Origin of the sequence: Dyella sp. 2RAB6 (genome assembly GCF_052115385.1) — a bacterium.
GTDB lineage: Bacteria > Pseudomonadota > Gammaproteobacteria > Xanthomonadales > Rhodanobacteraceae > Dyella_D.
Genome location: NZ_JBFRGP010000023.1, coordinates 1 through 53592 on the forward strand (window position 1 = coordinate 1; position 53592 = coordinate 53592).

General features: G+C 66.1%; 37 protein-coding genes. 14 read left to right on the forward strand and 23 right to left on the reverse strand.

What is annotated here, in order from left to right:
- Positions 1–374 precede the first annotated feature (374 nt).
- Both AB4083_RS20350 and AB4083_RS20355 read right to left on the reverse strand, forming a co-directional pair.
- The gene (locus AB4083_RS20350) at positions 375–779 is read right to left on the reverse strand and encodes a Swt1 family HEPN domain-containing protein (RefSeq protein ID WP_441610332.1); all 405 of its coding nucleotides are present in this window, start codon (positions 777–779) and stop codon (positions 375–377) included.
- A 210-nt stretch (positions 780–989) separates the two neighbouring features.
- Complete coding sequence (locus AB4083_RS20355) at positions 990–2651, reverse strand: recombinase family protein (protein WP_441610333.1); 1662 nt, start codon at positions 2649–2651, stop codon at positions 990–992.
- 710 nt (positions 2652–3361) lie between these two features.
- Here AB4083_RS20355 and AB4083_RS20360 point away from each other — a divergent pair.
- The gene (locus AB4083_RS20360) at positions 3362–4042 is read left to right on the forward strand and encodes a hypothetical protein (RefSeq protein WP_441610334.1); all 681 of its coding nucleotides are present in this window, start codon (positions 3362–3364) and stop codon (positions 4040–4042) included.
- Here the strand turns inward: AB4083_RS20360 and AB4083_RS20365 are convergent.
- From AB4083_RS20365 to AB4083_RS20390, 6 genes are all read right to left on the reverse strand, one after another.
- The gene (locus AB4083_RS20365) at positions 4020–5570 is read right to left on the reverse strand and encodes an MASE1 domain-containing protein (RefSeq protein ID WP_441610335.1); all 1551 of its coding nucleotides are present in this window, start codon (positions 5568–5570) and stop codon (positions 4020–4022) included. The genes AB4083_RS20360 and AB4083_RS20365 overlap by 23 nt on opposite strands.
- 303 nt (positions 5571–5873) lie before the next feature.
- Positions 5874–6848, reverse strand: a complete 975-nt coding sequence (locus tag AB4083_RS20370; RefSeq protein ID WP_441610336.1) for a hypothetical protein — start codon at positions 6846–6848, stop codon at positions 5874–5876.
- Between the two features lie 123 nt (positions 6849–6971).
- Entirely contained in the window at positions 6972–7733 is a 762-nt protein-coding gene (locus AB4083_RS20375; RefSeq protein ID WP_441610337.1) for a LytR/AlgR family response regulator transcription factor, read from the reverse strand.
- Entirely contained in the window at positions 7730–8791 is a 1062-nt protein-coding gene (locus tag AB4083_RS20380) for a sensor histidine kinase (protein ID WP_441610338.1), read from the reverse strand. The genes AB4083_RS20375 and AB4083_RS20380 overlap by 4 nt, the downstream gene beginning before the upstream one ends.
- 161 nt (positions 8792–8952) lie before the next feature.
- The gene (locus tag AB4083_RS20385) at positions 8953–10704 is read right to left on the reverse strand and encodes a hypothetical protein (RefSeq protein ID WP_441610339.1); all 1752 of its coding nucleotides are present in this window, start codon (positions 10702–10704) and stop codon (positions 8953–8955) included.
- 165 nt (positions 10705–10869) lie between these two features.
- Entirely contained in the window at positions 10870–11772 is a 903-nt protein-coding gene (locus AB4083_RS20390) for a DMT family transporter (RefSeq protein WP_441610340.1), read from the reverse strand.
- A gap of 101 nt (positions 11773–11873) precedes the next feature.
- On the opposite strand from AB4083_RS20390, the gene AB4083_RS20395 reads away from it, so the two are divergent.
- On the forward strand, positions 11874–13280 hold the full coding sequence (locus AB4083_RS20395; RefSeq protein ID WP_441610341.1) for an aminotransferase-like domain-containing protein: 1407 nt from the start codon (positions 11874–11876) through the stop codon (positions 13278–13280).
- A 12-nt stretch (positions 13281–13292) separates the two neighbouring features.
- Here the strand turns inward: AB4083_RS20395 and AB4083_RS20400 are convergent, their stop codons facing one another.
- The 3 genes from AB4083_RS20400 to AB4083_RS20410 form a co-directional block, all read right to left on the reverse strand.
- Positions 13293–13568: a hypothetical protein gene (locus tag AB4083_RS20400; protein WP_441610342.1), complete on the reverse strand. Its 276-nt coding sequence runs from the start codon at positions 13566–13568 to the stop codon at positions 13293–13295.
- Between the two features lie 277 nt (positions 13569–13845).
- Complete coding sequence (locus AB4083_RS20405) at positions 13846–14658, reverse strand: glycosyltransferase family 2 protein (RefSeq protein WP_441610343.1); 813 nt, start codon at positions 14656–14658, stop codon at positions 13846–13848.
- Positions 14659–14781: 123 nt separating this feature from the next.
- Positions 14782–15561 (reverse strand): IclR family transcriptional regulator, encoded by a 780-nt coding sequence (locus AB4083_RS20410; RefSeq protein ID WP_441610344.1) that lies wholly within the window; start codon positions 15559–15561, stop codon positions 14782–14784.
- Positions 15562–15776: 215 nt separating this feature from the next.
- Between AB4083_RS20410 and fucP the strand changes: the two genes are divergently transcribed.
- The 5 genes from fucP (at position 15777) to AB4083_RS20435 (ending at position 26470) form a co-directional block, all read left to right on the forward strand.
- Positions 15777–17045, forward strand: a complete 1269-nt coding sequence (gene fucP / locus AB4083_RS20415) for an L-fucose:H+ symporter permease (RefSeq protein ID WP_441610368.1) — start codon at positions 15777–15779, stop codon at positions 17043–17045.
- Position 17046: 1 nt separating this feature from the next.
- Positions 17047–17394 carry an L-rhamnose mutarotase gene (locus AB4083_RS20420; RefSeq protein WP_441610345.1) on the forward strand — a complete coding sequence of 116 codons (348 nt, stop codon included), beginning with the start codon at positions 17047–17049 and terminating at the stop codon, positions 17392–17394.
- Between the two features lie 142 nt (positions 17395–17536).
- Positions 17537–17755, forward strand: coding sequence for a hypothetical protein (locus AB4083_RS20425; RefSeq protein WP_441610346.1), 219 nt, complete (start codon positions 17537–17539; stop codon positions 17753–17755).
- 922 nt (positions 17756–18677) lie between these two features.
- A complete protein-coding gene (locus tag AB4083_RS20430; RefSeq protein WP_441610347.1) occupies positions 18678–25601 on the forward strand; it encodes an ESPR-type extended signal peptide-containing protein in 6924 nt (2307 codons plus the stop codon).
- Between the two features lie 41 nt (positions 25602–25642).
- Complete coding sequence (locus AB4083_RS20435) at positions 25643–26470, forward strand: OmpA family protein (protein ID WP_441610348.1); 828 nt, start codon at positions 25643–25645, stop codon at positions 26468–26470.
- Between the two features lie 113 nt (positions 26471–26583).
- On the opposite strand, the gene AB4083_RS20440 is transcribed toward AB4083_RS20435, so the two are convergent.
- The 8 genes from AB4083_RS20440 to AB4083_RS20475 form a co-directional block, all read right to left on the reverse strand.
- The gene (locus AB4083_RS20440; RefSeq protein ID WP_441610349.1) at positions 26584–28131 is read right to left on the reverse strand and encodes an RICIN domain-containing protein; all 1548 of its coding nucleotides are present in this window, start codon (positions 28129–28131) and stop codon (positions 26584–26586) included.
- Positions 28132–28385: 254 nt separating this feature from the next.
- Complete coding sequence (locus tag AB4083_RS20445) at positions 28386–29777, reverse strand: sugar porter family MFS transporter (RefSeq protein WP_441610350.1); 1392 nt, start codon at positions 29775–29777, stop codon at positions 28386–28388.
- Between the two features lie 89 nt (positions 29778–29866).
- Positions 29867–30769 carry an SMP-30/gluconolactonase/LRE family protein gene (locus AB4083_RS20450; protein ID WP_441610351.1) on the reverse strand — a complete coding sequence of 301 codons (903 nt, stop codon included), beginning with the start codon at positions 30767–30769 and terminating at the stop codon, positions 29867–29869.
- The gene (locus AB4083_RS20455) at positions 30766–31530 is read right to left on the reverse strand and encodes an SDR family NAD(P)-dependent oxidoreductase (RefSeq protein WP_441610352.1); all 765 of its coding nucleotides are present in this window, start codon (positions 31528–31530) and stop codon (positions 30766–30768) included. The genes AB4083_RS20450 and AB4083_RS20455 overlap by 4 nt, the downstream gene beginning before the upstream one ends.
- 2 nt (positions 31531–31532) lie before the next feature.
- Entirely contained in the window at positions 31533–32681 is a 1149-nt protein-coding gene (gene dgoD / locus AB4083_RS20460; RefSeq protein WP_441610353.1) for a galactonate dehydratase, read from the reverse strand.
- Positions 32678–33337: a 2-dehydro-3-deoxy-6-phosphogalactonate aldolase gene (locus AB4083_RS20465; RefSeq protein ID WP_441610354.1), complete on the reverse strand. Its 660-nt coding sequence runs from the start codon at positions 33335–33337 to the stop codon at positions 32678–32680. Before AB4083_RS20465 ends, dgoD begins: the two co-directional genes overlap by 4 nt.
- Positions 33334–34260, reverse strand: a complete 927-nt coding sequence (locus AB4083_RS20470; protein ID WP_441610355.1) for a 2-dehydro-3-deoxygalactonokinase — start codon at positions 34258–34260, stop codon at positions 33334–33336. Before AB4083_RS20470 ends, AB4083_RS20465 begins: the two co-directional genes overlap by 4 nt.
- Positions 34257–34982 carry a FadR/GntR family transcriptional regulator gene (locus AB4083_RS20475; protein WP_441610356.1) on the reverse strand — a complete coding sequence of 242 codons (726 nt, stop codon included), beginning with the start codon at positions 34980–34982 and terminating at the stop codon, positions 34257–34259. The genes AB4083_RS20470 and AB4083_RS20475 overlap by 4 nt, the downstream gene beginning before the upstream one ends.
- 455 nt (positions 34983–35437) lie before the next feature.
- Here AB4083_RS20475 and AB4083_RS20480 point away from each other — a divergent pair, with 455 nt between their 5' ends.
- The 5 genes from AB4083_RS20480 (at position 35438) to AB4083_RS20500 (ending at position 43353) form a co-directional block, all read left to right on the forward strand.
- A complete protein-coding gene (locus AB4083_RS20480) occupies positions 35438–36541 on the forward strand; it encodes an aldose epimerase family protein (RefSeq protein WP_441610357.1) in 1104 nt (367 codons plus the stop codon).
- 140 nt (positions 36542–36681) lie between these two features.
- The gene (locus AB4083_RS20485; protein WP_441610358.1) at positions 36682–37869 is read left to right on the forward strand and encodes a 1,4-beta-xylanase; all 1188 of its coding nucleotides are present in this window, start codon (positions 36682–36684) and stop codon (positions 37867–37869) included.
- Positions 37870–37989: 120 nt separating this feature from the next.
- Complete coding sequence (locus AB4083_RS20490) at positions 37990–40785, forward strand: TonB-dependent receptor (RefSeq protein WP_441610359.1); 2796 nt, start codon at positions 37990–37992, stop codon at positions 40783–40785.
- Between the two features lie 61 nt (positions 40786–40846).
- Positions 40847–42400, forward strand: a complete 1554-nt coding sequence (locus AB4083_RS20495) for an exo-alpha-sialidase (RefSeq protein ID WP_441610360.1) — start codon at positions 40847–40849, stop codon at positions 42398–42400.
- Positions 42397–43353 (forward strand): glycoside hydrolase family 43 protein, encoded by a 957-nt coding sequence (locus AB4083_RS20500; protein WP_441610361.1) that lies wholly within the window; start codon positions 42397–42399, stop codon positions 43351–43353. The genes AB4083_RS20495 and AB4083_RS20500 overlap by 4 nt, the downstream gene beginning before the upstream one ends.
- A gap of 130 nt (positions 43354–43483) precedes the next feature.
- Here the strand turns inward: AB4083_RS20500 and AB4083_RS20505 are convergent, their stop codons facing one another.
- From AB4083_RS20505 to AB4083_RS20515, 3 genes are all read right to left on the reverse strand, one after another.
- Complete coding sequence (locus AB4083_RS20505; protein ID WP_441610362.1) at positions 43484–44977, reverse strand: GGDEF domain-containing protein; 1494 nt, start codon at positions 44975–44977, stop codon at positions 43484–43486.
- A 393-nt stretch (positions 44978–45370) separates the two neighbouring features.
- Complete coding sequence (locus tag AB4083_RS20510; RefSeq protein ID WP_441610363.1) at positions 45371–46789, reverse strand: ATP-binding protein; 1419 nt, start codon at positions 46787–46789, stop codon at positions 45371–45373.
- A gap of 39 nt (positions 46790–46828) precedes the next feature.
- Positions 46829–47494, reverse strand: a complete 666-nt coding sequence (locus tag AB4083_RS20515) for a response regulator (protein WP_441610364.1) — start codon at positions 47492–47494, stop codon at positions 46829–46831.
- A 1170-nt stretch (positions 47495–48664) separates the two neighbouring features.
- Here AB4083_RS20515 and AB4083_RS20520 point away from each other — a divergent pair.
- Together AB4083_RS20520 and AB4083_RS20525 are read left to right on the forward strand one after the other, a co-directional pair.
- On the forward strand, positions 48665–50437 hold the full coding sequence (locus AB4083_RS20520) for an alpha-keto acid decarboxylase family protein (RefSeq protein WP_441610365.1): 1773 nt from the start codon (positions 48665–48667) through the stop codon (positions 50435–50437).
- Positions 50438–50477: 40 nt separating this feature from the next.
- Positions 50478–52580, forward strand: a complete 2103-nt coding sequence (locus AB4083_RS20525; RefSeq protein WP_441610366.1) for a hypothetical protein — start codon at positions 50478–50480, stop codon at positions 52578–52580.
- Positions 52581–52849: 269 nt separating this feature from the next.
- Here the strand turns inward: AB4083_RS20525 and AB4083_RS20530 are convergent, their stop codons facing one another.
- On the reverse strand, positions 52850–53215 hold the full coding sequence (locus tag AB4083_RS20530) for a hypothetical protein (protein ID WP_441610367.1): 366 nt from the start codon (positions 53213–53215) through the stop codon (positions 52850–52852).
- Positions 53216–53592 lie beyond the last annotated feature (377 nt).

Below are 53592 nucleotides of genomic sequence, written 5' to 3' on the forward strand. Positions count from 1 at the left end.
TCTACTTAGGGCTGCGCAACATCAGTAAAAAATGGACGCTTCCAATCCATGATTGGAAGGCGGCGCTCAACCGCTTTACCATCCAGTTCGAAGGCCGCATCCCTCAGCTTTAAAGCGATCCCGTTTACACAAAAGTCTGTACAAGCCCGGCTATTCACGCCACCAGTGGGTGTTATCGAAGACAAGTAGCGACCATCGTGCAGGTCTTAATGCTCTAGCCGAAGCTAAGCGTATATTCTTCTGACGTGACGCGTAGACGAATGTCTTTGCGGCTTATGTCCGCACTTCGTAAATCTATTGCGATGCGAAAACTTCAAGGTGTGACCGGCCTGATTTTCACCTCAAAGTTCCTCTTTCTCATTTCCGGGGGTGCTTCATTCCATTAGCCGAAACCAATCGCGCACGCTAAGCCGCAATCGTACGACTTCGTCTTCAGCAAGGGGGCTGCAATGGGCGATTGGTCCACGAAGAGTGTTTAGATTGGCCATTACGCGTTCCACGGCTTTGGGGCTGGAGAAAATTGACCCAAACAAGTCCCAGTTGGATTTGATGATCTCACCAAGCTCGCCGAACGTCGTAAAGTCTAACGGCGATGTTGATCTAACCGTAACGGCGGAGTCGATTTCCTTTTGCAGGCGCCCGTCAGCGTCCTGCTTAACTCTTGATGGGACTCGCGTGCCATTCCACCAATCATCGCCATCCGCTGCCTGGATCGTGTCATTGACCAGTGAGCGGATGGTCTTTTCTAGAGAATAGAAAACTTCGTAATGCTGCGACATGGCAGCAGCTTCTTGGCGGACCGCACGATCTATTTGTGGATAGTAGGTTTCATCACTCGCGAGCGACGCTAGGTAACGGCATCGTCCACCCATGCTGGCGTGAGAGTATACGGACCAACGAATTAACTGCTAGGTCGCCGGGTAACGACGATCTCTGGTGTGAGTATGGTCCCTATCCCGGAGTTGGCGAGTCGCTATATTGGACCAACGCTATTGAGGATGAGGCATCTGTTCATTGAAAGATGCACTGATGCGAGGGATAGTCAACTCTTCCCCAGCCAACCATTGCCCTGTCTTGCGGTGAACTCTTAACACCCTGGGTTTACCGCCATGCGGTACCAAAACAAGATCAAGCGCGTGGCTTGAGTGGTCTCCTGCCTCGATACCCATGCGGTACACCACAATGCGGGTAAAGGTGTCGGCCACGAGTTGCCGGGCTTTCAGTCGAGCGTCGTAATCCTGGCTTTTCACTCTGATCACGAGTTCGCGCCAGGCCTCTGCCGTCGTCGGAGCCTTCCGGGACACGGTCGCCCATTCCGCGTCGGCACGAGCCGCATCCAGCCCCAGTTGTTCCAGTTCGTCTTCTAGTTCGCGAACCTTACGGAGGATGATCGCGGGCGCCACCCCGTCATCTTGCATCAGTGCATCGGTTAAGCGCTTGAGCTGTGCTTCGACATCGGCGACGCGTGCCTTGGCGGTGGCGAGCTTTTGGCGGGCCGGCGGGTCGACGGCGCCCCGATCCAGCAGGGCATCCAGATTGATCTGGTCCGAACAGAAGTCCAGGAGCGCTCGTTCGATCGGGGCAATGCTCGTGCTGCCACCCACCGGGCAACGGCGATAAGCCTGTCCGGAGCCGCAGGACAGGCGACGGTACGTGTCATGGAGCCGGCCGTCATCGTCTTTTTTCCGGCTCATGAGGTTCTGGGCGACCATGGCCGACCCGCAATATCCGCAATGAGTGCGGCGCAGGCCAGTAATGATGCCGGGCAGCTCGCCTTTGCCCTTGCGCCGACCGGGCTGCCGGATCTGGCCCTGCAGCTCGTCGAACGCCTCGGGACTCAACAGGGCCGGGTAGTAGTCGGGCAGGGCGTAATCGATCCCATCGACCGACAGGGTTTTCGTGCCTCGCAGGGCGGGCAGGCGAAACAGCTTATAGAGATGGGTTGCCCGGCTCCCCTTGTTCGAGACGGACAGCCCGGCGGCGTTGAGGCGATCGACAATAGCCATCGGCCCATGTCCGGCCCGGAACAGGTCGACGGCCATCCGCACGGCCTCGACCCGTTCCGGGATCAGCTGCCAGCCGCCCGACTGCCAGGCCAGCCACTGGGGATCCCGACCATTGCGAATACGGCCGCGGTAAGTGCTGTCGAGCCATTGCTCGCATTGACGTCGAATGGCCGCTTTGACCCGCTTGCTCTTGGTGTCGCTTTCCTCATGCGCCCGGATCATCACCAGCAGGCTATGGACCAGATCCATGGGGTTGGCTTTGAGTCCCTCCCGGTTGTATTCCCGCCCATCGCTGGCGGTCACCACGGTGATGCCGGCATTGATGATCTGAGCGAGTTGCGCCTGGGCCTGGAGCGGTTCGGCGCGACTCAAGCGGTCCAGGCCCTCCACGACCAGCACGGACCCAGCGCCAATGCGGCCCTCGTCCACAGCACTGAGGAAAGTGCCCAGGGCACCTTGCTTTACATGGCGCTGGTGGTACGCGCTCAATCCTTCATCACGGAGGGAGAGCGATGCATCGAGCTGCAGCTGCCGCGTCTTGGCCCAGGTGGCCGCATACTCGGTCTGGCGGTCGGCACTGCTGCCGGTGGACTGGCGAACGTCACTGAAGCGTAAGTAGCTATAGACCTTGATGTTTGTATCCACGTGACGCATCGATCCCTGAGCAGGCTGCGAAGTCTATATGGGATCTCATATGGCTGCCCAAAGAAGAAGTAACCAAGAAGAAAAGGCACCCTGCTTGGCGCCCTCCGGTGGCTACGCCACCTACGGGTCCGTGAGGGCTGGCCGGGCTTTTTGAAGGGACATCCGTGTCCCTTCAAAAAGGCGAGGACGTCCTGTCCTCGCCCCCTGCGGGGCCTATCGTCCAGCCCTCACCGCCGGCGCCAAGGGGACCCGCAGATCAAGAGCCAAGATCAAGAGCCAAGATCAAGAGCCAAGATCAACAGCCAAGATCAACAGCCAAGATCAACAGCCAAGATCAACAGCCAAGATCAACAGCCAAGATCAACAGCCAAGATCAACAGCCAAGATCAACAGCCAAGATCAACAGCCAAGATCAACAGCCAAGATCAACAGCAACAGCCACAGCAGCATCAAAGGCAACGTCAAAAGCTGGAGCAGGAGTGCGGTGGGCGTCGGGCGCGACTTTGCTCTCGTTGCGTACGCTCGTTGATGGCGTAAACGTTCTCATCGTTTTCATCCGGGGATTGCTGCTCGAACGCTGCATAAATGCAGACGTTCCCAGCACGTTCCCGCATCCGCAACTTATCGCGCTACTCACCCGGCCATCACGATCCCTTGGTCACGATGCGTTGACACCACAGGGGTGACATCAAACAGGGAGAATCTTCGCGATGAAGCTGCGCTATCTCGCATGGGGCCTGCTTGCTGCGGGCGTGTCGTTGAGTTGCAGTTCGGCTGTGTGGGCGGCAGGGCCGGTGCAGGGTATGGGTAGTGCCGCGCCGGGGACGGTCGATCGTTCGATCAGTCCGCGCTGGCACGTCTACACCTTCGTCAAGGACGGCATCGAGTACGTCCAGGTCAACGATGCGGCAGGGCGCGTCCATGCGGGCGTTGCGGCGACCGCGGGAGTGCATCTGGTGTTGCCGATGGGGATCGATGCCGAGCGGGTTTCCACGCCGGAATCGCCGTTGGCAGCGGGTGCGGTCCGTGCTGCGGAGACGGTCTACAAGGACGGGCTGGTGATGCTTAGCGTGGGTCTGAGCGATGCCGGCCAGTACGTGTGGACGCTGGCCGATGTCGGCTCGGCGGGTGGGCGCTACGCGCCGGCGTATGACCTGTCGAACTGCAAGCAGGATCCCAACAGCTGCCCGATCAACCGGCGGGTCACCATGCCGACGATGAATCTTTCGCCGGCGGATGGCGACATCTCCAACTGCAAGCAGGATCCGAACAGTTGCCCGATCAATCGTGCCAGTCCTCAGGTGCTGCGCCTGTCGCCGCAGGACTCGCCCGATTCCAACTGCAAGCAGGATCCGAACAGCTGCCCCATCAATCGAATCGGGGAACAGTGAGTTCCTGGCGCAGCGTCACCTGGACGCTGCGCCCATCCACTACCACGTCGCCGTTGAACAGCTGCGCCCGCAGGCGCAGCTCGCCCAGTCCCAGGCCCAGCGTGCCCAATCCCTTGGTGATCTTGTCCTGCGCCGGCGGGGCGATCGGCACGCCTTCGCTGCGCACGCTCAGGTGGATGGTGGTGCCGCTGTCGGTGCTGTGCGTGTCGGTGGTCAGCGCAATGCGATCGCTGGGGCATTCTTTCAGCAGATAGGTCACCGCTTCGCAGGCCAGACGATAGAGCAGGGTGAGCGTATTGCGCGGCAGGCGGCTCCATTGGCCGTGCACATTGGCGTGGTAGGCGATGCCTAGGGCATCGAGCACCTGTACCAGCGGGCCTTCGCTGAGCGCGTGCGGATGGCCGGCGCCCATCGGCGGCGACAGTGCATCGGCCAGCTCCTTCAGGCGCGAGGTGGTCATGGTCAGCGCGCGCTTGTAGGTATCGACTTCGCCGCGGTTGGGCGAATGGTCGAGCTGGATCAGCAGATGGCGGTGCGCGCGCGCCAGTTCGCCACTGACGTAGGCCAGCTCGAACGAGCTGCGCTGCAGCTTCATCTCGGCCAGGTGCTGTTCCAGCCGCGCCTTGTCCAACTGGTCGTCCACCGCGGCGAGCGCATGCTCCAGGCGCGTGGTCTGCATGCCGAGCACGGTGGAGATGGTCAGGAACAGCGCCATCATGGTCTGCGTCATCAGCGTGGCGATGTCGAACATCTCCGGCATCAGCGCGACGATGCCGAAGCTGGCGATCGCACCGATCACCGCGGCACCCTTCCAGCCCCAGGTGATGGCGAAGTACGCGGCCGGCACGAACAGCACGGCCTGGCCGACGAAGCGCAGCGCGGTGTCCTGGGTGCCGGACAGCGCCAGCACTTCGATCGACATCGCCATCACCGTGATCAGCGATGCCTGCAGCAAGCTGCGGTTGGCCAGCCATACGCCGCGCAGCGAACGCTGCTCGTACCACTGCTGCGCACCGGCCAGCGCCAGCGGCACCACGGCGAGCATGCCGCTATAGGTGCCGAGGAAATAATCGGAGACCAGGTCGGTCAGCGGCTTGCGGCCGAAGCGCGCCGCCTCGGGCATCAGCGAGGCCACCATCAGGCCGTCCGCGACCAGCACCACGCTGGCGCCGAAGATGCAGACCAGCACGCTGCCCAGGCGGATATCGGGAAACGCGGCGCCGGGCAGCCGGTCCTGGCACAGGCCCACCACCGCCATCAGCAAGGCAATCGGCGGCACGATCGAGGCGAGATAGAACGCCCACCCGAACATGGCAACGCCATCGTAAAGGTCGTAAGCCAGCAGCAGGGTTTCGCTGACCAGGAGCGCCGGCCAATAGCGGCGGGGCGTCAACAGCAGGACGGCGAGTTTAAGACCGCTCGCCGGCACGAAGTGGGCGAAGCCCACCTTGCGCAACAGCATGTAGGCGGTGCCGTAGATGATCGCGACCGCGAGCTGCCGCCCGAACCATCCAAGCCTGGATTCCATGTTTGCGCTGGCCGCTCCGCTCCTCGATTCGGTGGCAAATTAGGGTCACTGGCGTGAAATGTCCGAGAAGATTCCTGCAGTAACAACCGGGTGTTGCAAAGCCCATAAGAAATGACAAAACAGCGTGAAAACATGCCCGGTGCCGGCGCTCTTTGCGTCACGTGACGCGTGACATAAGCGTCGGGAAAATAGGCGATCGCATCACGTTTTTTTCTCCCCGTTACATCGCTTGCGAACCGACGGCGAACACCAAAAAAACCGGCGTGCACGCTGTCAGCGCACGCCGGGCGACCGTGACACCCGTCAATCGTGGAGGCCGTGCGCCTTCAGCACATCGGCGATGTCCATGCGCCAGATATTGCGCGAACCATTCAACGGCCCGTTCAGCCGCTTCTGCAGCGAAGCGATGTCGTCGCGGTGCTTGGGGAACTGCACCTCGTCCTGGCGATTACTGGAGACATACAGCTCGCCGAAGCGCGGGCCGAGCGTCGGTGCGTTCTCCAGCGCCGGCGTATTGACCTCGCCGCCAAGGTGTTCGGGTTTGCCCCAGCGGCCGTCAGCCTGGCGGAAGGCGATATAGATGTCGGCGCTGCCCAGCGAATCGCCTTCGTTGCCGGCGTACAGCAGGAAGCGGCCCTTGGGATCGACGCAGGGGTCCATGCGGTTGTGCTCGCTATCGCCCAGGTCCACCCGCTCCGGCGCCGAATAGCTCTGGCCGGCGGGGTGGATCACATACACCTGGTAGAACTTGCCGGAGTCCGCCCGGTGCGCGGAGAAATAGATATCGCCGTTCGCCGCCACGGTGGGGTTGTAGAGCATCGCGCCGTCGTTGTGCGCGCCCTCCACGTGCACCGGTTCGCTCCAGCGGCCATTGGCCTGCCGCTCGACGTACCAGAGATTGGTGCCGGCAAAGTGCTGGCCGCCCATCTCCGCCATTACCGGCGCCTCGCCGGCATGCGGCGGGCGGTTGGAGACGAAGTACACGCGCTTGCCGTCCGGGGCGAAGGCGGGTTCGGAGTCGTGCCACTGGCCGGAGAACGGCGCCACTTCCGGCGTCGACCAGCCATTGCCCTGGCGATGCGTGAGCAGGATGGTGTCGTCCTTCTCAGCGAAGTCGGAACGCAGGAACAGCAGCGTCTTGCCATCCGGCGACAGCGCGGCGGTGGTTTCCTGCAGCCCGGTGGAAACAACGCCGGGCCCGAACAGTTCGGCGGCGCCGGCGGGTGCGGCGCAACCCAGGGCGAAGGTGGTCGCCCAGGCGAACGTAAGCAACTTCATGGGGCTCTCTTGGATGGCCGGGCCATGCCGGCCCGTGCGTACGATGCGCGAGCGTGCACGCGGGCGCCGTGCTTTTGTGACGAGCGGTTGCGGCGGCGTGGCGAGCGGCGCGGACGGACGCGCTCAAGCCATGCCCAGCGCCTGCCGTGCCTGCGCGCGGAAGCGGCGGCTGAGGTTCAGGCGTGTGCCGTCGCGCAGCACGATTTCGGCATTGCCCTGGAACAGCGGGTGGATCTCGCGGACGCGTTCCACGTTCACCAGGGTGCCGCGATGGATGCGCAGGAAGCGCTGCGGATCGAGCGCCTCCAGCAGATGGCTGAGCGTTTCGCGATGCAGATAGCGCGCGCCGGCGACATGGATATGCACGTAATTGCCATCGGCGCGGATCCAGTCGATATCGTCGGTGGCGATCACCCGGATGCTCTCGCCCACGCGCACGCTGATGCGTTGCGCGTGGGCCGGCAGCGACGCCGGAACGCTGGCGACGACCGTTGGCGCAGCCGTCTGCAGGCCGGCCCAGACCCGGCGCACGCGCGCCATTGCCTGGTCGAAGCGCGCCTGGTCGATCGGCTTGAGCACGTAGTCCACCGCATCGGCATCGAACGCGCGCAACGCGTGCTGGCCGTAGGCGGTGGCGAACACCACCATCGGCAATGTCTCGGGCTTGAGCTTGTGCAGCAGCTTGAAGCCGTCCATGCCGGGCATGCGGATGTCCAGGAATATCAGGGCTGGCTCCAGCGCCGCGATCGCCTGCAAGGCCTCGTTGGCATTGCCGCATTCGCCCACGATCTGCACGTCCGCATGCGCGGCCAGCGCCTGGCGCAGGGCTAGGCGCGCCAGCACCTCGTCGTCCACCAGCAGGGTGCGGATCGGCGGCGCGCTCATGCGGCGTGTTCCGCGGCGTATTCGCGATAGGGGAAACGCAACTCCACCCGCGTGCCGCCCTCGGCCCGGCGCGCCAGCGCCACGCTGGCCGCGTCGCCGAACAGCACCTGCAGCCGCGTGCGGGTATTGCCCAGGCCCAGGCCTTCGGCCATGCCCTCGGGCAGGCCTAGGCCGTCGTCGTCCACGCGCAGGTACAGCTGCGCGCCTTCGCGACGGCTGACGATATGCAGGCGGCCCGGTTCGGGTTTGTCGAGCAGGCCATGGCGCAGCGCATTCTCCACCAGCGGCTGCAGGATCATGCTCGGCACGGCGGCGTGCACGGTGTCGGCGGCCACGTCCAGCTGCGTGCTCAGGCGGTCCTGGAAGCGCACCTGCTGGATGTCGAGATAGCAGCGCAGCAGATCCAGCTCGCGCGACAGCGGCACTTCCAGCGCGTGGCGTTCTTCCAGGGTAAGGCGCAGCAGATCGCTGAGGCGCGAGATCATCAGGCGCGCCTGGTGCGGATCGGCCAGCGCCAGCGCGGAAATCGCATTGAGCGTGTTGAACAGGAAATGCGGTTGCAGCTGCACGCGCAGGGTGCGCAGCTGCGCCTGGGCCAATTGCGATTCCAGCTGCGCACTGCGCAAGCGCTCGTCGCGCAGGCGGCGCCGCGATTCCAGGCCGCGCAGCACCATCAGGATCACCCAGTACATCAGCAGGGCGAAGTGGTAGCTGTAGGCGAACTGCATGCACACGAAGCCGCCATACGTGCTTACCGGCGCATGTCCCGGGCCGCTGACGTTCCAGAAGATCGCCAGGTGGGCCAGCAACTGCGCCAGCGCCAGCGCGAGGCTGGCCGGCACGTGCACGGCGGCGTAGCGCCGCCAGCCACCATCCGCCGCCTGCCGTCCCAGCCAGGCGACCAGCGGCACCAGCGCCATCCACAGATAGAAGTCGCTGAAGTTCCACGTCGCCACGCGCGACCAGTTCGGCACCTGGCCTTCGCTGATCTGCGACAGCCCGCCGCTCAGCGTGTAGGAGGCCGCCAGCAGGGTCCAGCAGCCCAGTTGCATGGACATGCGCGCCCATCTCGATGAGGTGCTGCTCGATGAAGTGCTGCTCGATGAGGTGCTGCTCGATGTGGCGCTGGGCGGCGTTGCGGACACGGGGTTCTCATCGGCAAACGGGAATCGGCATCCAGTGTGGGGTGGATGCCGATTCCCGGGTAGTGCCGCAGGTCTCAGGGGTTGGGCGCGTGGGCGACGTCGGCCACCGCGTTGTGCCTGGCCAGCCAGCCGCGCAGGTCGAAGGCGTGCACGCGCCGGTCCGGTGCGTTGAAGTAAAGCGTTGCATGGTCGGACGACAGCCGCGCCTCGATGCCGGTCAGGCCCAGCGGCTGCGGCGCGCTCCAGCCCTCGCCGCGCGCGAAGGCGATGAACAGCTCGCTGCCCGCCGGCCCGGCCGGTGCGCGCTTGGAACTGAAGACGATGAAGGACTGGTCGGGCGCCACGGCCGGATCGAAGTCGCCGGTCACGCCGTCGCTGAAGGGCAGCGGTTGCGGTGCCTCGTATGTGCCCCGCACGAGACGGCTGCGCAGCAGGCGGAACGCACCCTCGCCGTTGGCGTCCGGGTCGGTACGCATGAAGTAGAGCGTGCCGTCGGCGGCCAGCGCGGGCGAGAACACGGCGGAATTGCTGTTGAGCAGCGAAGGCAGGCGTTGCGGCTTGCCCCAGCCATCCTTGATACGTGCCACCTGCCACAGGTTGCCGCCATGTCCGGGATAGCGCTGGCCATCGTAAACGCCGTCGAGTACGGCACCGCCTTCCTGCGCGGGACGGTTGGAACTGAAGATCAATGACGAGCCATCGGTTGCCATGGCCGCTTCGATGTCCTCCCACTGCGTGGAGAACGGCAGCGGCTGCGCCGCCGACCAGCCGTCGCCGTTGCGTGAGGAGAAATACAGGCGGGAGGTGTTGTCCACGCTGCGCGTAAACACCACCGAACGATCGCCGGGGCCGAAGGCCGGCGAGATGTCCTTGAGGCGATCCCACGGCCCGGCTACCGGCGCGCCATCGCGCGCATGCGCATCCAGCCAGGGCGTCAGCGATACCTGCCACAGATTATCGCCGTCCTTGTTCCAGTCAGCTTGCTCGCCGGGTACGCGGCGGTCGCTGGCGTAGTAGATCGTGCGGCCGTCGGGTCCGAGCTGCGCGGCCATGGAGTGAGTGCCGCCATTGACGGCATTGCCCAGATCCTGCGGCGCGCTCCAGCCCTGCGGCGTGGCGAAGGCGATCGCCAGGCGGTACGGCTGGTCCTTCGCGCTCTTGATGCTCGCCACCATGAAGGAGCCATCGTGTGCGATCGCCGGATCGCGCACGATCAGATCGTCCGCGCCGTAGGCGACGGCTTCGGGCGCCTGGTAACGGCCATCCTTGCGCACCGAGCGGAGCAGGCGTAGCCCGCCATCCGCGCCGCAGCCGATGTAGTAAAGCGTGCCATCCGCACCGACGTCGGGTGCGAACACGGAGTTGCAGCTGTTGATGGCCACGGGCAGCCGTTCCGGCTCGGCCCAGCCGTTGCCCTTGCGCGCGACACGCCACAGGTTCAGGCCGTGGCCGGGGTAATTCTTGCCGCCCATCGTCATATCGAGCACGGCGCCCTTGCCATCGGTGGGGCGGTTGGAAGCGAACACCATGAAGGCGCCGTCGGGCGACATCGACGGATCGGTGTCCAGCCAGTGGCCGGAGAACGGCGCGGTCTTCGCGGCCGACCAGGAATTGCCGCTGCGCTGCGAGAACACGATGGCGTAGCTGTCCTTGGCTCCGCGCGAGAAATAGACGGCGGCGCCGTCGGGCATGAAGGCGGCGGCGCCTTCGTCGGCGGCGGTGGAAATCGTGCCGGGGCCGAACACCGTGGCGGCCGTCGGGTGGTCGGTCGCGGCGGCGTTGCCGCCGAGGGCAAGCAGGAGGGCGAGCGGGAGCAGGCGGCGCATGGGTGAGCCTCGTCGGGGGTTATGACTGAGGCTAAGCGCCGCGCGCGCGTGCAGTCCTGCACTGTGTGACAAGCGGCATGAAGCTGGTGACGAGCGGCGAGTTTGGCCCCCTCTCGCCCGTTACCTGTTTGTGCACGGGGAAGAGGGCTGGGGAGAAGGGTCCGCTCACGTAGCCGCCACTCTTCTCCCAAAGCGCCATTTCAAATTCACCCCTAACGTTCCCACCACAATCAAGCCCAATCCCACCAGCTGCACCGGCTCCAGCCGATGCCCGTAAATCAGGTAATCCAGCAGCAAGGTCACCAGCGGATACACGAACGCCACCACTGCAATAGTCACCACCGGCAGCCGCGGATACGACGAATAGAACAACATGTACACGATGCCGCTATGGATCACCCCCAGCCCGACCAGCCATAACCAATGCGTCCCCAGGTGAAATACGCCTGAGCTGGAAAATCCCGCCAGCATCAACACGCCAACCCAGCACTGGATCATCACCAGCGCGAACGGCCGCTCGCGTCCGATCTGGCGCGACATCAGCAGCGAGGCCCCGCACAGCACCGCGCCGAGCAGGGTCAGGCCGATGCCGATCAGGTATGAGGTGTCGGCGTCGTGCCACAGCTTGGCGGGGTTGGCCGAGCAGACCACGCCGAAGAAACCCAGCAGGGTCCACGCCAGATCCACCGGATGCGTGCGCTCGCCCTGCAGCAGCGCGGCCAGGATCAGCATCACGAACGGAAAGAAGTGATAGACCAGGGTCGCTACGCCGATCGACGAGCGCGCCATGCCGGCGAACAGCGCCACCCAGTTGAGCACCAGCAGGATGCCGCTGAATACCGCGCCGCGCAGCAGAGTGCGGTCCTGCCAGAGTCCGCGCAGGTAACCGCGGGCCAGGCCCAGCACCAGCAGGAACAGGCCGCCGAACAGGCAGCGGTAGAACACGGCCGTGACGGCGTCCTGGCCGCTCTCGTGCACGAACACGCCGACCGAGCCGATCAGCAGTTCGGCGACCAGCAACTGGAACAGGGCCGCGCGCGATTCGTCGCGGCCGGGCAGGGGAGCCATGGGGTTTTCTCTGTGGACGATATCGCCAGCGTAGGGCGCCTGTCTCGACCGATACAGATTCAGATAGAATGAGAATAGACCGATACAGTTGGGGTGCCCCCATGCTGCTCTACGAACGCCTCGCCGGCGAACTGCGCGGCCAGATCGCCCGCGGCGCCATGCGCGCCGGCGAGCGCCTGCCTTCGATCCGCCAACTGGCGCATGGCCACGGCCTCAGCGCCGCCACCGCGGTGCAGGCCTGCCTGCAGCTGGAGCGCGAGGGGCTGGTGGTGGCGCGTCCGCGCTCGGGCTACTACGTGCGCGCCGCGGTGCCGCTGCCGCCTGCCGCGAAGCCGATGCGCCGGCGCACGCCCGGCGCGGTGAGCAACCCGGCGCTGCAGGACGTGCTCGACATGCTGGCGCGCAGCGACGTGCTGCCGTTGCACAGCGCCACGCCGTCGCCCGCGCTGCTGCCGCAGGCCGCGCTTACCGCCGCGCTGGGCCGCAGCCTGCGCCACCATCCGGCCGCCGTGCTCGACTACGCGTCGCCGCAAGGCCTGCCCGCGCTGCGCCGGCAGATCGCGCGCCGCTATGCGCAACTCGGCGCCGACGTGTCGCCCGAGGAGATCGTGATCACCGCCGGCGCGATGGAAGGCATCAGCCTTGCCCTGCGCACGCTGACCGCGCCCGGCGATGTGGTGCTGGTGGAGACGCCGACCTATCACGGCATCCTGCAGGCGGTGGCGGCGCTGCGGCTGAAAGTGCTCGAAGTGCCGAACCTGGTGGGGCAGGGCATCGACGTCGCGCGGCTCGATCTGCTGCTGCAGCAGAACCGTGTGCGCGCGGCGGTGCTGGTACCGAATTTCAACAATCCACTCGGCAGCGTCACCAGCGATGTCGCCAAGCAGGCCTTGCTGGCCAGTTGCGCACGCCACGGCACGGTGGTGATCGAGGACGACGTCTACGGCGACCTGGCCTGGTCCGGCGAGCGGCCGTCGCCGCTGCGCCGCTGGGATACGCGCGGCAACGTGATCGGTTGCGGTTCGTTCTCCAAGTCGCTGTCGCCGGGCCTGCGCCTGGGCTGGATGGCGGCCGGTGCGTGGACGGATGCGTTGGTGCGCGCCAAGTATTGCTCCACCGTCGGCGCGGCCAGCCTGCCGCAGCTGGCGATGGCCGATTATCTGCAGAAGCACGATCTGGAACGCCATCTGCGGCGCCTGCGCCGCGCCCTGGCGGACAATGCGCAGCGCCTGCACGAAGCGATCGCACGGCATTGGCCGGCGGGCACGCGCGCCAGCGAGCCGCGCGGCGGCCTGTCGCTGTGGTTGCAGTTGCCGCAGGGCGGCGATGGCGAGGACTTGTTCGCGGCGGCGCTGGAGCAAGGCATCGGCACCTCGCCGGGCGTGCTGTTTTCCAGCCGCGGCGACTACCGCGATTGCCTGCGCCTGAGCTGCGGGATGCCGTGGGATGCACGGCTGGAGCAGGCGCTGAAAAAACTCGGCCAGCTGGCGGCGCGCCAGCTGGCCTGAGCAGGCGAGGGCTTATTCCTCGTCTTCTTCCTCTTCGTCTTCTTCTTCGTCTTCCTCGAAGGCTTCGAGTTCTTCGACGCGGACGAAATTGGTCGCTTCGTCGGCGAACGCGACCGAGCGGCCGTCGGCGCACATCGGGCGGACGCTGCGGCGACGGGTGCCGCCGGCTTCGGATTCGACCAGGGCGAAGCAGACGATGGCCTGGGCGCTTTCTTCGCCGCCTTCGTCGTAGACGGCGACCCAGCCGGTGGCGGGCATGATCTGGATGATGGTGTCGAGATTCGACATGGAGGACTCCGGGGTGGCGAAAACCCGGTAGCTTGCCCGGAGGGGTGCGGGGCCTGCAAGCGCGGCGCGCGGCTTTGTCCTGTGGCCGCCGGGAGGGCGCCCTCCACTCGGTCGCTGCTCCGGGCAGGCCGGAGTCGGCCGACGATTTATCCGGCGACGATCACGATCGGTGGACTCTCTGCTCCGCTCAAGGCGCGCTTGAATTCACGCGCGCATTTTTTTCAAGCAGACCATCCTGCGGCACAGAGCATCGCCACGCGCCGCGTCGAAGCGCCGCTCAGCCGGAGCTGCCGGGAAGGCTGGCGCTGAGGCGGGCGCCATCCGCGGCGAAGCGCGGGCGGTGATGTTCGACCAGCGGTTGGCGTTCCTGCGCCAGGCGATAGCTCTCGCGCAAGCGGCCATAGCCCAGCAGGTGGGTGGAGGTCGACCAGGTGATGCGCGCCACGTCCAGCAGCGGGCGGAAATGGCTGTGGCGGAACTGCGGGCCGTAGCGCGAGGGAATCGGTACGGAGATGACGTCGACCCCGACTTCGCGGCAGGCGCGGATCAGCAACGCGGCTTCATAGGCAAAGCCATCCGTGGCGGTGTCGGCCAGTTCCAGCACCGCCGGCGGGTACCAGCGCTGACCGCTCTGCGTGTCGGCGATGCTGCGTGCGCAGGCCCAGGAGATGCCCCAGTCCGCTACGCGGTTGGCCAGGTGGCGCGCGCGGGGTTGGCGTTCGACATCAAGCAGGCGTGCGCCGATGACCATGCTGCCGGGGTGGCGCTTGGCTGCGGCCAACAGGTAGGGCACGTCGTCGGCCTGGTGCTGGCCATCGCCGTCCATGGTCAGCACGGCTTCGAAACCGGATTGCCGTGCCGCGCGCAGGCCGGTGCGCAGGGCTTCGCCCTTGCCGTGCTGGCCGTCGTGGCGCAGCAGGGTTACGCCGGGATGGCGCGAGACGATCTTCGGCGTGGCGTCGGTGGAGCCGTCGTCGACCACGCAGACCGGCACGCCGAGCCGCAGCGCGCCGGCCAGCACGCCGCCGATGGCGCGTTCCTCGTTGTGGCAAGGGATCACGATGCACCAGCGCGGAAGGGACGACGGCATGACGCGCTCCTGGACGACCTGAAGGCAAGCCAGTGTCGGCATCCGTAGCGTGGGGGAGCGTGAAAAACGTATGCGTTTGTTCGTTAATGCGTTGGCATTCGCGCTGATTCAGCCAGCCCCGCCTCAATCGGCGCGCGAAGGCCCGCCGTACTGCAGGATGTCCGAGATATCCGCCGCCGCCTGCCGCAGATGCTCCAGCGTCATTTTTTCGCTGATCGCCGACGCACGCCGCTCGATAAACGGCACCGTCAACGCGCACACCGCGCTGCCATGCTGCAGCACCGGCGCGGACAGGTCGGTCACGCCGTCGACGATATGGCTGGCGGCGCTGGCATAGCCGCGGCCGTGCACCAGTGCGGCGTGCTTGAGCAGCTTCTTGCGGTCCAGTTCCGGTTCGTGCGCGGCAATCATGTCCAGCCACAGCTTCTGCACTTCGTCGGTCTGGAAGGCCAGCAGCACGTGGCCGGAGGTGGCCTGCGACAGCGGGCGGCGGTGGCCGACGCGCACCACCAGGCCGATCTCGCCGGGTGGATCGATGCGCGCGATCACCACGATCTGCTCGCGCGACGGCACCACCAGATGGCAGGACTGGTCGACTGCATGCGCAAGGCGATGCATCACCGGCAGCGCCGCTTCGACCGCGGTCTTAAGCGGCGGCTGTTCCATGCCCAAGCGAAACAGGCGCGGGGTGATCGAGTAACCGGAGTCGCCTTCGCCGCGCGTGATGTAGTCGCGCTCTTCCAGCACCTGCAGCATGCGGAAGATCTCGCCGCGCGAACGGCCCACGCCCTCAGAAACCTCGGCGATGCTCAGCGGCACCGGCGAGCCGGCGAGCAGTTCCAGGATATCCAGGCCTTTGTCCAGCGCGGGCGCGCGGTACTTGGGTGTGCTCTGCTTGGGCATGGTGCTGGGTTCCCCTCGATGATCCCTTCGACGATCGGCAAGATTGCCTCAGCGCGCCGCGCCATGCCACGCACCGGGCCCGGCTTGTTGCGTTGCATCTTGTGTTACGGGTGAAATTGCTGTTCATATTTGCACATTCTGTCGCGACTTGTCCCCTCGAGGGGACGCCAGCTAGTGGGGTAGGCGGTTTGGACACGACAACGCAAACGCGGCACCTGGCGGCGTCCTCATCCGGGACGGCAGGCCGTTCGCCACTCCCGCTCGTGCTGGTCGTCAGCCTGTTCTTCCTGTGGGGTGTGGCCAACAACCTCAACGACGTGCTGATTCCGCAGTTCAAGAAGGCGTTCGTGCTGAACGACTTCCAGGCAGGCCTGGTGCAGAGCGCGTTCTACCTGGGCTACTTCCTGGTGGCGATGCCGGCCGGCATGTATATGCGCCGCTTCGGCTACAAGAGCGCCGTGGTGTTCGGACTGGCCCTGTACGGGCTGGGTGCGCTGCTGTTCTGGCCCGCGGCGGAGCAGGGCACCTACGGGTTCTTCCTGTTGGCGCTGTTCGTGATCGCCAGCGGCCTGGCTTTCCTGGAAACCTCCGCCAACCCGTTCGTGACTTTGCTTGGACCCAGCGAGACCGCCGCGCGCCGTTTGAACCTGGCGCAGGCGTTCAATCCGCTGGGTTCGATCGCGGGCATCCTGATCGGCCAGCATTTCATCTTCTCCGGCGTGGAACACACGCCCGAACAGCTCGCCGCGCTGAGCGCGGCCGAGCGCGCCGCCTTCGTGGCGCATGAGACGGCGGCCGTGCAGTTGCCGTATCTGGCGATCGGCCTGGTGGTGCTGGCCTGGGGCCTGCTGATCGTGATGACGCGCTTTCCCGCCGCGCATGCCGTGGAGCAGGGCGGTGCGGCGCAAGGCCATGGCGTACTCGCGCGCCTGCTGGGCGATCGCCGCTTCCTCGCCACGCTGGCCGCGCAGTTCTTCTATGTGGGCGCGCAGGTGGGCGTGTGGAGCTATCTGATCCGCTACGTGCAGGCGACGATGCCCGGTACGCCGGCCAAATCGGCCGCCAACTACATGCTGGTATCGCTGGCCTGCTTCATGGCCGGGCGCTTCGCCGGCAGCGCGCTGATGCGCTATGTCGCGCCGCGGCGGTTGCTCGCGCTGTTCGCGGCGGTGAACGTGGTGCTGACGCTGTTCGCGGTGGCGGTGCCGGGTGCGCTCGGCGCCTGCGCACTGGTGGCCTGCAGTTTCTTCATGTCGGTGATGTACCCGACGATCTTCGCGCTGGGCGTGGAAGGTCGCGGCGACGATGAGCGCAAGCTCGGCTCGGCCCTGCTGGTGATGACCATCATCGGCGGTGCGGTGCTGACCGCGGTGATGGGCGCGGTGTCGGATGCGGCAGGCATTTCACGCGCCATGCTGGTGCCGGCGGCCAGCTTCGTGGTGATCCTGTTGTTTGCGCGCCTGCGCAGCGCCGCGGAGCGCTGACATGCCGCGGATGTATTTCGCGCTCGACCTGCGGGACGATCCGGCGCTGATCGCCGAGTACGAGCGCTGGCATCGGCCGGAGCAGATCTGGCCGGAGATCGTGGCCTCGATTCGCGATGCCGGCGTACGCGACCTGGAGATCTTCCGCACCGGCAACCGGCTGGTGCTGGTGATGGATGTCGCGGACGATTTCGACGGCGCCGCGAAGGCCGCCGCCGACGCCGCCAATCCCCGCGTGCAAGCGTGGGAGACCTTGATGGATACCTTCCAGCAGCGCCTGCCCTGGGCGCAGCCTGGGCAGAAGTGGGTGCCGCTGGCGCGGATCTTCTCGCTGCGTGAGGGTTCCTAGGAATCCGGCCCCGGTTGAGTCCGATTGCGACTCGCTTTGAGTTGATCACTGCCACGTACGACCGCATTCCCGCGCGCCGGGAGCTGGCTCGGCATGCCCGGACAAAACGTCGTCAGCGAACTTGGCAGGGCGCTGGCCGGTCATGGCGATGGTCGACGCTATTCGTGTCTGGCGCATGCCGACGCTATTTTTGTTTAGACGTCCAAATAGATTTCAATTGCGCAATATTGCAGACATTTGGCGCGCCAACGTCACGGCTGGCGGGACGGAAAAGATCATCGTCAAATTGATGCTCGAAAATAGAGTGATGCGCATCTCAGCTTTTTGCGACAGTACTATTCGCTGCGAAAAACTTGCGTAGTCTCACGGACGTGTCTCCGGATGGCTAACATCCAATCCATTCGTAGATGTCAACCGATGGTTGCGTTCCTGCTCTTTCGCCAGGAAGCGATGGGCGCTCGCGCAACCTAAATAGCAAGGTGCTACAGGGGGCATCCGGAAGCAGCGTTTCGCCCGGCAGACTTCGATGTTCATCGCCAAGGCGCACCTCAGGCGTTGCGGCGGAGTGTTGCCCGGTTGTGTCGACGCCGCATCCCATGCCCTCGTGCATCGCCGGGGGATTGAACCGATGGGCCAGCGCCAGCGCGCGTCGAAACCCAGCTTACGCCAGCCGCTACGGCTCCCTTGGGCCGTCGCGCCCACAGCGTCCTTGTCGCCATCACCAGGGCAACGCACGCGTGCTCTCCCGCGGCGTGGGCCGGCCAGCGAGATGGCCGGCGCGCATCTTTGTTCATCGAATTATCGACGACGGTCATGCATCGCGCTTCCCGACGCGGCGGCTTCATGCGCTTGCGGGGGCGGCGATGGAAACAAATGGAAAGGGGCGGCCTTCCCAGGAAGGGAAGTGGCATACGCAATGGACACGTATCCACCAGATGGAAGCAACACAGGAGTAGTCGACAATGACGTTGGTCGAGCCCAAGCGACTCCAGCGCCCGCCGATCCAGGGGATTCTCATCCGACTATGTCGCGGCCCCGTGCCGCCTCCGCGCTTATGAGCGCCTGACCCGGGCCATGCCCCGGGCGCCGTCGTCATGACGTTCGCGTTTTAAGCGAACGCCTTTAAGTACACGGGCCGCGGAGAAAACCCAAGCACGTGCGCCGCAAGCGCTCTGACGGCGCGTAACCGAGTCGAGGTTACGCGCCCCGGGTCTTTGCGTGCCCGCGTCGCCGGATCCGCGCGCCTCCTTAGATCTGCATCTGCCCCATGCAAGGAGATCGTCATGAACAAGATTTACGGCAAGGTCTGGAACCGCGCGCTGCAGCAGCTCGTGGTGGTGTCGGAGCTGGCAGCAAGCCAACCCGGTGGAAGCGCGCAGGGCGCGGTGCGCCATCGATCGCGGCGCGGAATGGGTGCGGGTCTCTTGCTTGGGCTGGCGGCCTTCGGCGGGGCGGCGTGGGTGTTGCCGGCGCATGCGCAGTCGGTGGATTGCACCGGGGCGCCTTACAACGCCTACAACAGCACGGCTTCATGCATGGGTCTGCAGTCCGCGGCCAGCGGTGTCGGCGCCACTGCCCTCGGGGCGCTTGCGCACGCTGACGTGCTGGGCGCCCTGGCGGTGGGCTATAACCCCCATGCTGCCGCTCAGAACAGCATTTCTCTCGGTTTCCAGGCCTATACGACCGGCGTCAATTCCATTTATCTGGGGGCGCGGACGGCGGCCGGCACCGGTGCGCTTGCCAACAGCGCGATCGCTATCGGTCAGGACGTCACTGCCTCTGGCGCAAGCGGCGTCGCCATCGGTACGGTCTCGAAAGCCGTAGGCGGCAATGCAGTCGCGATCGGTGCGCTCAGTTCCGTCGATGCCAATTCCGGCAACAGCGTGGCGATCGGTCCATCGGCCAGCGCAACCGGCGCCATCAATGCCGTTGCTCTTGGTTCGGGCGCCGCAGCAAGTACGGGCCAGGCCACTGCGCTGGGCGCCTCCAGCAAAGCCTCGGCTGACGGCGCAACGGCGGTCGGCCTCTCTTCGCAAAGCACCGCCACTCACGCGACCGCCGCTGGCTGGCAAGCTTATGCAACAGCGCTCAATGCGGTTTATCTTGGCGCGCGCACCGTGGGTACGGGCGCATCGGCTGAATCGGCTATCGCCATCGGTACGGACGTGTCCGCTTCAGCCACCTACACCATCGGCATGGGCCTGCAGGCCAATGCGAGCCAGACGCAGGCGACCGCCATCGGCTACAACAGCGTTGCGAGTGCCGCACGAGCTGTGGCATTTGGCGCCGCCGCCAACGCCAGCGGTGACGCCGCGCTCGCGATCGGCGCGAATACCGTGTCGAGCAACACCAGCTCGCTTGCCATTGGAGGAAATTCCACAGCCGCGAGTGCCGCCAAGGCTGCTGGACTGGGTTCCATCGCGATCGGCGGTGGCAGCAATATTTCCGCGGGCGCATCCGTCTCCGCCACCGCAGGCAATGGCATCGCCATCGGAACTCTCAGCTCGGTGACCGCGACTGGCAGCAGCGCCATCGGTCAGAACGCCAATGCGACGGCCAGCTCGGCGCTCGCTCTGGGCAACACCGTCACCGCGTCCGGCGTCGGCTCCGTCGCGGTCGGCCCCAATGTCACTGCCAGCGCTCAGTTCTCGACCGCGATCGGCCAGGGCTCCAGTGCAACGGGGACGAACGCGTCTGCATTCGGCAATGCGGCCGTGGCAGCTGCAGCCAATGCATTGGCGCTGGGCAATGGCTCAAAGGCCTCGGCGGCATCGGCGGTGGCCTTCGGTGATACGAGCACGGTGGCCGCCGGTGCAGGCACCGGCTCCATCGCCGGCGGCCACAACTCGCAGGTGACGGCCGGTACCGGCGCGGTTGCCCTGGGCGAGGGCCAGAAGGCCACCGGCAACGGCGCAGTGGCGATCGGCGATCCGAACACCTCCAATGGCACCGGCGCCGTGACGATGGGCGCGAACAACGTCGCCGCGGGAGATGCCGCCGGCACCACGGCGGCGGCCGGTGCCGTGGCGATCGGTAATTCCAACCAGGCGATCGGCCAGGGCTCGGTGGCGCTGGGCAATACCAGCAAGGCGCTGGCGGCCGGCGCGGTGGCGTTCGGCGATGGGGCGGCGGCCAACAATGCCAAGGACGTTGCGCTGGGTTCCGGCTCGACCACGGCCGCGGCTGTAGCGACCTCGAGCTACACCATCGCGGGCACCAGCTATAACTTCTCCGGTGTCGCGCCGACCAGCACGGTGAGCGTCGGTGCGCTGAACACGGAGCGCACCATCACCAACCTGGCCGCCGGCCGCATCGCGCAGAGCAGCACGGATGCGATCAACGGCTCGCAGCTCTATGCGGTGACGCAGGCGGTGAATGCCATCGCGACCACGGCCGCGCCGGTTCACTACTACAGCGTCAACGATGGAGGCACGCAGGGCGGCAACTACCTCAATAACGGTGCGTCCGGGCTCAACTCGCTCGCAGCAGGCGTGGGTGCCAGCGCTGCGGGAGGAGCGGCCGTGGCCATCGGCTCACAGGCGACAGCTACTGCCAATGAGGGATTAGCGCTGGGCAGTACCGCCTCGGCGGGGCTTGGTGGCTCGGCGATTGGCGCTCGTTCGGTTGCCAGTGCGCAAAATTCCACGGCTCTCGGCATCGACGCTGGGGCCAGTGGACTGAATTCGGTCGCTGTCGGAGTTTCTTCGAGAGCGACCGCGCAACTTAGTGCCGCGCTGGGGCCTGGAGCCGCTGCCACGGGGCAGCAATCGCTGGCCGTAGGCCCCCAATCCACCGCCAGTGGAGTGGCGGCGACGGTGGTCGGCAACCAGGCGAAGGCTGGCGCCGACAGAGCGACAGCCATCGGTAGCGGTTCGCAGGCGCTGGCTGTATCCACGGTGGCCTTCGGCGATACGAGCACAGTGGCAGCGGCAGCTGGCGTTGGCTCTATCGCCGGCGGCCATAACTCGCAGGTGCTCGGCGGTATCGGTGCGGTCGCGCTAGGCGAAGGCCAGACCGTCAACGGCAATGGCGCGGTGGCGATCGGCGATCCGAATTCGGCTACCGGCACCGGCGCCGTCACGGTCGGTTCCAACAACACGTCCAATGGCAACGGCGCCGTGGCGATCGGCAACGGCAACAACGCACAAGGCGTCGGCTCCGTGGCGCTGGGCAATGCCAGCGCCGCGCAGGCGGCCGGTGCGGTGGCGTTCGGCGATGGAGCGACAGCCAGCAACGCCAAGGATGTGGCGCTGGGTTCCGGTTCGACCACGACCGCGGCGGTGGGTACGGCCAGCTACACGATTGCCGGCACCACTTATAGCTTCGCCGGCACCACGCCGGGCAGCACGGTGAGCGTCGGTGCTGGCGGGGCCGAGCGCACCATCACCAATGTCGCCGCTGGCCGCATCGGACAGAACAGCACCGATGCGATCAACGGCTCGCAGCTATATGCCACCAACCAGGCGGTGGACAACCTCAGCAATGTGGTTGCCGCCGGCGCCACGCATTACTACAGCGTCAACGACAACAGCACGCAGGGCGGCAACTACGCCAACAACGGCGCCACCGGCATCAATGCGCTGGCGGCCGGCGTCGGTGCCACCGCCGCTGCCGATCGCAGCACCTCGCTGGGCCAGGGCACGGGCGTGTCGGTACTCGGTGGTGTGGCGCTGGGCGCGGGGGCCGTGTCTGACCGTGCGATCGCGCCGGCGTCCGGCTCGATCATCGTCGGCACCAATGTGATCCCGTACAACACCACCGACCGCAACCTGCTCGGCGCGGTGTCGGTGGGCAATGCCACCGACTTCCGCCAGATCACCAACGTGGCGGACGGCACGCAGGACCAGGATGCGGTGAGCCTGCGCCAGTTGAAGGGCGCGATGTCTTCGTTCTCGGTGACGCCGATCAAGTACTTCCACGCCAACTCCGCCGCGACCGACTCGGCCGCGATCGGTGCGGAGTCGGTGGCGATCGGCCCGCAGACCACGGTGAACGGCGACAACGGCATCGGCCTGGGCAATGGCGCGATCGTGCAGCAGACCGCGCCGGGCGGTACGGCGATCGGCCAGACCGCCACGGTAAACCTGGCCGACGGCGTGGCGCTGGGCACCAATGCCACCTCCAACGGCATCCAGGCGATGGCGCTGGGCGCCGGCACGCAGGCGGCGTTCGCCGGCAGCGTGGCGCTGGGCGCCGGTGCGGTAACGGCGGCGGCGGTGGGCACGGCGAACTACACCATCGCCGGTACCACCTACGCATTCGCCGGCACCACGCCGGGTTCGACGATCAGCGTGGGCAACCCAGGTGCCGAGCGCACCATCACCAACGTCGCGGCGGGCCGCATCAACGGCGGCAGCACCGACGCCATCAACGGTTCGCAGCTATACGCCACCAACCAGGCGGTGGACGCGCTGAACAACAGCGTGGTCGCCAACGCGATCCACTACTACAGCGTCAACGACGGCGGCACGCAGCAGTCCAACTACGCCAACAACGGCGCGACTGGCGTCAACTCCGTCGCCTCCGGCCCCGGCACCCTGGCGGCGGGCGTGGGTTCGGTCGCCATGGGCCACAACTCGCAGGTGCAGAGCGGTACCGGCGCGGTGGCGATCGGTGAGGGCCAGACGGTGAATGGCGACGGTGCCGTCGCGATCGGCGATCCGAACACGGTCACCGGCACCGGTGCGGTAGGCATGGGCGCCAACAACACGGCCAACGGCAATGGCGCGGTGGCGCTGGGCAACGGCAACAATGCGCAGGGTGTCGGCTCGGTGGCGGTGGGCAATGCCAGCAGCGCGCTGGCGGCCGGCGCGGTCGCCTTCGGCAATGCGGCGGCGGCGAACAACGCCAACGACGTGGCGCTGGGTTCGGGTTCGAGCACGACCGCGGCGGTGGGCACGGCCAACACCGTGATCAATGGCACCACCTATGCCTTCGCCGGCACCACGCCGACCAGCACGGTAAGCGTGGGCAGCGTCGGCAACGAGCGCACCGTCACCAACGTCGCCGCCGGCCGCATCAGCGGCAGCAGCACGGATGCGATCAACGGCTCGCAGCTGTTCCAGACCAACCAGGCCATCGGCACCGTCGGCAGCACGGTGACCAACCTGGGCAACTCGATCGCCAACAGCTACGGCGGCACCACCACCTACGATCCGACCACCGGCACCATCAATACCGGCATCACCTACGCCGGCAATACGTACAGCTCGCTGCAGCAGATCTTCAACCAGATCGGCGGTGCGGTGACCGGCGCGGGCATCAAGTATTTCCACGCCAACTCCACCCTGGCCGATTCGCAGGCCACCGGCACGGACAGCGTGGCGATCGGTCCGGTGTCCAATGCCACCACCACCAATGCGGTGTCGATCGGCAACGGCGCGACCGCGGGCGCCAATGCCGGTGACGTGGCCCTGGGCGCGGGCAGTGCCACGGGTGCTGTGGTCCAGACCGGCAGTGGCACCATCGCCGGCACGACCTATACCTATGCCGGCGCAACGCCGACCAGCACGGTGAGCGTCGGCGCGGGTGGTGCCGAGCGCACGATCACGAACGTGGCGGCGGGCCAGGTCAACGGCGGCAGCACCGATGCGATCAACGGCTCGCAGCTGTTCGCCACCAACCAGGCGGTGGACAACCTCAGCAACGTGGTCGCCGCCGGCGCCACGCATTACTACAGCGTCAACGACAACGGCACCCACGGCGGCAACTACGCCAACAACGGTGCCACGGGGGTCAACGCCATGGCGGCAGGCGTCGATGCCACCGCCACGGCCGACCGCGCGACGGCGCTGGGCCAGGGCACGGGTGTGTCGGTGCTCGGCGGTGTGGCGCTGGGTGCGGGTGCGGTGTCCGATCGGGCGATCGCACCGGCGTCCGGCTCGATCATCGTCGGCACCAATGTGATCCCGTACAACACCACCGACCGCAACCTGCTCGGCGCGGTGTCGGTGGGCAACGCCACCGACTTCCGCCAGATCACCAACGTGGCGGACGGTACGCTGGACCAGGATGCGGTGAGCCTGCGCCAGTTGAAGGGCGCGATGAGTTCGTTCTCGGTGACGCCGATCAAGTACTTCCACGCCAATTCCACCGCGAGCGATTCGCTGGCCGCGGGTGCGGAGTCGGTAGCGGTCGGCCCGCAGACCACGGTGAACGGCGACAACGGCGTAGGCATCGGCAACGGCGCGATCGTGCAGCAGACCGCGCCAGGGGGCACCGCGATCGGGCAGAACGCCACGGTGAATCTCGCCGATGGCGTGGCGCTCGGTACCAATGCCACCTCCAACGGCATCCAGGCGATGGCGCTGGGTGCGGGTACGCAAGCGGCGTTTGCCGGCAGCGTGGCGCTCGGTGCCGGTTCCAAGACGGATGCGGCGGTAGGTACGGCCAGCACCACCCTGGCGGGCACCACCTACAACTTCGCCGGCACCACGCCGGGTTCGACGGTGAGCGTGGGCAGCCTCGGGGCGGAGCGCACGCTCACCAACGTGGCGGCGGGCCGCATCAGCGGCAGCAGCACGGATGCGATCAACGGTTCGCAGCTGTACGCCACCAACCAGACGCTGCAGCAGCTCTACACCAGCCTGCAGAACCTCACCAGCACGGTCAACAATCTGCCGCAGCAGGGCCCCGGCGGCGGCACCACCAACACCTACCAGACCAGCGTCGACAACACCAAGAACGCCACCGCCACCGGCGGCAATTCCACCGCGGTGGGCGCGGGTTCCACCGCCACCGGCGACAACAGCGTGGCGATCGGCGCCAACTCGGTGGCCAACACTGCCAACACGGTATCGGTCGGTTCGGTCGGCCACGAGCGCACCGTCACCAACGTCGCGGCCGGCACCAACGCCACCGATGCGGTGAACGTCGGCCAGCTCAACGACGCCATCCAGAGCGCGAAGAACTGGTCCAAGGACTACGTGGACCAGCGCTTCCAGACGGTGGACCGCGACCTCAACCGCATCGGCAACCGTGCCAACGCGGGTATCGCCTCGGCGATGGCGATGTCCAGCCTGCCGCAGGCCTACCAGCCGAACCAGAGCTCGGCCGCCGTGGCCTTGGGCACCTTCCACGGGGAGAGCGGCATCGCCGTCGGCGTGTCGACCATCACCGAAAGCGGCCGCTACGTGTTCAAGCTCAACGCCACCACCAACTCGCGCGGCGATGCCGGCGCCGGTGTCGGCGCGGGTGTGGTGTGGTGAGCGCGAACCTGACCATGAGCGATCTTCAAGGAGCCAAATCCATGCGTATCTATTTCAAGCACCTCGCCCTGGCCTCGTTCGCGTTCGCGTTCGCGCTGGCCGCCTGCGGCAACGTCAGCCACGACATCGCCAAGGACGGCGGCACGGCCGGCCAGTTCGTGTGGCCGGAACCGGGCGACACCACGCCGATGCACAAGGGCGGCACCTTCCCGAACCTGGCCAACCTGCGACAGATAAAGGCGGGCCTCAACAAGCCGCAGGTGTCGGACCTGATCGGCTACCCGCACTTCAGCGAAGGTGTGTGGGGCGTGCGTGAGTGGAACTACCTGTTCAACTTCCGCAAGCCTGGCAGCGATGAAGTCACGGTGTGCCAGTACAAGGTGCTGTTCGACGACAACAAGCTCGCGCGCAGCTTCTACTGGAAGCCGGAATCCTGCGCGGCAATGCTGGACGAGCCGAAGCCGGCGGCACCTGCACCGGTGGCGCCGGCAGCGGGCAAGCCGCGCGTGCTTTCGGCCGATGCGCTGTTCGCGTTCGACAAGTCCGAGCTGTCGCCCGCGGGACGCCGTACGGTGGACGATCTGGCCGCGGAACTGAGCGGGCAGGGCGACAAGCTGCGTTCGGTGCGCATCGACGGCTACACCGACCGTCTGGGCAGCGCTGCCTACAACCAGGAGTTGTCGCAGCGCCGGGCCGAATCGGTAAAGGCCGAACTGGTGCGTGCGGGCGTGCCGGCGGAACGGATCAGCGCCGAGGGACATGGCAAGGCGGATCAGGTGAAGGACTGCCCCGACGGCAAGCGCGCGGAGCTGATCGCCTGCCTGGCGCCGAACCGGCGGGTGGAGGTGAAAGTGGATAGCGAGCAGTAAGCGAGCGCCGGACGTAGGTTGGGGTGAGCACAGCGAACCCCAACGTGCCACGCGCTTACCGGCGTGGCGACGTTGGGGTTCGCCTTCGGCTCACCCCAACCTACGGCGGTGGGTCAATGCAAAATCCACTGCTGCGGCGCCAGGCCGTTGTCGGTCCATAGCTGCAGCTGCGTACCGTGCGTGGTGGAACCGCCCGGGTCATCCAGGATCAGCGAGCCCGAAGCCTGGTTCATCAGCTTGTAGCTGCCGTTGCCAAGATCCATGAACTGCCAGTTCTGGTTGGCGTTGTTGGCGCAGCCCCACAAGGTGACCAGGTTGCCCGGCGACGTGCTGCCGCCGGTGTTGTCCACGCACAGGCCGGTCGCCTGGTTCTGGATGCTGAACCAGCCGCCGCCCTTGGCGTGCACGGTCCAGTTCTGCACCGACAGGTTGTTGCAGTCCCACAGTTCCGCGCTGGTGTTGTTGGCGGTGGACCAGCCGCTGTTGTCCAGGCACAGCGCGGGCGCCTGCACGCTCTGAAACGCATGGACCGAGCCGTCGCCGGGCAAGCGGTTCCACGGCTCGCTGGCGAAGTACACGATGCAGCCGCCGTTGAGATAGTCCGAGGCCAGTTCCAGGATGCTGGAGCCGTCCGCCGCCGGGAGCAGGGCGGAGGAATAGTTGGGGCAGTAGTTGTCGTACGCACCGGGCACCTGCACCGGCGCGGCGATGGTGTACCAGTTGCCGGTGCCATCCACGTTGGTGTTGACGAACAGCACCTTGCCGTTGGAGGCGGACACGCTGCCGTTGGCCTCGTACATCACCTGGCCCACCAGCAGGATCGCGCCGTTCGATGACAGCACCGACGGACTCCAGCGGTTGAGCGGCGCGTGTTCCAGGTACTGGCCTGCCGTGGTCTGCACCCGGCTGCCCATGTTGGTGGGGTCGCCGTAGTTCCAGCCGTCGGTCGAGCTGCGCGAGAACACCGTGCAGGCGGCCGGGCCGCACAGCTCGTTACTCATGAAGTAATGCCCGTTGGGCAGCTTGCTGACCGTGATCATGCCGGGGCGGTCGCCCTGGATGGTGCTGCGGATGGTGTCGGTCCGGTCCTGCCAGCTGCTGCCGTTGTAGGTGCGGATCTGGGCGAGCTTCTGGCTGCAGCATGGATCGGTTTCGTCGGACCAGAACATCACCAGCGCGCCGTCGCTGGCCACGCTGAATTCCGGTTCCCACAGGCCGCCGTGGTTGTTGTCGGCGGCCAGCGCAGGTGTGCTGTGGTAGGTCCACGACACGCCCTGGTTGGTGCTGATGTAGACCTCGACCGCCGGATTGCTGCCGGAGAAATACGAGCCCGCGGAGATCAGCGTGCCGGCCGCCAGCGAACCTACCTGCTGCGGCAGTTCGTACAGCGTGGCGCAGCAGCGCTCGCTGCTGCCCGGTACGGTGGGAACGGAGCCGAGCTGGCTCCAGCTGGCGCCGTTGTCGTTGCTCTGGAAGATGATGCCGTTGGTGCTGGCGACGAGGCGGCCGTAGGTGTTGGCAGGGCCGTGTTCCAGCCGTACGACGCGGGGGTAGAGGGTGCTGCCTTGCAGGACGGTGCCGGTTGCGGCGTGGGCGCTGCCGATGCAGGCGAGCAGGCACACGAAGAGTACACGGGACCACCAGGAACGGATGCGATGCATGACGTTCACTCCGGATGAGTTGGTGGCGTGTTGGAAAGTTATGGCATGAACGGGCCGGTGGGTCCGGCCTCGCTTTGTATATTGCAGAACGCGGTTATATGAGCCCAATGTTCCCAGGAGGAATCCTTCTCCCTCCGGGAGAAGGTGGCGGCAGCCGGATGAGGGTCCGGACGGAGCAGTGCACATCACTCTTGCGCTCCGCCCGAACCCTCACCCCAACCCCTCTCCCGGTGGGAGAGGGGCTAGTCACGACACTACCGGCCGATATCGCGCAGCTTCTTTCCAGCCAGCAGATTCCGCTCGATCTGCTCCAGCGTCACGCCCTTCGTCTCCGGCACCAGCCAGAACGTCAGTCCGATGAACACCGCATTGAGCGCGGCATACAGCCAGAACGTCGAGGCATTGCCGATGCTGTTGAGCAGGCTGAGGAAGGTGAAGCCGACCACCATGTTGGTGATCCAGTTGGTGAAGGTCGAGACGCCGATGCCGAAGTCGCGGCCTTTCAGCGGCTGGATCTCCGAGCACAGCGTCCACACCAGCGGGCCGGCCGACATGGCGAAGCCGACGATGAAGAACAGCAGCATCGCCACGCAGGTGTACTGCTCGGTCTGGCCGGTGATGCCGCCGTTCATCAGCACGCCGACCACGCCCAGGCCGATCGCCATCACGGTGAAGCCGGTATAGAGGATGGGCTTGCGGCCCCAGCGGTCGATCAGCGCGATGGCGATAAAGGTGGCCAGCACATTGGTCAGGCCGACCAGGGCGGTGAACCACATCTGCGCGGCCGTGTCGTAGCCCATTTCCTGGAAGATGCGCGGCGCGTAGTACATCACCACGTTCATGCCGGTGAATTGCTGCATCAGCTGCAGCAGGGCGCCCAGGTAGACCGAGCGGCGGAAGTTGCGGTTCTCCGCGAACAGGTCCCAGCCGCGCTGCGGGGTTTTGAGTTGTTCCTCGATGTCGGCGGCTTCGCGCGCCACCACTACTTCGTCGCCGCGCAGGCGGCGCAGCACCTCGATCGCCTCGTCGCGGCGGCCGCGCATCATCAGCCAGCGCGGGCTGTCCGGCAGGCCGAGCACGCCGAGCAGGAACAGCGCGCCGGGAATCGCGATCACGCCGAGCATCCAGCGCCATGCACCGTGATAGCTGAGCGCGGTGTCGGAGAGGAAGGCCACCAGGATGCCGATGGTGATCATCAACTGGTAGGTGGAAATCATCGCGCCGCGGATGTGCTCCGGCGCCACCTCGGCCAGGTACAGCGGTGCGGTGAAGGTGGCGATGCCGATGGCCAGGCCCAGGATCACGCGAGCGGCGATCAGGGTTTCCGGCGACCAGGCCAGGCCGCACAGCAGCGAGCCGATCACGAACAGGATCGCGCCCAGGATCAGCGAGCGCTTGCGGCCCAGCTGCGAAGACAGCCAACCGGCGCCCAGCGCACCGAACGCCGCGCCGAACATCATGGAACTGACGATCCACTCGATGGTGTGGTCGCTGAGGGCGAACTCCGCCTTGATGAACTGCGAAGCGCCGGAGATCACGCCGATGTCCAGCCCGAACATCAGGCCGGCCAGCGCGGCGAGCACGCAGGTATAGATCACGGTGCCCTTGACGTGGGCCGTGGGTGAGGCGATGGCTTGGGAGTTCATGGAACCGAGGACCTCGCTGGCGTTAAGAATGGAGCGCCGATGGATAGGGCGACGATGGATCAGGCGACGTTGGATCAGGCGACAATGGATCAGGAAGAGTGGCCGAAACCGGGCGGCGCTCCGCGGAAACGTGACTCGGGCAGGCCGGTCGTGCCGGGGTCCGCCGCGAACAGCGCGCCGGCCAGCGGCTGCGCCGCCAACGCCTCGGTGGACAAGCCATCGCGTGCGCTGGTGATGTAAAGCGTGTCCAGGCGCTGGCCGCCGAAGGCGGGGCGCGTGGGTTGCGTGGCTGGTACATCCACGATGCGGTCGATGCGGCCGTCCGCTGCGTAGCGCACCACGCGGCCCAGGCCCCATTGTGCGTTCCACAGAAAGCCTGCGGCATCCACCGCGGAGCCGTCCGGCTCGCCGCGCGCGTCGTCCACGCGTGCAAACTCACGTGGCTCGCCGCACTGCTCGCCGTAGTCGCAGCACTGGATCAGGCGCGAAGGCGAGTCGCAGAAATACATGGTGCGGCCGTCGGGACTGAAGGCGACGCTGTTGCTGATGCCCACCCCGGGGAGATTGAGCCGCTCCAGCGTGAGATCCGCGTTGAGGCGATAGAACGCTCCGATCGCCCGCCGTGTTTCGCCGGGCGCGGGCTCGTGCAAGGTGCCGAACACGAAGCGGCCCTGGCGGTCGCAGCCGCCATCGTTGAGGCGCGTCGGCAGTTCCGGTTCCACGTCCACGATGGGCAGCAGCGTGTCGTCTTCCGGATGGAAGAACGCCAGGCGCGAAGCGAGTCCGAGCAGCAGCCAGCCGTCCGCTTCGCACAGGGCGAGGCAGCCAAGGCGCTCCGGCATGTCCCAGTGGCGCGTCTGGCCATCCGCCAGCCGATGGCGCCACAGCGTGGCGGCCTGGATATCGGTCCAGTACAGCGCCTGTTCGCGCTCGCACCACAGGATGCCTTCGCCCAGCGTATTGGCCGGATGATCGACGACGCGCGCGCTCATACCCAGCCGCCGTCGACGACAAAGGACTGGCCGGTGCACATGCGGCTGTCGTCCGCGCCGAGGAACAGCGCGGCGCGGGCGAGGTCTTCGGCCATCAGGTAGCCGGGCAGGCACTGCGTGCGCCGGATTTCTTCCTCGCCGGCCGCATCCAGCCACAGGCGGCGCTGCTTCTCGGTGATCACCCAGCCGGGCACCAGGGCGTTGATGCGGATGCGCTCGTGGCCCAGCTCGCGCGCCAGGCCGTTGACCAGGCCATGCACCGCGGACTTGGCCATCGCATACAGCGGATAGCCGGCGTTCTTCTTCATCCAGCCGGTGGAACCCAGGCAGATCACCGAGCCGCCGCCGAGCGCGCGCATGTCCGCCAGCACGGCCTGGGTGGCGAAGTACTGATGGCGCAGGTTGATCGCGATGTTGCGGTCGAACTGCTCGCTGGTGGTGTCGCCGAAGCGGTGGCGCACGTCGTTGGCGGCGTTGTTGAGCAGCACGGCCACCGGACCGTGCGCCGCGCGCGCGGTGGCGATCGCCGCGTGCAGGGCATCGAGGTCGGTGATGTCGCAAGACAGGAAGCGCGGGGCGTGGCGTTCGCCGGCCAGGCTCTGCGCCAGGGCTTCGCCGTGTTCGCGATCGATATCGACGAAGGCGACGCGGCTGCCCTGTCGTGCAAAGTGTTCGACGAAGGCGGCACCGATGCCGGTGGCGCCGCCGCTGATGAAGACATGGCGGTCGAGCAGGCTGGGATAGCTGGCGAACTGGCCCATGCTCACCACTCCGCCACGCTGCCGTCGGCATGGCGCCACAGCGGATTGCGCCAGCGATGGCCTTCGGCGGCGCGCTCGGCGACGTATTCCTCGTTCACCGTAATGCCCAGGCCTGGGCCGGTGGGCATGCTGACGTAGCCGTCCTGGTAGGCGAACACGCTGCGGTCGGTGACGTAGTCGAGCAGGTCGTTGGAGGCGTTGTAGTGGATGCCCAGGCTTTGTTCCTGGATGAAGGCGTTGTGGCTCACCGCGTCGATCTGCAGGTTGGCCGCCAGCGCGATCGGGCCCAGCGGGCAGTGCAGGGCGATGGCCACGTCGTAGGCTTCGGCCATGGCGGCGATCTTGCGCGTCTCGGTGATGCCGCCGGCGTGCGAGGGATCGGGCTGCAGGATGTCCACGCCGCCGGTCTGCAGCACGCGCTTGAAGTCGTAGCGCGAGTAAAGGCGCTCGCCCAGTGCGATCGGCGCGGGCGAAATGGACGCCAGCTCCGGAATGCATTCGAGGTATTCGGACAGCACCGGTTCTTCGATGAACATCAGCTTGTACGGCGCCAGTTCGCGCATCAGCACCTTGGCCATCGGCTTGTGCACGCGGCCGTGGAAGTCCAGGCCCAGGCCCACGTGCGGGCCGACCGCGTCGCGCACCGCCTGCACGTTGGCGAGCACGCGCTCGACCTTGTCGAAGCTGTCCACATACTGCATTTCTTCGGTGGCATTCATCTTGACCGCGGTGAAGCCGCGCGCCACCGCTTCCATCGCCGCGCGCGCGGTGTCGGCCGGGCGGTCGCCGCCGATCCACGAGTACACGCGGATGCGATCGCGCACCGGGCCGCCGAGCAGGTCGTACACCGGACGGCCCAGGTCCTTGCCCTTGATGTCCCACAGCGCCTGGTCGATGCCGGCGATGGCGCTCATCAGGATCGGGCCGCCGCGATAGAAGCCGGCGCGGTACATCACGCTCCACAGGTCTTCGATATGGTGCGGGTCCTTGCCGATCAGGTAATCGGATAGCTCTTCGACCGCCGCCGCTACGGTTTGCGCGCGGCCCTCAAGGACCGGCTCGCCCCAGCCGCTGATACCCGCATCGGTATCGATGCGCAGGAAACACCAGCGCGGCGGAACGAGAAAAGTAGTGAGGCGGGTGATCTTCATGCGCGGTTTCCTTGCGAAGCGGGGTGTAGATGCCGCCAGGCGTCGGCGAAGTCGCGCGCACGGGCGGCGACGTCGACGGCCGCGCGGCCGGGAGCGTAGAGCGACGAACCGATGCCGAAGCCGGCGGCGCCGGCGGCCAGCCACGGCGCCATGTTGTCCGGCGCGATACCGCCGACCGGCAGCACGGCCAGCTCCTTTGGCAGCACCGCGCGCCAGGCCTTGAGCACGGCGGGCGAGGCTTGCTCGGCAGGGAACAGTTTCAGTGCATCGGCGCCGGCGGCGAGCGCGGCGAAGGCTTCGGTCGGCGTGGCGACACCAGGCACGCAGTACAGGCCGGCCTGCTTGGCGGCGCGGATCACCGCGACGTCGGCGTGCGGCATCACGATCAGGCGACCGCCGGCATCGGCGATGTCTTTCACGCGGGCCGGATCGAGCACGGTGCCGGCGCCCACCAGGTAATCGTCGCCGAGCGCGTCGACCAGGCGGCGGATGCTGGTGCAGGCTTCGGGCGAGTTGAGCGGCACTTCGAGCATGCGGAAGCCGGCGCCGACGAGTGCGTGGCCGATCTCCACCGCTTCGTCGGGATGCAGGCCGCGCAGGATCGCGACCAGGGGCAGGTCGTGCAGCCAGGTGTGCATGGGGGGCAGGGTTTTCATAGGGAATGAGCGGTGAAGGTTGGCGCCGAAGCGAGACTTGCCGCGCCGGCGATACGCCACAGGCCGTCGGCGGTGGTGCCGTCCGGTGCGCGCGACAGGTGCAGGCCGAACACGTCGGCGGCGCGCCGGTAGCGATCGCACAGCGGGCCTTCGCCCACCATCGGAATGGTGTCGCCGGCGCCGGTCCAGCCGGCGGCCAGCGCCATGCGCAGCTCTTCGCCAAGCAGCAGGCCGGACAGATAGTCCGGCACCGACGCCGGATCGAGCACGCCGTCGAGCATCAGTGCGCGCGCCGAGAACAGCCGCGACAGCGCACCGGCCGGGCCGCTGTCGCGTGCGGCGGCGACGCCGTCGCGGAAGGCTTCGTCGTCGTCGCGCGCTTCAGGCAGTGCGGCGCCGAGGATCGAGTGCTGCCGCAGCAGGCCATACAACTCGCCGGTCATCACCGTGGCGAAATCCGTGACCACGCCATCGCGCAGCCGCACCCACTTGCTGTGCGTGCCGGGCAGCAGCAGGCGCGTGGTGGCGGGTTCGCGCGCCAGGACGCCGACGATCTGGGTTTCCTCGCCGCGCATCACGTCGGGGCGGTGCGGGTCGTGCAGGCCGGGTACCAGGTACAGCGCATGGCCGGTGGGCGTGGTCAGCCGCGTCAGATGCTGTGCCAGCCGCTCGACGCCGGTGGGCGTATCCAGGTAAGGCACTTCCTGCCAACCGTTGCGGCTGCCGACCATGCCGCAGGCGAGCACCGGCAGCACGGGCCAGTCGCGAATGGCGAGAGCGAATGCTGCTGGAAATCCGCCGGCCGGCAGTTGGCGAATGCCGTGCGGCAGGGCGCGGCTTTCGATCGCCTTGCCGTCCGCGCCGAACAGATACGCACGCAGATGGGTACTGCCCCAATCCAGTCCGATCAGGCTGGCGCTCACGCGGAAGCCTTGCGGCGCGTGCGGGGACGGCTGCGGCGCATGTTGTCGCGCGAGTCGGCGATCATCGACAGCATCACCTTGCGCGCCACCTCCGGTTGCTTGCGGCGGATCGCCTCCAGCACCTGGTGGTGGTAGGGCAGCGAATACTTGAAGTCGCCGGCGCTGCGCGCGGACAGGCTGAAGAACGCACCCAGCGCGGTTTCCACCACCGAGAACAGCGAGTGCAGCAATTCGTTGCCGGTGGCGTGCAGCACGGCGTCGTGGAAGCGCACGTCGGCTTCGGTCCAGGCGTCCAGCGTCTGCGCGGCATCCATCGCGCGGTAGGCGGCGTCGATCTCGGCCAGCTGCGCGGCGTTGCGGTGGCGCGCGGCGGAGGCGGCGGCCGCCGGTTCGATCAGTTCGCGCATTTCCACCAGCTTCTCGACGAAGTCGTCGGTGGGCATCGAGGCGCAGCGCCAGGCCAGCACGTCGGAGTCCAGCTGGTTCCAGTGGCGTTCTTCCTGCACACGTGCGCCCACGCCGGTGCGCGAGGCGATCAGGCCCTTGGCGGACAGCACCTTCAGCGCTTCGCGCAGGGCGGTGCGGCTGACGCCGAGGTTCTCGGCCAGGGTTTCCTCACGCGGAAGCACGTCGCCGGGCTTGACCCGTCCACTGACGATGCGCTGGCCGAGTTCGTGCATCACGTGTCCGTAGAGTGTGCGAATGGCAGGCGGCTTCTTCATGAATTCTTGGTTTCCCCATGTCTTTCTGTATGAGAGCCGGAGGCGCCGCAGATGTCCGGCTTTCGCGCTTCCAGGTTATTTGTCATACAAACGGACTATAAGCACTTCACTCGGTTCCTGCCAAGCGTCGCCTGCATTTTCGGACACTTCCGCACATGGACGGCCATTTGTTGGCGATGACGCATTGCGATATTTCACAAGCCGCTTGCGAGAACCGCGGCCCGCAAGAACCGGCGCAATGGCCTGAAATGACCTGTCGAAAACACCAGGCCATGGCATGCACAAGTCCGATGCTGCGTCGCGCAAGGCTGCAGGCGCGTGCCGATGATCACTTGCACGATAATCATACAATATGGTTGCATGCGCCGTCTCGTAAGGGTCCCGAAGGGAAGTCAGACATGCGACATGCGATGCTCCTGGGTTTGGTAGGCGCGGTTTCTTTAGGTGCGATGGCCATGGTGACGGCGGTGCAGGCGGTGGAAGCGAAGCGCGAAACGTTCGGGGCGCTACCCGATGGCACCAAGGTGGATGCGGTGGTGCTGGACTCCGGCCATGGCGTGCAGATCCGCGTGATCGCTTACGGCGCCAGCCTGCAGGAAGTGCTCGCGCCGGACCGCCACGGCAAGAGCGCCAACATCCTGCTCGGCTATGCCAGCTTCGACGACTATCTGAAGAAGCCGCAGTACTTCGGCGCCACGGTGGGGCGCTACGCCAACCGCATCGCCAAGGGCCATTTCGAGCTGGACGGCCACAGCTATAGCGTGCCGGTCAACGACGGTCCCAACTCGCTGCACGGCGGCAGCAAGGGTTTCGACAAGGTGCTGTGGACGCTGGGCGAGGCCAAGAGCGGCGCCGAGGGTGCCAGCGTCACGCTTAGCTATGTCAGCCCCGATGGCGACATGGGCTATCCCGGCAAGCTCACCGCCACCGCTACGTATACGCTCGACGCGCACAACCGACTGACCATCGAATACCGCGCCACCACCGACAAGCCGACCGTGGTCAACCTCACCAACCACGCGTACTGGAATCTCTCCGGCGAGGGCTCCGGTTCGGTGCTGGAGCAGAAGCTGACGATTCCGGCCGAGACCTTCCTGCCGATCGACGCGAGCTCGATTCCGCTCGGCCAGTTCCAGCCGGTGGCCGGCACGCCGTTCGATTTCCGCCAGGGCAAGCCGATCGGCCGCGACATCCGCATGCCGGATCCGCAACTGCTCAATGGCCGCGGCTACGACCACGATTTCGTGATCGCGCGCGACGTGGCCAAAGAACCGCGGGTGGTGGCGAAAGTGGAAGACCCGGCATCCGGCCGCGTGATGACGCTCAAATCCACCATGCCGGGCCTGCAGTTCTATTCCGGCAACTTCCTCAACGCGACCAGCGTGGGCACCGGCGGTCATGTCTACCGCGAGGGTGACGCGTTCGCGCTGGAGCCGCAGTTCCATCCCGATACGCCCAACCAGCCGGCGTTCGGCTCGGCGCGACTGGCGCCGGGGCAGGAGTACCGCCACACCATCGTGTACGAGTTCGGCACGGAGCCGGTGCAAGGCAAGCATTGACGGGCGCCTGAGCGCCCGCCCAGCGATCGGACCAGACGCCCGTTGACGGGCGTCGCGGGAGCGCTTTGCCCGCAGCGGTCGCCATCCAACGAAGACCTCCGACAGGGACCGGAGATCGTCCAAGCCACGGGGAGTTCGAGATGAAGCATGCATTGATGGCGACGGCACTGGGATTGGCGGCACTGCTCGCCACGCCTTCGTCTTTCGCGCGGGAAGGCAACGCGCGCTGGACGCCCGCCGAAGCCAAGGCCTGGTACGCCAGACAAGCCTGGCCACTGGGCAGCAACTATCTGCCGTCCAACGCGATCAACGAGCTGGAGATGTGGCAGGCCGACAGCTTCGATGCCGCGCGCATCGACCAGGAACTGGGCTGGGCGCAGCAGCTGGGCATGACCACCATGCGCGTGTTCCTGCACGACCTGCTGTGGCAGCAGGATGCGGCGGGCTTCAAGCAGCGCATCGACCAGTTCCTGGCCATCGCCGACAAGCACCACATCAAGCCGATCTTCGTGCTGTTCGATTCGTGCTGGGATCCGGAGCCGAAGCTTGGCCCGCAGCATCCGCCGATACCCGGCGTGCATAACTCCGGCTGGGTGCAGAGCCCGGGCGTGGCGCTGGCCGATCCCAGCCAGTACCCGCGGCTGGAGCAATACGTAAAAGACATCGTCGGCAGTTTCGCCAAGGACCCGCGCGTGCTCGCGTGGGACGTGTGGAACGAACCGAACAATCCCGGCGGCGGCAACTACGACGCGAAAGAACCGAAGGACAAGATCGCCCTGGTGGCGAAGCTGCTGCCGCAGGTGTTCGCCTGGGCGCGCAGCGCGTCGCCGGTGCAGCCGCTGACCAGCGGCTTGTGGGAGCACGAGGACTGGTCGGACCCGGCCAGGCTCGACGCGGTCGAGCGCACCCAGGTCGAGCAGTCCGACGTGATCAGCTTCCACAACTATGGCTGGCCGGAGGAATTCGCGCGCCGGGTGAAGCAGCTCGAAGGGTATGGCCGTCCGCTGATCTGCACCGAATATATGGCGCGCGGCAACGGCTCGACCATCGACGGCGTGCTGCCGCTGGCCAAGAAGCTCGACGTGGGCATGGTCAACTGGGGCTTCGTCGACGGCAAGTCGCAGACCATCATGCCGTGGGATTCCTGGCAGCGCCCATACACCCTGCAGCCGCCCACGCTGTGGTTCCACGATCTGTTGCACGGCGATGGCACGCCGTATCGCCAGCGCGAGGCGGAGATCCTGCGCGCGCTATCGCACGCGCCGCGTGGCGTGGTGCCGGCGGAATCGGCGACGTACCCAGCCGCAAGCTTGCTCAAGACGCGCTAAGCCACCACGCGCGCCCCATCGGCGCGCCCGCCCCAGCGGGCCGCCTTCTTTCTTCCAGAACGCATGCCACCGGCAAGCGCCGGCGCTGTGTTGATTCCGAAAACCGGGGAGGTTCGTACCATGACTCGCTGCCGCATCCCGCTGTCCCTGCTCGCTATCGCCATCGCCGCTGCACTGGCGCCGGCTTATGCCACCGATACCACGCCGAACGACCAGGGCGCCGCGCCGCAACAGGCCGCCGACCAGACGCCCGCTGCATCGACCGGGCAGGCGCCGGCGAAGAAGAAAGCCGCTACCGCCGACCAGGCGTCTACGCAAAACGCGGTGAATCTCTCCGGCGTGGTGGTGACGCCGCTGCGCGAAAGCCTGCAGAGCGCGCAGACGCTGAAGCAGGACGCGCGCATGGTGGTGGATTCCATCGTTGCCGAGGACATCGGCAAGCTGCCCGACAACAGCGTGGCCGACGCCCTGCAGCGCATCACCGGCGTGCAGATTGCGCAGGGCTTCCAGGGCGAGACCAGCTCGGTGGTGATCCGCGGCCTGCCCAATGTGATCACTACCTTGAACGGCCGCGAGATCTTCAGCGGCGTCGGGCGTGCTTTCGCCTTCCAGAACCTGCCGGCCACCGCGGTGAAGACCGTGCAGGTCTACAAGACCAGCGAAGCCAGCCTGCCGGACGGCGGCATTGCCGGCCTGGTCGACATGCAGCTGTATCGCCCGCTGGATTTCGATGGCAGCAAGGTGGCAGCCACGCTCACCGGCACGCACAGCAAGTACGGCGGCCACACCGACCCCAATGGCAGCCTGCTGCTCAGCAACCGCTGGAGTACGGACGCCGGCGAGTTCGGCGCGCTGCTCAACGTGGGCTACGACAAGCAGCGCTACGAGTACAACGCGGTGTGGGCGGACTTCCCCAAGGTGCTCACCGGCGGCAATGGCACGCCGATCCGCGCCTCGGGCGGCGACCTGATTTCCGTCCCCAATGGTTGGGGCGCCGACTACAACATCGGCAGCCGCAAGCGCCAGGAAGCCAATTACGCCTTGCAGTGGAAGCCGAACAAGGACACCGAGGTCTACGTCGAAGGCCTCTACACCTGGGATTCGGACCGCTACAACCAGCCGTACTACTTCAGCTTCCCGGTAGGCGTGGTCAATCCGTCCAGCCTGTCCGTCAGCAACCATTGCTATGCCGACCAGCTCACCGGCTCGCCGTATTACGGCCAGCGCATCTGCGATGCCTCCAGCGGGGTGTGGACCGGCGACACCTACGCCGCCACCAGCACGCAGGCGCACGAGCAATGGGGGCATGACATCCAGAACTCGATCGGCATGAAATGGCATGGCGACAAGCTCAATCTGTCGACCGACCTGTCGTTCAATTCCAGCTCCTTCCACGACCAGACCTTTATCGTCGACACCTTTCTGAAGGGGCCGATCACTACCGTGTGGAACGGCGCGCAGAACTGGACGCTGGGTGGCAATCCGCAGCTCAATCCGTCGAACTACTACCTCAACGGCCTGTTCCAGACCTGGAACAACCAGCGCGGCGAGCAGACCGCGTGGCGTGGCGACGGCACTTATGACCTGGGCGGCGATTTCTTCCAGTACATGGATTTCGGCCTGCGCTATTCCGACCACAAGGCCGAGTACCGCGGCAGCGTGGAGATCTCCACGCCGCCGCCGGGCGGCACCGGGCAGATCGCGCTCAATCCGAATCCCGCCAACCAGGTGGTGGCGCGCTTCCCGAGCGGTTACTTCTGCAGCCAGCCGACCACCAATGCCATTCCGGTGTCCTGGCTCAGCGGCTGCTACAACTTCCTGGTCAACAACGCCGACGCGATCCGCGGGCTGTATGGCCTGCCTGCCGGTTTGGCGGCGGAGAACTCCGGCCGCTTCTATCACATCCAGGAGAAGTCATACGCCGGCTATCTGCAGTTCGGCTATGGCAACGAGCTGTTCGGCCTGCCGTACGACGGCCTGATGGGCATGCGCGTGGAGCGTGTGAAGCGCCATCTCGACGCATATTCGTTCGATGCCTCCAGCGGCATCTATTCGCCGCTGACGGCATCGACCAGCGCGCCGGTGTATCTGCCCAACCTCAGTTTCAACCTGCATCTGCGCGACAACCTGCAGTTGCGCGTGGTGGCGGCGAAGACGCTGACCTATCCGGGCTTCGGCCAGTTGAATCCGTCGATTTCGCTCAACCCCGGCACGATCAACCGCGCGGGCGCAGCCAGCAGCGGCAATCCGAACCTCAAGCCAATCCGCAGCAATAATTACGATGCCTCGCTGGAGTGGTACTTCGGTCCGGCCAGCTACGTGAGCGGCGGCGTGTTCTATCGCGACATCAACGGCTATATCCAGAACTACATCACCGACGTGGTGATCGGCGGGCAACCCTACCAGCTCAACTCGCCGCAGAGCGCCGGTTCCGGCCATCTCGGCGGCGCCGAGTTCGCCTACCAGCAGTTCTTCGACTTCCTGCCCGGCGTGTGGAGCGGCCTGGGTGCGCAGTTCAACTACACCTATATCGAAGGCTCCACGCGCTCGCCGCAGTACATCGGCGGCCCGATCACCGCTTCGCCGCTGCAGAACGTGTCCAAGAACAACTACAACGCGGTGCTGATGTACGAAAAGTATGGCTGGTCGGCGCGCCTGGCCTACAACTACCGCAGCCGCTACATCCAGGGCTTCAACCAGCCGACGGTGGCGGGCGTGAACGACGAGATCAAGCCGGCCAACCAGGTGGACTTCTCGCTCGGCTACGACGTCAACCAGAACTTCACCGTGGTGCTCAACGCGACCAATATCTTCGGCGCCAACCTGCACCAGTGGTGGGGTGACGGCACCACGCGGCCGCGCGACATCCGCTACCAGGACCGCACCCTGGGCCTGGGCGTGCGCTTCAAGATGTGATTCCTCCCCGGCGGGCGGTGTTGTGGCGTGGCCGCCCGCCCTTTTTTCCCCGGAGGTCGTGATGATGAGAACGATATTCGCCGTGGTGTTGGCGCTCGCCTCGATGGCGGCGCAGGCCGAGGAGCGCGTGCTTGGCGAGCGCATCGCCGATGGCACCGGCTATGCATCGGTGGTGCGTACCGGGCATGGCGCGGCGTCGGATCACCGGCGCCTGCTGATGGTGTTCGAGCAGGACGGCATGGCTGGCATTCCGCTATGGGAAAGCCGCGACGAAGGCCTGCACTGGCGGTTGCTGATGAATGTCACCGACCAGCCGCATGCGGGTGACCGGCAGTGGCAGTTGCGTTGGCAACCGCACCTTGCCGAGTTGGCGCGCGCAAGCGCCGACCTGCCAGCCGGCACGCTGCTGCTCTCGGCCAATGCCACGCGCAACGACGAGCATGGCCGGGTCCATGTCGAAGACCTGCAGTTGTATGTGTCCACCGATGGCGGCAAGAGCTGGCGCTATCGCAGCTCGATCGTGCAGGGCGGCGGCCGTCCCGAGGACAAGGACAACAAGGGTGTGTGGGAGCCGAACGTGCACCTGCTGGATGACGGGCGCCTGGTCGCCTATTACTCCAGCGAGCAGCACAAGGGCGAGGGCTATAACCAGTTGCTGGCGCACAAGGTCTCCGCCGACGGTGGGCGAACCTGGGGCAGGGAAGCGTGGGACGTGGCGATTCCCGGCGGCGTGCAGCGGCCCGGCATGGCCATCGTCACGCGCCTGCCGGACCAGCGTTATGCGATGACGTACGAGAATATCGATGGGCCCCGCAACGGGCAGGTGTTCATCAAGTTCAGCCGCGACGGCCTGGACTGGGGCGATCCGCAGCGGCATGGCGAACCGGTGCTGACCTCGTCCGGATTCTGGCCCGCGGCTTGTCCGGTGCTGCAGTGGTTTCCGCAGGGCGGGCCGGAAGGCGTGATCGTGGTGTCGGCGCAGCGCGCCGGCGGTGGCGGCGACGAGGGCGGGCGCAGTTTGTACTGGAACAATGCGTCGGGCCGCGGTCCGTGGTGGGAGGTGCGCGCGCCGGTGCAGAAGCGCAGCGGCAATATCCATGCGGGCTGGACGCAGGCCTTGCTGGCGCGCGGCGATGGCAGCTTCCTGCATGTGACTTCGTCGTCCGCCGCGGATGCGCCGGAGCATGCGTCGCGCAACGAGATGCTGTCGGCCATCGCACCGCTGCGTTTCGATCGCTACGAGGCCGAGGACGCGGAATTGAGCGGCGCCGCGGTGGTGCCCGATCCGGCCGCGTCCAACCAGCGCAAGGCGCGCCTGGGGCAAGGCGAGACGCGGCTGCGTTTCCTGGTGCATGCCGCGGGTGGCATGCACACTTTGCGCGTGCGCTTTGCCGATCTGGGCTTGCCAGCCACACCGGTAGTGGCGGTGAACGGAGCGCGTATGCCTGCAACGATTGACCAGGCGACGGAAGCCGGGCAGGTGGCCGTCGTCGCCGCGCCGCTGTTGCCCGGCTTCAACACGATCGACGTCGAAGGCGGCGCGCACGCGCTCGATATCGACTATCTGCAAGTGGATGGCGATGCAGCATCGGCGCCGGGAGGAAAGGGCAAGTGATACGCCATGTCCTGCTGTTCGCCATGTTGCTGGCGGCCCCGCTGGCGCAGGCCGCCAAGCCGATCGGCCCGCTGCTGCCCTCCGGCCCCGATCCCTGGGTGACCCAGCGCGACGGCGTTTACTACTACATGCATACGCAGGGCGATCGGATCTCGCTGTGGAAGACCGGCGACATGGCCAGGCTGGCGGATGCCAGGCCAGTGACGGTATGGCACGCGCCGGCAAGCGGCCCCAACTCCGCCGCGATCTGGGCGCCGGAGCTGCACTTCCTGCGTGGCAAGTGGTACCTGTACTACTCGGCGGCGGACAAGTTGCACAACGACGATGCGCATCGGCACGTGTTCGTGCTGGAGAATGCGTCGGCCGATCCCACGCAGGGCGCGTGGGTGGACAAGGGCATGCTGCGCACGAAGCTCAGCGGTATCGACGGGACGGTGTTCGAGCATCGCGGCAAGCTCTACTTCGTGTATTCGGCGTATGTGGGCGATCACAGCGATCTGCTGATCGCACCGATGCGCGATCCGTGGACCTTGGCTGGCCCCGAGATGGATATCGCGGCGCCGACGTTCGCCTGGGAGATGCAGGGCGGGCGGAAGATCCTGGAGGCGCCGGAGTTCCTGGCCGGGCCGGGCGGGAAGGTTTTCCTGACGTATTCGGCCAGTGCGTGCTGGTCGGATGGCTATGCGATCGGGATGCTGAGTGCGCAGGCGGACGCGGACCTGCTCAAGCCCTCGTCATGGTCGAAGTCGCCGGCAGCGGTGCTGAAGAGTGCGCCGGAGGACGGTATCTACGCGACGGGACATAACGGTTTCTTCAAGGCTCCCGACGGAACCGACTGGATCGTGTTCCATGCCAACGGCGGCCCGGATTGGAAATGCACGTCCAGGCGCGCACCATATATGCAGAAGTTCCGCTGGGACGCCGAAGGGCGCCCGGTATTTGGCGTCGATTGAAGCCTGCCTGCGGCCGACGTAGGTTGGGGTGAGCCGCAGGCGAACCCCAACGTGGCGATGCCCTTCAAGCTGGCCAGTGTTGGGGTTCGCCTGTGGCTCACCCCAACCTACGCTCCGACGCGGGCAGGTATCACGACATCGCCTCCGTCCCCGGTACCTTCGCCCACACCACCTGATTCCTGCCCGCATGCTTGGCTGCATACAGCGCCGCATCCGCCGCGCTGAGCATCGCCTCGGCATGCTCATAACGAGCCAGCTCGCTGGACGCGATCCCCGCGCTCACCGTGACGAAGCCACGCACCCCGCGCACATGCAGGACGCGCAACGCCTCCACCCGCGCGCGCAGGCGTTCCAGCGCCGCACCGGCGGCATGCGGGGTGTAGCCGCTCATCAGCACGACGAATTCCTCGCCGCCTGCGCGGGCCAGCGTTACGCCGGCCATCGAGATCGCTTCGCCCGCCAGCGCCTGTGCGACGGAAGCCAGGCACTGGTCGCCGGCGAGATGCCCGTAGGTATCGTTGAACGCCTTGAAATGATCGATATCGAGCATCGCCACCGCCAGCGGCGTACGCGCCTGCCGCGCACGCTGCCATTCGCGGTCGAGCGCGCGATAGAAGCCGCGGCGGTTGAGCAGCTGGGTCAGGTCGTCGCGCAAGGCGGCGCGGCGCAGGCCGTGATGCAGGCGCTTGAGTTCGTCTTCGGACGACAGATGCCGGCCCAGCATCAAGGCTGCACGCAACGCGTATGAGGCGATGCCGGCGACCACCGCGCCAGCGGCGAGCGCGGGCGCCCGGTGCAGATAGCCGAACGCGAGCAGGCACAACGCCAGGCTCAGCACGAAGGGGCTGATGCTGCCGGCGAGGTGGCGTACGCGCGTCGATGGCCGGTAGCCGCGCAGCCAGTCGCCGCGGCGCCGGCTCAGCAGCAGGCCGGTCAGCACGAACGGCAGGTTCAGCAGCAGCTCCGGCAGGTACGACTCGCTGGCGAGCACGAAGCGGTTGTGCGCGGCGGGCGCGAACAGTTCGATCCAGGCGAAGGCGGTGAGCACGACGAAGAAGCGGCGCTCGTCGCGGCGGCGCGCGCCGAGCAGGCGCAGCGTGGCGAATACCGCCACGAACAGCGCCATGGCGTCGAACAGCCACATGATGGCGCGGGCGTTGTCCGGCTGCGCCTCGGCGCCGGCGACCAGCGCGCGCACGAGCCCGTAGAACATCACGGCGATGAAGATGGCCAGCGCCGTATCGACCCATCCCATCCATCGATAGGCGGGCCGTACCGGGTCGTAGGTGGCGGCGAGGGTGAGCAGCAGGCTGCTCAGGCAGAAATACAAGGTGGGATCGAGGGCGACCAGGGTGCCTTGAGGATTCACCAGGGAATCGACGAACAGCAGCACGAACGCCGCGGCCTGGCTGAGCAGAGCCGCCAGCAGCAGCGACCACAGCGGACGGTTGTGCGGCAGACTCAGGCGCACGCGCCGCAGGCTCAGCAGCAAGGTGAAACCCAGCGTGGCCAGCACCACGGCATAGCTCAGGCTCAACACCTGCGGCGGCTCGATCGCCAGCACGGCGAGCTGCGCCGCCAGCAGGGGCGCATACAGACGCGGAGCGAGGGCCTGCATGTTCATGGCGCGTCGCAGGAGCGGTGGTGCGGCCACTTAAGCACGAATCCATGCGGGGTTGTACCGGCCTGGAGAGGGCCGCCGGCGCTTGCCCTACACGACGAGGGCGATGCCGGATGCCATGGCAGGTTTCACCCGTACGCCACGCACCGGCATCCGCCTACATACGCCGGTTTCGCGCCGCCGCAATCTATCCCTGCCCGGACTCGCTCCCCAGCGGTTCCGGGCCGCGGACGCCCGGGCTCTTCCCCTCTGCCCCGGGTCGACGTGGGTCCCCCCGTTACGGGGGGACCGCTTTATCGATGGACGGGCCACCGCGAAGGAGTGCCGGCGATGCAAGCGGGAAGACCCATCCATGGGCGTGGCGATCCTGGCCGCCGCAGAATTCGGCCGCCGAGCCTAGCGATCCTGCGCCGCCTCGTCGCCGTGCAGCAGCAGGCTGACCCGCACGTGCAGGCCTGTGCCGTAGCGCGAATCGAGCAACTGGATGTCCGCACCATGCATCTGCGCCGCGCGCTGCACGATCGAAAGCCCCAGGCCGTAGCCGTCGCCGCGCGTGCCCGGTTCGCGGTGGAAGCGCTCGAACAGCGCGGCGCGCCGCTCGGGCGGAATGCCTGGCCCGTTGTCGACGACATCGATCACGGCCACCCGCCCGGCGCGGGACATGGCCAGTTCCACCATGCCGCCGGAGGGCACATGGCGCATCGCGTTCTCCAAGAGATTGCGCAGCATCGCGCGCAGCGCCGCCTCGTCGCCGCGCACCACCAGCCGCGGCGGCAACGGGGCGAGCACCAGTTCGACACGGCTGTACGCGATCACCGAGACCATTTCCTCGATCACGTCGCCGGCCAGCGTCACCAGGTCGACCGGAGCCATGGCGCGGCGGCCCTCGCCCGATTCCAGCCGCGCCAGCGCCAGCAATTGCTCGGTGCGGCGGGCGAGCGCGACCAGGCATTCGCGCGCATCGGCCAGCGCGCTGTCGGCGGTGCCCGCTTCGCGGGCGCCGATCGCGGCATCGAGGTTGATCATGGTGGAGGCCAGCGGCGTGCGCAGTTCGTGCGCGACGTCGGCGCTGAAGCGGCGCTCGCGTTCGAGCGCGTTTTCCAGGCGGCCGATCTGCTCGTTCAGCGCGTCCAGCAGGGGACGCAGTTCGGTCGGCGCGTTGTCCAGCGTCACCGGTGCATGGCTGCCCGGCTCGCGCCGGAGCAGCCGCTTGGCCAGCGTGTCCAGCGGCCTGAGCCCGCGCCGGATCGCCCAGCCCATCAGCAGGGCCAGCAACGGCAGGGCGACGAACAGCATCAGGCCGTACTGGACCCACAGCGCCTGGCTGATTTCGCTGCGGCTGTCGTAGCGCTCGGCGGTGCGGATCCATTCGCCGTCGGTGCCGCGAGGCAACTGGAAGACCCGCCAGCGGCGCTTGCCGAAGGACACGTCGCGAAAGGCGGTGTCATCGGCGCGCGGGGCCGGCATGCCGGCCAGATTCTCGGTGGTCGCCAGCAGCCGGCCATCGGCTCCGTACAACTGATAGCCCACTTCCGGCTCGTACGAATGCATGCCCTTGCCGTGCGCCGCCGGCGTGCGCGAGGGCGTGGGCACGACGATGGCCTGGCCGTCGCGCGGCATGCCGCCGGTGCGCAACAGCACGTCGAGCGTGCGCGCCGACTGCGCCAGGCGGCCGTCGAGCAGTTCGTGTACTTCCTTCACCGTGTAGCGATAGCTGAGCGCGCCGAGCACCAGCATCGCCACGGCGAGGATGGCGATCACCATCCAGCGCAGGCGCGAGCGCAGGCTGGGGAAGCGCAGGGCCGATCCGCTCATGCGGGTCTACTCGTGATGAGTCCGCTCATGCCGGTCGACTCACGATGGATCCAGCGGGATGGTGTAGCCGAAGCCGCGCACCGTCTTGATCGCGTCGAAGCTCAGCTTGCGGCGCAGGCCGTGGACCAGCACGTCCAGCGCGCCGGAACCCACCTCGTTGTCCCAGCCGTAGAGCGAGCTTTCCAGCTGCTCGCGGCGGACCACGCGGCCGGCGCGTTCCATCAGGTATTGCAGCAGGGCGAACTCGCGGCGGCTCAGTTCCACCTTCTTGCCCTGGTAGCTGACTTCGACCGCCGCCGTGTTGAGCACCAGCGGGCCGACCTCGATGCGGTTGTCGGCCATGCCCTGGGCGCGGCGCGTGGTGGAGCGGATGCGCGCGGCGAGCTCGTCCAGGTGGAAGGGCTTGATCAGGTAGTCGTCGGCGCCCGCGTCGAGGCCGCGGATGCGCGACTCCAGGTCGTCGCGCGCGGTCATCACGATGATCGGCGTGCGCAGGCGGCGGCTGCGCGCTTCGGTGAGGATCTCGAAGCCGTCGCGGTTGGGCAGGCCCAGGTCGAGCAGCAGCAGGTCGACCGAAGGATCGTTCACCGCGGCCATGGCCTCGCGGCCGTCGCGGATCCAGGTGAGGGTATAGGCGAGCTGTTCGAGAGCCCGCTGGATGGCTTTGCCGAGGAGCGGATCGTCCTCGATAAGAAGTATGTGCACGCAAGCACCCAGGATCGCCGATGGGGCGAAGTATCCGGGAAAATGATCGGGGCGGCGCATTAGTGCCGGCTTAGCACGGCGGCTCAGGCGTTCTCTTCCGTGTCCAGGTGCGGCCGGACGAGCGCGTAGCGCGAAGAACGCCCGCAGGGCGGCCCCGAAGGGGCGAGCGAAGCGAGTCATCCAGTAGTGGTGGCGCTTGATGTGGTGCTGTCGCCAGGGTGTCTCGCCTTTGGCGAGTGTTTCGTCCCGCTGCCGCGGGCCGACTTACTTTCTCTTGCTTGCCCACCCCCCGAGGGGGCCTAGAGAGAACGTAAGCAAAGAGAAGGGCACCCTGCTTGGCGCCCTCCGCAGCTTCGCTGCTACGGGTCCGTGAGGGCTGGCCGGGCTTTTTGACAGGGCATCCTGCCCTGGCAAAAAGGCGAGGACATCCATGTCCTCGCCCCCTTCGGGGCTTGATCGTCCAGCCCTCACCGCCGGCGCCAAGGGGACCCGAAGATCAACAGCGACGAGCAAGAGCAAAAGCGCGCAAGCGGAACGCAGCGGCTTCGCCGCTTGCTCTTGGCTCGCCGCGCCGCTCAAGCGGCCATGCCCGAGCCGTCATCTCATTGCGCGATCATCGCCAGCAGGCTGCTCATCATCCCGAGTGCGAGTGGCCGCGAGTCGTGTACGTGGCTGACATTAATCCGTGACATCGGCTTCACACCCCTGCGTTGTAGTCTCCGGCCGTTTTCAGGGGGCAGAATTCAGGATTTCTGCAAGAAAAGCATCTCGGCGTCCAGCTCTTTCATGGCGTCGATTTGCGGCTGTCGCCCCTGTGCTGTGGTGGTCGTGAGGCACCTCGGGGAGTCCAGCCAGCTCGCCTGTCCATTCGTTGACGTTGGCTGGAGCACATCACTTCAAACGTAGTGGGGCGGACCGGCACGTCGGTCCAGGGAGCGCACTATGAAAGATATCGTTCGCCTGCGAGCAGTCCTTCTCCGCATTTCTTTGCGGAACGGGGCCGTTGTTTCCTGGGGCAATACGGAATAGCTCAGCGACGAGGATGCGCTCCACGCGCATTAAGCCCGGCCATGGGCTTATTTCATTTCTTTTCGGCAACGACGGAAGCGGCGAGCATGGAGCCGCCGGCTTGTGTCGCGCGCCTCTCTTCACCAGACAGGGGGAATCGTCATGGCAGACAGCAGCCGCACCAATAAGTCCCGATCCATCAGCACGGCACCCGCTTCGATTTCGACCGCCACCTTCACCGTGGCCGATTATCTATTGACGCGGCTCAAGCAATTGCAGGTCACCGAGGTATTCCAGATACCCGGCGATTACGTAAAGCACTTCACCCAGGCGCTGGAATATTTCGACGGCGTCACCGCGATCGGCGCGATCAACGAACTGGATGCCGCCTACGCCGCCGACGCTTATGCGCGCACCCGCGGCCTGGCCGCGGTCTCCCTGCAATTCGGTGTAAGCGCGTACAGCGCGCTCAACGCGATTGCCGGCGCCTGGGTCGAGCGCAGCCCGATCGTGGTGATAAGCGCCACGCCCGGCGCCGACATGCGCGACATCACCGACATGTACGACGTGCTGTTCCACCACTCCACCGGCGACCTCAATTCGGACCGGGCCATCTACGAGTACGTCACCGTCAAGGCGATCACGCTCAGCACCAATGTGGGCGCCGCCGAGCAGATCGACGAGCTGCTGATCGATGCGATCACCGAGAAGCGCCCGGTCTACATCGCCTGCTACAAGGAAGTCTGGGGCCAGCCGTGTTCGCGTCCGCCGGCGACGCCGCTCAAGCCGCGCGTCACGCGCAGCCCGGAGCTGGCGCTGCGCAATGCGGTGGACCAGGCCTGGGCGCAGATCACCCAGGCCAAGCAGCCGCTGATCTTCGCCGGTGTCGAGGTACTGCGCTTCGGCCTGTCCGGCCTGCTGCAGAAGATCATCGACGCCAGCGGCTTTCTGTACACCACCACCAGTCTCGGCAAGACCGTGCTGGACGAGCAGGGCGACAAGTTCATCGGCACCTACTCCGACGCGGCATCGATCGAGGCGGTGCGCGAGATCGTGATGGCTTCCGATTGCGTGCTGACGCTCGGCGCGATCATCACCGACGACTACCTCACCTTTATCGAAAGCAAATACGCCGACATGGTGCTGGCCGATACCGCCGGCGTGCGTGCCGGCTACTTCAAGTACGGCGACGTGACCATGCGCGACTTTATGGAAGCGCTGCTGGCGCGGTTCACCGCGAGCAAGGCGTATCCGATCAAGGCCAAGGCGCCGCCGCAGCCGAAGTATCCGTTGCCGTGGTCTGCCAACTCCGACCCGGTCTACGACATCGATCCGCAGATCATCACCTACAACCGTTTTTTCGCCCACACGATGAAGTTCCTGCAGGACAAGAACTTGCTGAAGGACATCGTGATGACCTACGGCGTCAGCTCGGCGATGTACGTGGCCACCAATGCCTATGGCCTGTCGCAGGGCAGCTTTATCGCCTCGGCCGCGTGGCAGTGCATCGGCTTCGAGACCGGCGCCGCTTCCGGTGCGCAACTGGGCAGTGGCAAGCGCGCGTGGACGGTCGCCGGCGACGGCGGTTTCATGATGGTCTGCCAGTCGCTGTCCACCCTGGCGCGCAACAAGCTCAATGCGGTGATCTTCGTGATGAGCAACCAGGTCTACGCCATCGAGCAGGTCTACGTGGACATGTCCGCATTCAAGCCCGGCCCGAAACACAAGTTCGATGCCTTCGACATCCTGCCCCAATGGGACTACCTCGCGCTGGCGAAGGCCTTCGGCGCGGAAGGCATCCGCGTGCAGACCGTGGACGAGCTGGTCGCCGCCCTGCCGCGCATCGCGGGCATCAAGAACAAGCCCGTGCTCGTCGAAGTCGTCATTCCGAAAAAGGATCTGCCCGGCCAGATGTACCGCCTGGGCAGCGAATAACACCCGCTGCCAGCCACTCTCATACAGGGAGCTACACACCATGACACAGAAGACCTATGCGATCTTCGGCGCCGGCGCTGCCGGCCTCTACACGGCCTGGCGGCTGCTCAGTGGCCAATCCAAGCAAACCAAGTTCAGTGCCAAGCAATTGAAGAAGGGCGACATCCTGGCGCTGCACGACTGGGGCCGCTACGACTTCACCAAGCGCTATCCCGGCACCCGCGCCGCGGGCGCGCGCGTCTGCACCTGGCACTACAACAACGACAAGACCAACTCCTTCGTCGAACTCGGCGGCATGCGCTATTCGTACTGGAACCGGATTCCGACCAAGGAATATCCGGATCCCAACAATGGCCTGGCACCGGGCCACCGTGTGGTGACCGCGGTGATTTCCCTGCTGGGGCTGGACAAGTATTCGGTGCCGTTCAACGTCACCAATAACCAGCTGTTCTATCTGCGCTCGCGCAATTTCTATCTGAACGGGATCAGCTCGAACACGCCCGCGCCGTACGCGGTGAACAACTTCGGCGCCGCCACCACGCCCGACCAGGGCTTCACCATCGTGCAGGACCTGGCGACCACCAAGCCGTGGAGCGACTTCACCCGCCGCGACTGGTGCTCGTTCTATCAGCACGGGCGGATCACCGCACAGCTGACGGAGTCGAGCGTGTTCCAGCAGGGCGATTACCTGAAGGACATCGGCTACTGGAACCTGCTTTACGATCAGCTCGGCGCGGAAGGCTATGACTACGCAGCCGACGGCAACGGCTACAGTTCCAATGTGATCAACACGCATGCTGGCGTGTCGTTCAATATCAACAACGAGTTCACCCCCGGCAGCCAGTACCGCACGCTGTCGATCGGCTACTCGGGCATGTTCAATGCGTTGTTCGAAGAGATCCTGAAGCTGGCCAAGGCCAAGGGCGTCGACTTCCGCTACCACCCCGATACGCGCCTGCATTCCATCCTGTCGAAATCCGGCAAGGCGGCTTACACCATCGCGCTGCGCGCCGATCCCAATCGCGCCGCGGGCGAGGGCGAGGCCGATGCCGCATGGCTGGCGATGCCGCGCGCGGCGATCGACCTGGTGGCGCAGGCCACGCGTTTCCGCGCACCCGCCAAGGGCGAGGTGGATGTGCTCAACCACGAGAAGGTGAGCCTGTACCTGGAATCGACGATCATGCAACCCTCGTACAAGGTAGGCATGTTCTTCGACCAGCCCTGGTGGTCGCCCGACATCGATAATCCGGCGCCGTATCCGGCCATGGTGGTGGGCTACACGATCACGCCCGACACGATCTCCAGCCTGCGCGGACAGAAATTCCCCGCCGCCGCGCTGAAGGTCATGGCGACCCTGATCGATGTTCCCTACGAGTCGGCCGGGGACATGGTGAAGGCGATCGAGAACATCACCGACCAGGCCTTGACCATTGCCCAGGTCAAGCAGCTGACCGCCGCCTCGCGCAACGACACCATCGGGCCAAGCGTCAGCAACTCGCCGATCCGCATGGTGGTGTATTTCGGCAACAACGCGACTACGCCGAAGAAGAAGCCCGTCTACGGCATCCTGGCCAGCTATGACGACGAGGACAACACCGCGTTCTGGCACGAACTCGAACTCGGCCCCAAGCGCCAGCGCGAGATCCCGACTTCGTCGGATACGCAGCCGCTGGAGGGCCCGCGCAAGGTGCCCGCACGCATGGTGAAGATGCTGCGCAAGATGCTGGCCGAGCTGCACTTCGGCCCGAACTCGGACTACACCACCGTGCCCGAGCCGCTGGAATCGGCGTACATGGACTGGTCGCTGCCGCCGTTCAATGCCGGCTATCACGAATGGGCACCGCACTACGACATCGGCGACGTGCAACGGAAGATCCGCAAGCCCTCGCAGCTGATCAAGGGCGCCGATGCCGACATCTTTATCGTCGGCGAGGCTTATTCCAACGACCAGGCCTGGGTGGAAGGCGCCTACTGCACCGCGGAATCGGTCTTGAACGATTTCTTCGGCATCGAGCCGATCATCGACAACAAGGCCTACCCGTTTATCTGTCCGGAAGATTCGGTCGTCGACAAAGCCGATGTGGAGAAGTTCCTGCGCAATATCGACCCCCAGCGGCAGTCGGAGGAGTCCGAGCCCGTGTAAGGGATCGCCTGCTTGCTGTACGGGAAAGCCCCGCGATGCGGGGCTTTCTCTTATGGACGGGAAGGCGAGGGATTACTTGGTGGTATAGCCGCCGTTGATCAGGATCGTCTGGCCGGTGATCCACCAGTCATCGCTCACCAGGTGGCGGATATAGGTAGCGCGCTGGCCTCGATCATCCCGCTGCAGCGGGATAGATCATCTAGAAAATCAGACTAATCCTGGTAGGAGTAGAACGACCCATCGAATCGCACGATGGGTCGCAGTTGCCGTCAAGCATCGGCGAGGTGAGACTCGGACAGTGCGCCCAGGCTTAGCGATTCAGCGTACTCGCTAAGAAAACGCACGGCGACGAACAGGCCTTCCACATAAGTCGGTGGCAGCGGCCATTCACCGGGCGCATTCACCTGGCCGCTGGCTTGCCGCTCGCGGAAGGCATCGCTGTTGGCGAGCAGGTCATTGATCACATTCACCGCCATATGGATGCCGGCGAGGCGGGTAAGTAAACGTTCTTGAGAATCTTCGACCTCATCAGTGAGATAAATCGGGCGACCTAAGGGATTGGTGGCGGTGGCGAGACGCAAGTCATCCGCCGTCGGGATGGCATAGATATCTGCCGTATGATCCTGGCTAGCCATGATCGACTTTCCTATGGAGTTGGTTGTGGTCAGCGGGCCGGTCTGGGTTGCAGCCCAACCGGCCCGCGCTTGCATGGTGGGATGGCCATGGTTGCGTGCGGAGAGATGAAATACGCAACTGCGCCACGCTAACAAAGCATTGCGCGAGTGTCTGTCGGGTGAGGATGACAGTGGGTATGGGAATTTCGTAGGTGTGTTGTTTGGTTGGTGATGCGTGCGTTGGGTTGCGGGGGCCTATCCTAGATTTTGTGTAAACGGGGCATTGGCAGGAAACTGCCATCTGACCCGGAGACACCATGAGTCCACGCAAACACGAAGTGCCCGACGAGCTGCTTAGCAGTCTGTTAGCCAACTATCAGAAGCCCGAAGATCTCGTT

What these genes read in the sequence shown, in the direction of transcription:
- AB4083_RS20350 (WP_441610332.1), bottom strand. Translation starts at nt 779, where the DNA reads ATGTCGCAGCATTACGAAGTTTTCTATTCTCTAGAAAAGACCATCCGC.
- AB4083_RS20360 (WP_441610334.1), top strand. Translation starts at nt 3,362, where the DNA reads ATGAAGCTGCGCTATCTCGCATGGGGCCTGCTTGCTGCGGGCGTGTCG.
- AB4083_RS20365 (WP_441610335.1), bottom strand. Translation starts at nt 5,570, where the DNA reads ATGGAATCCAGGCTTGGATGGTTCGGGCGGCAGCTCGCGGTCGCGATC.
- AB4083_RS20370 (WP_441610336.1), bottom strand. Translation starts at nt 6,848, where the DNA reads ATGAAGTTGCTTACGTTCGCCTGGGCGACCACCTTCGCCCTGGGTTGC.
- AB4083_RS20375 (WP_441610337.1), bottom strand. Translation starts at nt 7,733, where the DNA reads ATGAGCGCGCCGCCGATCCGCACCCTGCTGGTGGACGACGAGGTGCTG.
- AB4083_RS20380 (WP_441610338.1), bottom strand. Translation starts at nt 8,791, where the DNA reads ATGTCCATGCAACTGGGCTGCTGGACCCTGCTGGCGGCCTCCTACACG.
- AB4083_RS20385 (WP_441610339.1), bottom strand. Translation starts at nt 10,704, where the DNA reads ATGCGCCGCCTGCTCCCGCTCGCCCTCCTGCTTGCCCTCGGCGGCAAC.
- AB4083_RS20390 (WP_441610340.1), bottom strand. Translation starts at nt 11,772, where the DNA reads ATGGCTCCCCTGCCCGGCCGCGACGAATCGCGCGCGGCCCTGTTCCAG.
- AB4083_RS20395 (WP_441610341.1), top strand. Translation starts at nt 11,874, where the DNA reads ATGCTGCTCTACGAACGCCTCGCCGGCGAACTGCGCGGCCAGATCGCC.
- AB4083_RS20400 (WP_441610342.1), bottom strand. Translation starts at nt 13,568, where the DNA reads ATGTCGAATCTCGACACCATCATCCAGATCATGCCCGCCACCGGCTGG.
- AB4083_RS20405 (WP_441610343.1), bottom strand. Translation starts at nt 14,658, where the DNA reads ATGCCGTCGTCCCTTCCGCGCTGGTGCATCGTGATCCCTTGCCACAAC.
- AB4083_RS20410 (WP_441610344.1), bottom strand. Translation starts at nt 15,561, where the DNA reads ATGCCCAAGCAGAGCACACCCAAGTACCGCGCGCCCGCGCTGGACAAA.
- AB4083_RS20420 (WP_441610345.1), top strand. Translation starts at nt 17,047, where the DNA reads ATGCCGCGGATGTATTTCGCGCTCGACCTGCGGGACGATCCGGCGCTG.
- AB4083_RS20425 (WP_441610346.1), top strand. Translation starts at nt 17,537, where the DNA reads ATGGCGATGGTCGACGCTATTCGTGTCTGGCGCATGCCGACGCTATTT.
- AB4083_RS20430 (WP_441610347.1), top strand. Translation starts at nt 18,678, where the DNA reads ATGAACAAGATTTACGGCAAGGTCTGGAACCGCGCGCTGCAGCAGCTC.
- AB4083_RS20435 (WP_441610348.1), top strand. Translation starts at nt 25,643, where the DNA reads ATGCGTATCTATTTCAAGCACCTCGCCCTGGCCTCGTTCGCGTTCGCG.
- AB4083_RS20440 (WP_441610349.1), bottom strand. Translation starts at nt 28,131, where the DNA reads ATGCATCGCATCCGTTCCTGGTGGTCCCGTGTACTCTTCGTGTGCCTG.
- AB4083_RS20445 (WP_441610350.1), bottom strand. Translation starts at nt 29,777, where the DNA reads ATGAACTCCCAAGCCATCGCCTCACCCACGGCCCACGTCAAGGGCACC.
- AB4083_RS20450 (WP_441610351.1), bottom strand. Translation starts at nt 30,769, where the DNA reads ATGAGCGCGCGCGTCGTCGATCATCCGGCCAATACGCTGGGCGAAGGC.
- AB4083_RS20455 (WP_441610352.1), bottom strand. Translation starts at nt 31,530, where the DNA reads ATGGGCCAGTTCGCCAGCTATCCCAGCCTGCTCGACCGCCATGTCTTC.
- dgoD (WP_441610353.1), bottom strand. Translation starts at nt 32,681, where the DNA reads ATGAAGATCACCCGCCTCACTACTTTTCTCGTTCCGCCGCGCTGGTGT.
- AB4083_RS20465 (WP_441610354.1), bottom strand. Translation starts at nt 33,337, where the DNA reads ATGAAAACCCTGCCCCCCATGCACACCTGGCTGCACGACCTGCCCCTG.
- AB4083_RS20475 (WP_441610356.1), bottom strand. Translation starts at nt 34,982, where the DNA reads ATGAAGAAGCCGCCTGCCATTCGCACACTCTACGGACACGTGATGCAC.
- AB4083_RS20480 (WP_441610357.1), top strand. Translation starts at nt 35,438, where the DNA reads ATGGTGACGGCGGTGCAGGCGGTGGAAGCGAAGCGCGAAACGTTCGGG.
- AB4083_RS20485 (WP_441610358.1), top strand. Translation starts at nt 36,682, where the DNA reads ATGAAGCATGCATTGATGGCGACGGCACTGGGATTGGCGGCACTGCTC.
- AB4083_RS20490 (WP_441610359.1), top strand. Translation starts at nt 37,990, where the DNA reads ATGACTCGCTGCCGCATCCCGCTGTCCCTGCTCGCTATCGCCATCGCC.
- AB4083_RS20495 (WP_441610360.1), top strand. Translation starts at nt 40,847, where the DNA reads ATGATGAGAACGATATTCGCCGTGGTGTTGGCGCTCGCCTCGATGGCG.
- AB4083_RS20505 (WP_441610362.1), bottom strand. Translation starts at nt 44,977, where the DNA reads ATGAACATGCAGGCCCTCGCTCCGCGTCTGTATGCGCCCCTGCTGGCG.
- AB4083_RS20510 (WP_441610363.1), bottom strand. Translation starts at nt 46,789, where the DNA reads ATGAGCGGATCGGCCCTGCGCTTCCCCAGCCTGCGCTCGCGCCTGCGC.
- AB4083_RS20520 (WP_441610365.1), top strand. Translation starts at nt 48,665, where the DNA reads ATGGCAGACAGCAGCCGCACCAATAAGTCCCGATCCATCAGCACGGCA.
- AB4083_RS20525 (WP_441610366.1), top strand. Translation starts at nt 50,478, where the DNA reads ATGACACAGAAGACCTATGCGATCTTCGGCGCCGGCGCTGCCGGCCTC.
- AB4083_RS20530 (WP_441610367.1), bottom strand. Translation starts at nt 53,215, where the DNA reads ATGGCTAGCCAGGATCATACGGCAGATATCTATGCCATCCCGACGGCG.